This is a genomic window from Thalassospira sp. TSL5-1 (assembly GCF_001907695.1).
GTDB lineage: Bacteria > Pseudomonadota > Alphaproteobacteria > Rhodospirillales > Thalassospiraceae > Thalassospira.
The window spans coordinates 115,343-170,554 of sequence record NZ_KV880638.1 but is presented as its reverse complement, the minus strand read 5'-3'; the positions used below and the strand labels follow the sequence as shown (position 1 = coordinate 170,554).

Annotated in this window: 65 protein-coding genes (2 of these 65 only partly in view); 36 read left to right on the top strand and 29 right to left on the bottom strand. The window is 53.5% G+C overall.

The features are described 5' to 3' along the window. The 3 genes from hemE to hemJ all read left to right on the top strand — a co-directional run. A protein-coding gene (gene hemE, locus LF95_RS10320) for a uroporphyrinogen decarboxylase (protein WP_073955085.1) crosses the window boundary here: on the top strand, positions 1 to 195 show its end. 843 nt of this gene lie to the left of the window's left edge; the window shows 195 of its 1,038 coding nt (coding positions 844-1,038); its start codon lies beyond the left edge, outside the window; its stop codon occupies positions 193 to 195. 167 nt (positions 196 to 362) lie between these two features. Further along, complete coding sequence (gene hemH / locus LF95_RS10315; RefSeq protein WP_073955084.1) at positions 363 to 1,457, top strand: ferrochelatase; 1,095 nt, start codon at positions 363 to 365, stop codon at positions 1,455 to 1,457. A 35-nt stretch (positions 1,458 to 1,492) separates the two neighbouring features. Then, entirely contained in the window at positions 1,493 to 1,921 is a 429-nt protein-coding gene (hemJ, locus tag LF95_RS10310) for a protoporphyrinogen oxidase HemJ (protein WP_073955083.1), read from the top strand. 102 nt (positions 1,922 to 2,023) lie between these two features. Here hemJ and secB read toward each other — a convergent pair whose 3' ends face one another. Both secB and LF95_RS10300 read right to left on the bottom strand, forming a co-directional pair. Continuing rightward, positions 2,024 to 2,521 (bottom strand): protein-export chaperone SecB, encoded by a 498-nt coding sequence (secB, locus tag LF95_RS10305; protein ID WP_073955082.1) that lies wholly within the window; start codon positions 2,519 to 2,521, stop codon positions 2,024 to 2,026. 394 nt (positions 2,522 to 2,915) lie between these two features. Continuing rightward, entirely contained in the window at positions 2,916 to 3,500 is a 585-nt protein-coding gene (locus LF95_RS10300; RefSeq protein WP_073955081.1) for an FxsA family protein, read from the bottom strand. A gap of 283 nt (positions 3,501 to 3,783) precedes the next feature. Between LF95_RS10300 and LF95_RS10295 the strand changes: the two genes are divergently transcribed. From LF95_RS10295 to LF95_RS10285, 3 genes are all read left to right on the top strand, one after another. Next, entirely contained in the window at positions 3,784 to 4,494 is a 711-nt protein-coding gene (locus LF95_RS10295; RefSeq protein WP_073956170.1) for a Tim44/TimA family putative adaptor protein, read from the top strand. Between the two features lie 192 nt (positions 4,495 to 4,686). Then, positions 4,687 to 5,949, top strand: a complete 1,263-nt coding sequence (locus LF95_RS10290; RefSeq protein ID WP_252509730.1) for a murein transglycosylase A — start codon at positions 4,687 to 4,689, stop codon at positions 5,947 to 5,949. Positions 5,950 to 6,000: 51 nt separating this feature from the next. Further along, positions 6,001 to 6,384 carry a Dabb family protein gene (locus tag LF95_RS10285; RefSeq protein WP_073955079.1) on the top strand — a complete coding sequence of 128 codons (384 nt, stop codon included), beginning with the start codon at positions 6,001 to 6,003 and terminating at the stop codon, positions 6,382 to 6,384. Positions 6,385 to 6,482: 98 nt separating this feature from the next. Here LF95_RS10285 and rlmN read toward each other — a convergent pair whose 3' ends face one another. The 6 genes from rlmN to LF95_RS10255 form a co-directional block, all read right to left on the bottom strand. Continuing rightward, on the bottom strand, positions 6,483 to 7,736 hold the full coding sequence (rlmN, locus tag LF95_RS10280) for a dual-specificity RNA methyltransferase RlmN (RefSeq protein ID WP_073955078.1): 1,254 nt from the start codon (positions 7,734 to 7,736) through the stop codon (positions 6,483 to 6,485). Positions 7,737 to 8,089: 353 nt separating this feature from the next. Next, a complete protein-coding gene (locus LF95_RS10275; RefSeq protein ID WP_073955077.1) occupies positions 8,090 to 8,641 on the bottom strand; it encodes an invasion associated locus B family protein in 552 nt (183 codons plus the stop codon). 236 nt (positions 8,642 to 8,877) lie between these two features. Next, entirely contained in the window at positions 8,878 to 9,405 is a 528-nt protein-coding gene (locus LF95_RS10270) for a hypothetical protein (RefSeq protein WP_143182005.1), read from the bottom strand. A gap of 87 nt (positions 9,406 to 9,492) precedes the next feature. Next, a complete protein-coding gene (locus LF95_RS10265; protein ID WP_252509729.1) occupies positions 9,493 to 10,146 on the bottom strand; it encodes a bactofilin family protein in 654 nt (217 codons plus the stop codon). A 151-nt stretch (positions 10,147 to 10,297) separates the two neighbouring features. Continuing rightward, a complete protein-coding gene (locus LF95_RS10260; protein ID WP_073956169.1) occupies positions 10,298 to 10,981 on the bottom strand; it encodes an EI24 domain-containing protein in 684 nt (227 codons plus the stop codon). Positions 10,982 to 11,446: 465 nt separating this feature from the next. Continuing rightward, positions 11,447 to 12,157 (bottom strand): LolA family protein, encoded by a 711-nt coding sequence (locus LF95_RS10255; RefSeq protein WP_073955074.1) that lies wholly within the window; start codon positions 12,155 to 12,157, stop codon positions 11,447 to 11,449. A gap of 194 nt (positions 12,158 to 12,351) precedes the next feature. Between LF95_RS10255 and gshB the strand changes: the two genes are divergently transcribed. The 4 genes from gshB (at position 12,352) to LF95_RS10230 (ending at position 17,082) form a co-directional block, all read left to right on the top strand. After that, entirely contained in the window at positions 12,352 to 13,296 is a 945-nt protein-coding gene (gene gshB, locus LF95_RS10250) for a glutathione synthase (protein WP_073955073.1), read from the top strand. Positions 13,297 to 13,511: 215 nt separating this feature from the next. Beyond that, positions 13,512 to 14,972, top strand: coding sequence for an alkaline phosphatase D family protein (locus LF95_RS10240; RefSeq protein ID WP_073956168.1), 1,461 nt, complete (start codon positions 13,512 to 13,514; stop codon positions 14,970 to 14,972). A gap of 81 nt (positions 14,973 to 15,053) precedes the next feature. Further along, positions 15,054 to 15,350: a hypothetical protein gene (locus LF95_RS10235; RefSeq protein WP_073955071.1), complete on the top strand. Its 297-nt coding sequence runs from the start codon at positions 15,054 to 15,056 to the stop codon at positions 15,348 to 15,350. A gap of 214 nt (positions 15,351 to 15,564) precedes the next feature. Continuing rightward, on the top strand, positions 15,565 to 17,082 hold the full coding sequence (locus LF95_RS10230; RefSeq protein ID WP_073955070.1) for a YifB family Mg chelatase-like AAA ATPase: 1,518 nt from the start codon (positions 15,565 to 15,567) through the stop codon (positions 17,080 to 17,082). 133 nt (positions 17,083 to 17,215) lie between these two features. On the opposite strand, the gene LF95_RS10225 is transcribed toward LF95_RS10230, so the two are convergent. The 14 genes from LF95_RS10225 to hisB all read right to left on the bottom strand — a co-directional run bounded on the left by LF95_RS10225 (position 17,216) and on the right by hisB (position 26,095). After that, entirely contained in the window at positions 17,216 to 17,800 is a 585-nt protein-coding gene (locus LF95_RS10225) for a class I SAM-dependent methyltransferase (RefSeq protein WP_073956167.1), read from the bottom strand. 168 nt (positions 17,801 to 17,968) lie between these two features. Then, positions 17,969 to 18,259, bottom strand: a complete 291-nt coding sequence (locus LF95_RS10220; RefSeq protein WP_073955069.1) for a phosphoribosylpyrophosphate synthetase — start codon at positions 18,257 to 18,259, stop codon at positions 17,969 to 17,971. A gap of 224 nt (positions 18,260 to 18,483) precedes the next feature. Beyond that, positions 18,484 to 18,954, bottom strand: a complete 471-nt coding sequence (locus LF95_RS10215; RefSeq protein WP_073956166.1) for a GNAT family N-acetyltransferase — start codon at positions 18,952 to 18,954, stop codon at positions 18,484 to 18,486. Positions 18,955 to 19,106: 152 nt separating this feature from the next. Beyond that, positions 19,107 to 20,051, bottom strand: coding sequence for a 2-hydroxyacid dehydrogenase (locus LF95_RS10210; RefSeq protein ID WP_083607625.1), 945 nt, complete (start codon positions 20,049 to 20,051; stop codon positions 19,107 to 19,109). 123 nt (positions 20,052 to 20,174) lie between these two features. After that, positions 20,175 to 20,594 (bottom strand): VOC family protein, encoded by a 420-nt coding sequence (locus LF95_RS10205; protein WP_073955068.1) that lies wholly within the window; start codon positions 20,592 to 20,594, stop codon positions 20,175 to 20,177. Positions 20,595 to 20,725: 131 nt separating this feature from the next. Continuing rightward, positions 20,726 to 21,223 (bottom strand): DUF6314 family protein, encoded by a 498-nt coding sequence (locus LF95_RS10200; RefSeq protein WP_073955067.1) that lies wholly within the window; start codon positions 21,221 to 21,223, stop codon positions 20,726 to 20,728. Positions 21,224 to 21,459: 236 nt separating this feature from the next. Then, the gene (locus LF95_RS10195; protein WP_073955066.1) at positions 21,460 to 21,831 is read right to left on the bottom strand and encodes a histidine triad nucleotide-binding protein; all 372 of its coding nucleotides are present in this window, start codon (positions 21,829 to 21,831) and stop codon (positions 21,460 to 21,462) included. Between the two features lie 36 nt (positions 21,832 to 21,867). Next, the gene (locus LF95_RS10190; RefSeq protein WP_073955065.1) at positions 21,868 to 22,200 is read right to left on the bottom strand and encodes a phosphoribosyl-ATP diphosphatase; all 333 of its coding nucleotides are present in this window, start codon (positions 22,198 to 22,200) and stop codon (positions 21,868 to 21,870) included. An 84-nt stretch (positions 22,201 to 22,284) separates the two neighbouring features. Then, positions 22,285 to 23,046: an imidazole glycerol phosphate synthase subunit HisF gene (hisF, locus tag LF95_RS10185; protein WP_073955064.1), complete on the bottom strand. Its 762-nt coding sequence runs from the start codon at positions 23,044 to 23,046 to the stop codon at positions 22,285 to 22,287. Positions 23,047 to 23,061: 15 nt separating this feature from the next. After that, positions 23,062 to 23,790, bottom strand: coding sequence for a 1-(5-phosphoribosyl)-5-[(5-phosphoribosylamino)methylideneamino]imidazole-4-carboxamide isomerase (gene hisA, locus LF95_RS10180; RefSeq protein WP_073955063.1), 729 nt, complete (start codon positions 23,788 to 23,790; stop codon positions 23,062 to 23,064). Further along, positions 23,787 to 24,341: a GNAT family N-acetyltransferase gene (locus tag LF95_RS10175; protein WP_073956164.1), complete on the bottom strand. Its 555-nt coding sequence runs from the start codon at positions 24,339 to 24,341 to the stop codon at positions 23,787 to 23,789. Before LF95_RS10175 ends, hisA begins: the two co-directional genes overlap by 4 nt. Beyond that, a complete protein-coding gene (gene hisH / locus LF95_RS10170; protein ID WP_073955062.1) occupies positions 24,338 to 24,988 on the bottom strand; it encodes an imidazole glycerol phosphate synthase subunit HisH in 651 nt (216 codons plus the stop codon). The genes LF95_RS10175 and hisH overlap by 4 nt, the downstream gene beginning before the upstream one ends. Further along, on the bottom strand, positions 24,985 to 25,413 hold the full coding sequence (locus tag LF95_RS10165) for a DUF2628 domain-containing protein (RefSeq protein ID WP_073955061.1): 429 nt from the start codon (positions 25,411 to 25,413) through the stop codon (positions 24,985 to 24,987). The genes hisH and LF95_RS10165 overlap by 4 nt, the downstream gene beginning before the upstream one ends. 82 nt (positions 25,414 to 25,495) lie before the next feature. After that, entirely contained in the window at positions 25,496 to 26,095 is a 600-nt protein-coding gene (gene hisB / locus LF95_RS10160; RefSeq protein WP_073955060.1) for an imidazoleglycerol-phosphate dehydratase HisB, read from the bottom strand. A 221-nt stretch (positions 26,096 to 26,316) separates the two neighbouring features. Between hisB and hslV the strand changes: the two genes are divergently transcribed. The 4 genes from hslV (at position 26,317) to LF95_RS10140 (ending at position 29,414) form a co-directional block, all read left to right on the top strand. Further along, positions 26,317 to 26,886, top strand: coding sequence for an ATP-dependent protease subunit HslV (gene hslV, locus LF95_RS10155; RefSeq protein WP_073955059.1), 570 nt, complete (start codon positions 26,317 to 26,319; stop codon positions 26,884 to 26,886). Positions 26,887 to 26,958: 72 nt separating this feature from the next. Next, entirely contained in the window at positions 26,959 to 28,269 is a 1,311-nt protein-coding gene (gene hslU / locus LF95_RS10150; RefSeq protein ID WP_073955058.1) for an ATP-dependent protease ATPase subunit HslU, read from the top strand. Between the two features lie 204 nt (positions 28,270 to 28,473). Next, entirely contained in the window at positions 28,474 to 28,830 is a 357-nt protein-coding gene (locus LF95_RS10145) for a TA system antitoxin ParD family protein (protein ID WP_073955057.1), read from the top strand. Then, positions 28,827 to 29,414, top strand: a complete 588-nt coding sequence (locus LF95_RS10140) for a zeta toxin family protein (protein WP_073955056.1) — start codon at positions 28,827 to 28,829, stop codon at positions 29,412 to 29,414. The genes LF95_RS10145 and LF95_RS10140 overlap by 4 nt, the downstream gene beginning before the upstream one ends. Positions 29,415 to 29,425: 11 nt before the next feature. On the opposite strand, the gene LF95_RS10135 is transcribed toward LF95_RS10140, so the two are convergent. Next, complete coding sequence (locus LF95_RS10135; RefSeq protein WP_073955055.1) at positions 29,426 to 30,835, bottom strand: ATP-binding protein; 1,410 nt, start codon at positions 30,833 to 30,835, stop codon at positions 29,426 to 29,428. A 195-nt stretch (positions 30,836 to 31,030) separates the two neighbouring features. After that, positions 31,031 to 31,612: a malonic semialdehyde reductase gene (locus LF95_RS10130; RefSeq protein WP_073955054.1), complete on the bottom strand. Its 582-nt coding sequence runs from the start codon at positions 31,610 to 31,612 to the stop codon at positions 31,031 to 31,033. A 359-nt stretch (positions 31,613 to 31,971) separates the two neighbouring features. On the opposite strand from LF95_RS10130, the gene LF95_RS10125 reads away from it, so the two are divergent. From LF95_RS10125 to cysK, 5 genes are all read left to right on the top strand, one after another. Next, positions 31,972 to 33,150 (top strand): polysaccharide deacetylase family protein, encoded by a 1,179-nt coding sequence (locus tag LF95_RS10125; protein ID WP_252509727.1) that lies wholly within the window; start codon positions 31,972 to 31,974, stop codon positions 33,148 to 33,150. A 125-nt stretch (positions 33,151 to 33,275) separates the two neighbouring features. Further along, positions 33,276 to 34,496, top strand: a complete 1,221-nt coding sequence (coaBC, locus tag LF95_RS10120; protein ID WP_073955053.1) for a bifunctional phosphopantothenoylcysteine decarboxylase/phosphopantothenate--cysteine ligase CoaBC — start codon at positions 33,276 to 33,278, stop codon at positions 34,494 to 34,496. A gap of 74 nt (positions 34,497 to 34,570) precedes the next feature. Next, positions 34,571 to 35,023, top strand: a complete 453-nt coding sequence (dut, locus tag LF95_RS10115; protein WP_073955052.1) for a dUTP diphosphatase — start codon at positions 34,571 to 34,573, stop codon at positions 35,021 to 35,023. 78 nt (positions 35,024 to 35,101) lie between these two features. Beyond that, positions 35,102 to 35,557, top strand: coding sequence for an RrF2 family transcriptional regulator (locus LF95_RS10110; RefSeq protein WP_073955051.1), 456 nt, complete (start codon positions 35,102 to 35,104; stop codon positions 35,555 to 35,557). Between the two features lie 202 nt (positions 35,558 to 35,759). Next, entirely contained in the window at positions 35,760 to 36,707 is a 948-nt protein-coding gene (gene cysK / locus LF95_RS10105; RefSeq protein WP_073955050.1) for a cysteine synthase A, read from the top strand. A 71-nt stretch (positions 36,708 to 36,778) separates the two neighbouring features. Here the strand turns inward: cysK and LF95_RS10100 are convergent, their stop codons facing one another. Beyond that, entirely contained in the window at positions 36,779 to 37,975 is a 1,197-nt protein-coding gene (locus tag LF95_RS10100; RefSeq protein WP_073955049.1) for a Fic family protein, read from the bottom strand. 215 nt (positions 37,976 to 38,190) lie between these two features. On the opposite strand from LF95_RS10100, the gene LF95_RS10095 reads away from it, so the two are divergent. Both LF95_RS10095 and LF95_RS10090 read left to right on the top strand, forming a co-directional pair. Then, positions 38,191 to 38,991: a HesA/MoeB/ThiF family protein gene (locus tag LF95_RS10095; protein ID WP_073955048.1), complete on the top strand. Its 801-nt coding sequence runs from the start codon at positions 38,191 to 38,193 to the stop codon at positions 38,989 to 38,991. Beyond that, positions 38,981 to 39,421, top strand: coding sequence for a DsrE family protein (locus LF95_RS10090; protein ID WP_073955047.1), 441 nt, complete (start codon positions 38,981 to 38,983; stop codon positions 39,419 to 39,421). The genes LF95_RS10095 and LF95_RS10090 overlap by 11 nt, the downstream gene beginning before the upstream one ends. Positions 39,422 to 39,444: 23 nt before the next feature. Here the strand turns inward: LF95_RS10090 and LF95_RS10085 are convergent, their stop codons facing one another. Beyond that, positions 39,445 to 40,119: a LysE family translocator gene (locus tag LF95_RS10085; RefSeq protein ID WP_073955046.1), complete on the bottom strand. Its 675-nt coding sequence runs from the start codon at positions 40,117 to 40,119 to the stop codon at positions 39,445 to 39,447. Positions 40,120 to 40,188: 69 nt separating this feature from the next. Here LF95_RS10085 and LF95_RS10080 point away from each other — a divergent pair, with 69 nt between their 5' ends. Further along, positions 40,189 to 41,136 carry a LysR substrate-binding domain-containing protein gene (locus LF95_RS10080; protein ID WP_252509726.1) on the top strand — a complete coding sequence of 316 codons (948 nt, stop codon included), beginning with the start codon at positions 40,189 to 40,191 and terminating at the stop codon, positions 41,134 to 41,136. A gap of 122 nt (positions 41,137 to 41,258) precedes the next feature. Beyond that, the gene (locus tag LF95_RS10075) at positions 41,259 to 41,780 is read left to right on the top strand and encodes an MgtC/SapB family protein (RefSeq protein ID WP_073955045.1); all 522 of its coding nucleotides are present in this window, start codon (positions 41,259 to 41,261) and stop codon (positions 41,778 to 41,780) included. 95 nt (positions 41,781 to 41,875) lie between these two features. Here LF95_RS10075 and LF95_RS10070 read toward each other — a convergent pair whose 3' ends face one another. Further along, positions 41,876 to 42,274, bottom strand: a complete 399-nt coding sequence (locus tag LF95_RS10070; RefSeq protein WP_073956161.1) for a RidA family protein — start codon at positions 42,272 to 42,274, stop codon at positions 41,876 to 41,878. 154 nt (positions 42,275 to 42,428) lie between these two features. Between LF95_RS10070 and LF95_RS10065 the strand changes: the two genes are divergently transcribed. After that, positions 42,429 to 43,031 carry a TetR/AcrR family transcriptional regulator gene (locus tag LF95_RS10065; protein WP_073955044.1) on the top strand — a complete coding sequence of 201 codons (603 nt, stop codon included), beginning with the start codon at positions 42,429 to 42,431 and terminating at the stop codon, positions 43,029 to 43,031. A gap of 30 nt (positions 43,032 to 43,061) precedes the next feature. Here LF95_RS10065 and ddpX read toward each other — a convergent pair whose 3' ends face one another. Next, a complete protein-coding gene (ddpX, locus tag LF95_RS10060; RefSeq protein ID WP_073955043.1) occupies positions 43,062 to 43,631 on the bottom strand; it encodes a D-alanyl-D-alanine dipeptidase in 570 nt (189 codons plus the stop codon). A gap of 19 nt (positions 43,632 to 43,650) precedes the next feature. Here ddpX and tsaB point away from each other — a divergent pair, with 19 nt between their 5' ends. Both tsaB and LF95_RS10050 read left to right on the top strand, forming a co-directional pair. After that, on the top strand, positions 43,651 to 44,478 hold the full coding sequence (gene tsaB / locus LF95_RS10055; RefSeq protein WP_073955042.1) for a tRNA (adenosine(37)-N6)-threonylcarbamoyltransferase complex dimerization subunit type 1 TsaB: 828 nt from the start codon (positions 43,651 to 43,653) through the stop codon (positions 44,476 to 44,478). Between the two features lie 82 nt (positions 44,479 to 44,560). Next, the gene (locus tag LF95_RS10050) at positions 44,561 to 45,058 is read left to right on the top strand and encodes a GNAT family N-acetyltransferase (protein WP_073955041.1); all 498 of its coding nucleotides are present in this window, start codon (positions 44,561 to 44,563) and stop codon (positions 45,056 to 45,058) included. Between the two features lie 174 nt (positions 45,059 to 45,232). Here the strand turns inward: LF95_RS10050 and LF95_RS10045 are convergent, their stop codons facing one another. Beyond that, complete coding sequence (locus LF95_RS10045; protein WP_073955040.1) at positions 45,233 to 45,490, bottom strand: sulfurtransferase TusA family protein; 258 nt, start codon at positions 45,488 to 45,490, stop codon at positions 45,233 to 45,235. A 188-nt stretch (positions 45,491 to 45,678) separates the two neighbouring features. Here LF95_RS10045 and LF95_RS10040 point away from each other — a divergent pair, with 188 nt between their 5' ends. From LF95_RS10040 to metK, 10 genes are all read left to right on the top strand, one after another. Then, positions 45,679 to 46,101: a Fur family transcriptional regulator gene (locus LF95_RS10040; RefSeq protein WP_073955039.1), complete on the top strand. Its 423-nt coding sequence runs from the start codon at positions 45,679 to 45,681 to the stop codon at positions 46,099 to 46,101. A gap of 163 nt (positions 46,102 to 46,264) precedes the next feature. Further along, positions 46,265 to 47,053, top strand: coding sequence for a GNAT family N-acetyltransferase (locus tag LF95_RS10035; RefSeq protein ID WP_073955038.1), 789 nt, complete (start codon positions 46,265 to 46,267; stop codon positions 47,051 to 47,053). Further along, positions 47,050 to 47,931 (top strand): lysophospholipid acyltransferase family protein, encoded by an 882-nt coding sequence (locus tag LF95_RS10030; RefSeq protein WP_073955037.1) that lies wholly within the window; start codon positions 47,050 to 47,052, stop codon positions 47,929 to 47,931. Before LF95_RS10035 ends, LF95_RS10030 begins: the two co-directional genes overlap by 4 nt. A 166-nt stretch (positions 47,932 to 48,097) precedes the next feature. Then, a complete protein-coding gene (gene miaB / locus LF95_RS10025; protein ID WP_073955036.1) occupies positions 48,098 to 49,477 on the top strand; it encodes a tRNA (N6-isopentenyl adenosine(37)-C2)-methylthiotransferase MiaB in 1,380 nt (459 codons plus the stop codon). Then, complete coding sequence (locus LF95_RS10020; protein WP_073955035.1) at positions 49,474 to 50,595, top strand: PhoH family protein; 1,122 nt, start codon at positions 49,474 to 49,476, stop codon at positions 50,593 to 50,595. The genes miaB and LF95_RS10020 overlap by 4 nt, the downstream gene beginning before the upstream one ends. Continuing rightward, complete coding sequence (gene ybeY, locus LF95_RS10015) at positions 50,579 to 51,148, top strand: rRNA maturation RNase YbeY (protein WP_073955034.1); 570 nt, start codon at positions 50,579 to 50,581, stop codon at positions 51,146 to 51,148. The genes LF95_RS10020 and ybeY overlap by 17 nt, the downstream gene beginning before the upstream one ends. Next, entirely contained in the window at positions 51,145 to 52,128 is a 984-nt protein-coding gene (locus LF95_RS10010; RefSeq protein ID WP_252509725.1) for a hemolysin family protein, read from the top strand. The genes ybeY and LF95_RS10010 overlap by 4 nt, the downstream gene beginning before the upstream one ends. Next, the gene (gene lnt, locus LF95_RS10005) at positions 52,125 to 53,708 is read left to right on the top strand and encodes an apolipoprotein N-acyltransferase (protein WP_073955033.1); all 1,584 of its coding nucleotides are present in this window, start codon (positions 52,125 to 52,127) and stop codon (positions 53,706 to 53,708) included. Before LF95_RS10010 ends, lnt begins: the two co-directional genes overlap by 4 nt. A 72-nt stretch (positions 53,709 to 53,780) precedes the next feature. Continuing rightward, positions 53,781 to 54,281, top strand: a complete 501-nt coding sequence (locus tag LF95_RS10000; protein WP_371440820.1) for a helix-turn-helix domain-containing protein — start codon at positions 53,781 to 53,783, stop codon at positions 54,279 to 54,281. Positions 54,282 to 54,611: 330 nt separating this feature from the next. Next, on the top strand, positions 54,612 to 55,212 hold the 5' portion of the coding sequence (gene metK, locus LF95_RS09990; protein WP_073955031.1) for a methionine adenosyltransferase. The gene runs 575 nt beyond the window's last position; only the first 601 of its 1,176 coding nucleotides appear in the window; its start codon is at positions 54,612 to 54,614; its stop codon lies off the right edge, out of view.

Genomic DNA, 55,212 nt, shown 5'->3' with positions numbered 1-55,212 from the left:
CTGGGTCCGGTTCAGGGCAATCTTGATCCGATGTATCTGATTACGGGCGGTGATGAAATGTTGGCCGAAACCCGCCGTATTCTTGATACACTGGGCAAAGGGCCTTTCATTTTCAATTTGGGTCATGGGATTACCCCCGAAACCTCCCCTGAAAATGTTGGGAAACTGGTAGAATTCATTCGCCGGGGTGCGTGAATTTTTTAATCAATGAAATCCATTGGAAAAATCAATTCGTAATGAAACGCAACTTCATTGCTTTATTGAGGGTTCCTGTCATCCTGTGCGCAGGACCAGAGCGGATTTTTTGATTTACGGCCAAATAGTGCATTTCGCCCTGGCGGAATGCCGGAAGGATTTTGTCTATGCCCGATCAAGTTCAAAAAAAACGTGCCATCATCCTGTTTAATCTTGGTGGTCCGGATGGCCCTGATGCCGTAAAACCGTTTTTGTTCAATCTGTTTAATGACCCGGCCATTATCAGCCTGCCCAATCCGTTCCGGTTTTTGCTGGCAAAATTGATTTCATCGCGGCGTGAACCAGTCGCCCAGGAGATTTATGCCCATCTTGGCGGTAAATCGCCGCTGCTGGAGCTGACGCAGGATCAGGCCAATGCCCTGGAAACCAGCCTGAACGACCTTGATGACGGTTTTGATAATCGTTGTTTCATTGCCATGCGTTATTGGAAACCCTTTGCCGATGAAACCGTCCGGGCGGTTAAGGCCTGGGGTGCCGATGAAATGATTCTGCTGCCGCTTTATCCGCAATTTTCCACAACAACCAGCGGATCATCGGTTAAGGATTGGAAACGGGCCTGCCGTGATGCCGGTTTGAATGTGCCGATGAAAACGGCCTGTTGTTATCCGACCAATCCTGGTTTTGTCAGTGCCACGGCCGATATGGTACGTGAAGGCTATGAAAAGGCCCTGGCAGAAAATAAGGGCGCTCCGCGCCTGTTGTTTTCGGCTCATGGTGTGCCCAAGGCCGTGATTACGAAACGTAAAGATCCGTATCAATCGCAAATTGAAAAATCGGCGCAGGCGGTGGTGGATGAAATGGCCATTCCGGGTCTTGACTGGCTTGTCAGCTATCAAAGCCGGGTGGGTCCGATGGAATGGATTGGCCCTTCGACCGAGGATGAAATCAAACGGGCCGGCAAAGATGGCGTGCCCTTGGTGATTGTTCCGATTGCATTTGTAACCGAACATTCCGAAACTCTGGTGGAACTGGATATCGAATATCGCGAAATCGCTGATCATTTGAACATACCGGTTTACCAACGGGTCAGAACGGTGTGTTCGCATCCCAAATTTATTACCGGTCTTGTTAATGTGATTCAGGACACACAAACAGCCCTCGACCAAAATGGAACGGACAGTGATAGTGCCCAGACCCGTGGCTGGTGGTGCCCGGATGATCATGTTTGCGCAACGGCGAAACAGCCGGGTTCCGCACATTGATCTGACTGCTTTGAAAAATCAAAACCGAGAGATCGATGGATTTATATAGCATTATCAAATCACTACATGTCGTCAGCATCATTGCCTGGATGGCGGGTATGCTTTATCTGCCGCGTCTTTATGTTTATCATTGTGATGTGGCACCCGGTTCCGAAGCCGATGAAAAATTCAAGGTCATGGAACGTCGTCTGCTGCGCGCAATTATGAATCCGGCGATGATCGCCAGTTGGCTTTTTGGTGGGTATTTGATCAGCGTTACCGGTGCCATGACCGAAGGCTGGTTTCACGTGAAACTTCTATGCGTGATTTTGATGACCATCACCCATATGATGCTGGCAAAATACCGTCGGGCTTTTGAGGCCGGTGCTAATACCAAACCGGCAAAATTTTTTCGTATCCTGAACGAAGTGCCGACGATCCTGATGATCATTATTGTCTTTATGGTCATTGGAAAGCCATTCTGATTTTTATTTTAGAATATTGGAACAACCAAGATACAAAAAACCCCGCCGTGAAAAGCGGGGTTTTTCATTTTAAGATATTTTATAAATATCTAATTCGATAAATCAGGCGTTACCGGCTGGGGTGCTTTCAGCGGCTTGCGCGTATTTTTTACGAAACAGGTCGGTAAAATCGATCGGGTGCATCATTAGCGGCGGGAAACCGCCATCGGCTGTCAGATCGGCGATGATTTTACGCGCATAGGGGAACAGCAAACGCGGAACTTCGATCAGAAGAACCGGCAGGCGGTGTTCCTCGGGCACATTCAGGGTGACAACAGCGCCATATTGCAGTTCGGCAATGAAGGCAACTTTTTCGGCCACTTCTGCCTGAACATCAATTTTCAGAACAACTTCATGCAGGCGCTGGTCTTCGGTTGTCCGGGCCTGCACATCAACATCAATGTTGATTTTGGGCTGCTGTTGCAGGGCAACGCTTTCCGGCGCATTCGGATTTTCAAATGACAAATCCTTGATATACTGGGCATGAATGGTAATCGGATTGCCAGCCTGCTGTTGTGCTGCTGCGTCCGTGCCTTCTGCACCGGTGGTATTTTCAGCCATTAAAAGATAACTCCCTCAAATCCTGGAATTGGTCAGAAAAAAGCCGCCTCCTTCTGGTCAGGCGAGATGCTGGCATGTGACCTTTTCTCACCTTTTCTTTCTGAACCTGTCGCGAAACCGGCTTTTTTCTGACACCAAAGGTTCGATGCCCGCAAGGGCCTTACGAAATAACGCCTGATGGCCTAGCATGTCTGGAACAGACGGGCAAGATCAAGGCGCGGGCAAAGCTGTTTTTGCCTGTTGTGATGATCATGCCGGGTTAAAGGGATGGTTTTTAAACCTGATGATTACATAAAAAAGGCCGGGTTTGTGACCCGACCTTGTATGCTGGATATGCTGGATTTTGCATGTCCGATATTGGCTATCGGACCGGTATCCAGTAATCCAGATGGTATTAATCACGGGGCGGCAGGTTGCGATTTTGATCATCCGGCTCAGATGACTTTTCATTAGAATTGCCATTGCGCTGATCAAGATCTTCGTAATCGCCATCAATGATCGGACCGCTTCCACTGCGATGTTGTCCACCAGATGAAGACGGGCCGCCAGACCCAAACGGATTACCACCTGGTTGACGCCTGCCCTGACGTGCATTTGCGCCAAATGACATGCGCATTTTACCCGATTTCATCAATTTCAGAATAACACCGGCGCCAATGGCACGGCGCAGGGGCGGAATAAGCAGCAGAAAACCAATTGTATCGGTGACAAAGCCTGGCGTTAACAGCAGTATCCCGGCAATCAGAATGCAGACACCATCAAAAAGTGGACCTATCGGCATTTCGCCACGGTCCAACTCCTGTTGGGCGCGGGCCAGGGTTTGCAGGCCCTGAACCCGCATCAGGGATGTGCCAAGAATGGCGGTTAAGATGACAATTGCAATGGTCGGCCATAAACCGATCAACTCGCCGGCCTGAATAAAAACAGCGATTTCAATAATCGGTACGACGACAAAAATGCCAAAAAGAATAAAGCCCATAATTGCTCCGTCTGGCGCTGGCTATTTGTAAACAAACAGAATTGTCTTTAACGCAACATTTTGTATCAAATGCTGTCAAGCTATTGCGATACCGACATAACTGGACAAAAATGCGGCATCGCGCCAGCAATCTGATCTTGTTTTAACACGTTTATCGATGTTCTGGTGAAGTTGATCACATTTTTCCTGGTTGGATAGTTGCCCTTGCATTCAGATAAGGCCATACCATTTCACCTACACAGGCTGTATGATGGCGGTTGCCGTCCGTCGACACCCCAAAAGCATGAGTCCGGAATTGCAATATTTTGATATTATTCTATTTGCCCTGATTGCTGTCTTTTTGATTTTGCGCCTGCGCAGTGTGCTGGGCCGCAAAACCGGCAATGAGAAGCAGGGTCCAACCGATATTTACGGGCGTCGCACCCGGGATGATGCAAACGGCGTGTCGCCGCGTGATAATTCTGGCGCACAAGGCAGCGACAATGTTTACCGTTTGCCTGATTCGCATAAGGGTAATGCGGCTGATAATTCGGTATCCAATCCGGCCTTAACACAAATCCAGCTTGCGGATGGTTCCTTTAGCCAGCAGGAATTCCTCAATGGCGCGCGCATGGCTTTTGAAATGATTGTCGAAAGCTTTGCCAAAGGGGATAAGGATACGCTCAATTCCCTGCTTTCGCCCGAGGTTTACAAGAATTTTTCCAGCGCGATTGATGCCCGCGCCACCAGTAACGAGCATGAAGAAACAACCCTGGTCGGCATTAAATCAGCCGTTATTGATGATGCGAATATCGAAGGGCGAACCGCTTATATCACGGTGAAATTCGTCTCCGAAGAAGTCTCGATTGTGCGCAATCAGGCCGGGGATATTATTTCCGGTGATCCAAACGAGGTTATCGAGGCGGAAGATCTTTGGACCTTTGCACGCAATCTGGAAAGTTCCGATCCGAACTGGCTGCTTGTTGCGACCGAAACTCCTGATAACGAAGGCTGATCGCGGGTTTCAAATTTTCAGGGTTTGATCTTGATTGAAAGGTGGGTCTGTTATGTGCAGATCCGCCTTTTTTGTGCGTAATCGGCCGGGTTTTGCTGAAATTTATTGCATCTGGTTTTGGTTTTTTAACCGTTTCTGGCGACACTGTGCCGGTATGGTTTTTTGGTTCCGGTCTGTTAGATGGCGGCTTTTTTGACCCACAAATCTTCTTCCCTGCTGAGTGGCATTTTTGTCGGCTTTATCGTCCTTCTGGCGGCGGGCGGTGCAGCTTGGTTTTTTTGGCCGCAAATTTCCCAATATATTACCCCGTCTGAAAAGCCGGATCACTTAACCCTGTCCCCTGCCCGTTTTACCGACCTGGATGGCTGGCAAAGCGATAACATGCAGCCTGCCCTGGTTGCGTTCCAACGCTCCTGTGAGCGCATGTTAAGGCGTGCTGATGACAAGAATATCGGCCCTGACCCGCGTATGGGCACGGTGGCAGACTGGCGTCCGACTTGCGAAACCGCCCTGGAAATTGATGCCGGTACCATTCGCAGCGAAGACCTTAGAACCTATTTTCAAACCTATTTTACGCCGTATCGTGCCGGGAATAATAACGACCCTGTCGGGCTTTTTACCGGCTATTACGAACCGGAACTTCAGGGTAGTCTGACCCGGCATGATGCCTATCAAACCCCGCTTTATCTCAAGCCCGACGACATGATCGATATTGATCTGGGGGATTTTCGCGAGGAGTTGAAAGGGCAAAAGGCAGTTGGCCGGTTAACGGGGAAGAAGGTGGTTCCCTATTTTAACCGAAGCGAGATCGAGGCGGGTGCCCTGGCAGACCGCGATCTGGAACTTGTCTGGGTTGATGATGCGGTGGACGCGTTTTTCCTGCAAATTCAGGGTTCCGGTCGGGTGGTGTTGGATGATGGCAGTATTTTAAAGGTGGGGTATGCAGCTACCAACGGCCAGGCCTATTTTGCCATTGGGCGCGAGCTGATCAAACGTGGGGCACTGACACCCAAAACCGTATCGCTTCAAACCATTCGTCAATGGCTGCATGACAATCCTGATCAGGCCGATGACGTGATGAATATGAACGCATCCTATGTTTTTTTCCGGCAATTACCCGGCGATCCCGATGCCGGGCCGATCGGGGCACAGGGGGTGCCGCTTGAAACTGAACGGTCGCTGGCGGTTGACCGGCGTTTTCATGCCATGGGTGTGCCGATCTGGCTTGAAACCCGTGATGCAATGAATGCGGATCGTAATTTTCACCAACTGATGATTGCCCAGGATACCGGTGGGGCCATTCGCGGGCCGGTGCGGGGTGATATCTTTTTTGGTCCGGGTGAAAAGGCGGCTTTGCATGCGGGGCATATGAACCGGCAGGGTCAAACGTATCTTTTGTTACCGCGTGGTATTTCGATTGATGACCCGGCGGTAAACCGGCAGGATAACAGTTGACGTAAAATTCTATCAGGTGCTTTTCCCGTTACCAGGTACGGACCTTTAGACATGATCCGTCATATTGTTTTGGTGCAGGTGCCCTATCATGCCGATCTGGCCGAAAGGGATAATGTTTTTGCATTACTTAAAGAAATTGCCCTGAAAACGCCCGGGATGGTGGCGTTTTCAGGGGGGCGAAATTTGGAAAAAGACGGCTTGCATCAAGGGTTCACCCATGCCTTTACCATCGATTTTATCGATATTGCCGCTAAAAATGACTACCTTTCCAGTCTTGATCAGAACAATACCGGCAATCGCTTGGTCAAATTGGCCGAAGGCGGGCTTGGCGGTATTTTGGTGATGAATATGGAAGTTGACCCGGCGGGCCCTGCTGAATCAGCTGAACCCACCGGAGCAGAACGGCCCCGAAAATTGCAGGCAAGCTGGGGTTAAAGCGTTTTGTCTTTAAATTGTCGTTGCTCAAAAAAAACCGGACAGGAAATCGATCCTGTCCGGTTTTTGTATCTCGATATTTGATCTATCCGTACCGCTTACTGTGCAGCAACCGTGTCGCTGTTGGTGGTGGCTGCAGTTTCGCCTTTGCAAACGCGTGATTTACGCTGGCGCTGGCTTTCCGATTTTAACTGACCACAGGCTGCCAGAATATCCCGGCCACGGGGCCAGCGGATTGGTGCTTCATAGCCATATTCATTGAGCGTATTGGCAAATTTCTTGATGCCCGATGTTGGCGTGCATTCATAATCCGATCCCGGCCATTTATTGAACGGAATCAGGTTGAATTTGCAGTGAACACCCTTCACCAGTTTTGCCAGTGCCCGCGCATGTTCGGGCTGGTCATTGACACCTTTCAGCATCACATATTCCATCGTGATGGGGCGCGAATTGGACATGCCGGGATAATGGCGGCAGGCATCCATCAGTTCTTTCAGCGGGTATTTCTTGTTGATCGGCATGATTTCATTGCGCAGATCATCTTCCGGCGCATGCAGCGAAATTGCCAGACCAACACCCAGATCCTCGCCCGCCCGGACAATTTCGGGGACCACGCCAGAGGTTGACAGGGTAATCCGGCGGCGCGAAATCGAAATGCCTTCGCCATCCATGGCAATGCGCAGGGCATCGCGGACATTTTCATAGTTAAACAGCGGCTCGCCCATGCCCATCATGACGATGTTGGACAGGCGGCGCACACCATTGGCCGGGGTCGGCCATTCGCCATAGCTGTCGCGCGCCACCATGAACTGGCTGATGATTTCGCCCGGTGTCAGGTTGCGCACCAGAAGCTGGGTGCCGGTATGGCAGAACTTGCAGGTCAGCGTGCAGCCCACCTGGGAGGACACACATACCGCACCGCGTTCTTCATGGCGATCCGGGATGTAAACGGCTTCGGCTTCATTACCATCACCAAAACGCATCAGCCATTTATGGGTGCCATCCTCGCTCAATTGGTCAGCCGTCAGGACGGGGCGACCGATGACATAATCCTGGCTTAAGCGTTCGCGCAGTTTGACCGAAATATTGGTCATGCCATCAATGCTGGTGACACCGCGGTTATACATCCAGTTCCAAAGCTGTTTGACGCGAAACTTGCTTTCACCCATCCCGGAAAGAACTTCTGTCAGTTCCTCGCGGGTCATGCCAATCAGGTCCTTGCGGCCATCGGCGGTTAATCCGCCTTTGGCACGGGCAACAAAATCGGCCAGACCGGGCTTTGACGCATCAGAATTCTGATGCGACGGGGCCATATCGCTATTGGCGGTGTGTAAGACATCGCTGTCGGTCATTCCGGTCTCTCTCTTGTCTTGCAAGGGGTGCTGTGGTGCTTTGGCCTGGTTTTGCGGGTCGCCAAGGAGGCCACACATAACATATTTGCGTGCTGCCTCATATGGGCATGGCCGTTGCCAATGCAAATGCCATCGCAAATTCGGCGGAAAATTTAATGTTATGAACGGATCAAAGACACGCAATTCACATGATCAATGCCAATTCCAAAAAACAGTCGCCCCGCATATAGCGGAGCGACGATCATTTATAAACGATAAATTTCACATTGCAGCCATCAGGCTCAAACAGGGCCAGCCCGTTTCGGGCCTTTGCCATCATTAATGACCTGGCAGGTCGCAAGCCATATCCGGTTTTAATCCACGGACTTTGCGTTACAAGCCTTTGAAATGGCGTTATAGGCATCGGTGAAACCGGAAAGAGAATAAGTATCGGTTGTTTTGGTATCACGCGATGAATAGCCCACCACGGTCATTTTCATGCCGGCTTTCATGGCCTTGACCAGTTTGCGGTCTTCTTCGCTGTTAACAGCCCAGGCTGAATCATCATAGGTAAACAGTTTAAAACGATTCGAATCGACGCGCACATCGACTTCGCTGTTTTTCTTATAGGTATAGCCGGTGATGAAACTGACTTCGTTAAACAGTTTCAGGGCGGGGCGATGCGTGACCATCACATAAATCTTGCCACGCTTGGTATAGTCGCCTTTGGCCGATGTTGGCTGGCTGCCCATGTAACAGACTTTTTTGCCCTTTTCCGTATAGGTATAGGCTTCCCACTTGTTGTAAACGTCGATCAATTCCGGGGAATTCTGCGCAAAGGCCGAACTGCTGCTGGTCACGGAGACCATCATGGCGATGGCGCCAATAACGGTGCTTTTGACGAGACGATGTACTGCTTTTTCCATTGTATCCGCGTAACTAATCTGTGGTTATCAGGATCTTGGTGTTGGCATAAGGCCAACAGGCGTACATTGCGATTAAAATGGAAATCCGCGCCACTGGGGCGGTTTTGCCGGGGCCATTTTTATCACATTATAAACCGGTTAAATCATTACCGACCAATGTGGCGGTGAAAGGTAAAGATTCGACCAAGGAATCACAGCTTTTTCACGATTGGCGGATGTATTTTCCGGCCCAAATTTCACCCTTGGTGCGGTCCCCGGGATTTTACGATCTCATCGAGGCATTCCTGCAGGTCAATTTTGCCGTCGCCATTGCGCAACCGGGCCAGCATATGCACCAGAACCGGCTTTTTGCTGTTGCCTTGCGGATAAAAGAAAACATCCAGTGCGCACCGGTCAGAGCGATATTGCCACACGCGTGCCGCCCCTTCACCACGCTGCATTTCCGGTTTGCCCAGTTTGGCCTCGACCTTTTTGCCATCAAGATTGGCAAGCGAAGCGGCCTTGATCTGGACGAAGGGAATGGCGGCGGTTTTTTTCGGCCTGGCCGGTTTAATCGGTGGCTTGCGCGATGCCAGCGCAGCAGCCTGGTTATTGGCTTTTTCTACCGTGACATCTTTGGCAGGCCCCTGATGATCCGGTGTCATTGCATCACTATAGGATGCTCCGTTCAGGGTTTTATTGCCATAAGTGTTGTTGGTTGCTCCGGGCGCAACGGCATTGCCGGCACAGGCCGCCAGCAAAACGGACAGACCAAGAACAGACAAAACGGCACAAAACCTTTTCCGGGAACTGACAGGCAGCTTCCCGGAAATGTCAGGCAGGATTTTTACAAGAACTGGCGCAACCACGGATCAGGAATCGTCACTTTTACGTGGAATGGTGATGGCGGCAGACGGTGCCTGGCGATGTGCCGGGTCATCGTTGCCTTCAACATAATCAAGGCTGCCCTTGATGCGTGCGCCACTGGCAACCTGCAGGCTGCCATAATTGATCGAACCCTGGATTTCCGCGGTTCCCGTAATCGAAACACGGTGGGCATTCAATTCGCCCTGGAAGGTTCCGCTGATTTCGGCTTCATCAACCGTGACCGTGCCGACAAAGGTGCCGCCATCGCAAATTTCAATGCGCTGGCAATCATTGATCTGGGCTTCGACATGGCCTTCAACCACCAGAATATCGCACGAGCCGATTTCACCGGACAGGCGGATGTCGCGCCCGACCGTCAGCTTTTTGCCGTCATTGTTGGAAACCGGATTGCTGGGACGGTTAGCACTGCCGCGGGTCGGAATTTCCAACGGACGTTTCGGGATTTCCGGGCGGAAATTGGTAGAATGCGGTTTGCTGGACATTGCGGGTTCATCCTTGGTACGCGTCTGGGTAAACAGGCGCGGCTCGCTGCGTTTTTCAGATGTATTTTCCGGTTTTTCTGCCGGTGATGATGCCGATGTTACCTCAGGCCGGGCAATCGAAGTATCATTCTTTGCGCCGGTCGCTTCCGGTTTCAAAGATGTATCCGACGAAGCGGGTCTGCTGTCGACTGTTTTGTTGGCTTTTTTCTTACCGAACATGGGATTGACCAATCCTTGTCTTGCAGTTTCTGGCGAGAGGCAGCGCCATGATGGAGGGTGTTATATATTAAAGGCTGTTGTGCAGCTGTCAGGCGGCCGCAGCACCGGGCTGGAAGGCGCCAAGACGGATGCAGTAATGTACCATGAAGGCCGTTGCGAGGATGGGTGCCACCAGATTGACAATCGGAATGGTCATCAGGAAGGTCAGGCCAACTCCGGCAATCCATAATTTCATCTGACGGCGTTTGCGAAAGGCAGTCATGGTGGGAATATCATAGCGGCGAGCGGCGACCAGTTCAAAATACTCGCGCGAGAGCAAATAACCGTTCATGCCGTAAAAGGCGATAACATAAAACGGGCCGGTAATGAGCAGCGGCAAAATCAGAATATTGAGCAACAATGCCGTCAGCGCAAATTTGAGACCGCTGACCAGCGCCTCGACAATAGGCTGTGGCCGGGGCTGCGGCAGATTCGGATAATGTTTTTCCTCAACCGCCTCGGCAACCTGGTCCAACAGCAGGCTGCTGATCAAAACCGTGACAGACGGAAATAACAGCAAAACCAGAACCGCCAGGCCAACACCCAAAAGCCAGTCAACAGCTGTTTCCAGCCAGCCGCCATTGGTGAAAAAATCAATCGAATTGAGGGCAAAGCCGATTGCTGCCCATAAGGCCACAATGGTGATAATCGCACCGCCAACCCCGATCAGGAGTACCCGGCGAAATCGGGGATCGGAAAACTGGGCCAGGGATTTCATGAAATCATTGATCATTTTTTCGTGTCGGGTCCTGTTTTCGTGCAATCGGTCGAAGATACCAAATTTGCCTGTTTGGCAGGCATGAAGGCGGGAAATTTTCATCACGCTCTAACGTGATAGGGAATGAAAATTAACAGCCGGTGAAATTGGTACCCTCTTTTGCCAATAACCTCGAAAAGATGCAAATGATCGTTATTTTCGGGCCGATTTTGCCGCGAAAAAGATCCTTTGATGCCGTCGAATGTTAAATCGGAAACTCGTACAAAAAAGGCGTCCGGTCAGGGGGGTAACCGAACGCCAGAGCTCCATACAGTCAGGAGCGTGAGGAAAGGCAGGGGAAACCATTTCCTCACCAGAGGCCTTCCCTAAATCGGGAAGCCTTGTGACATTCCTGTATATGGGAACCCGACAGGCAAAATGCCAGTGGCAGAGGTAGAAATGGTGGCCATTAATTTAACGCGTATTAGCAGGTAAAATGCGTTAATTTCCCCGACCAACCCAGATCCGTTTGAATTTAAACAGTTCGGGGTCCAGTTTCATGCCTTCCTGGGTATTATAAAGCGTTACCGTGGTTTCAATGCCGGTGGCATCCTCGACAACCCATTGGCGCAATTGCAAAGGGTTATCCTGGAAAACCAGGGTCACATTGCCTGCCCCCGGGTCGGATTTGCGGATCAGCTTGATGCGAATGGTTTCGGCCGTGCGGCGGAAATCGATGATCTGGACATCGCGGCTCAAAGAAACCTTGTCGGCCAGAATCAGCCCTGCCGGGGTTTCATCAATGTTGAAATAGGTCGGGGCGTTGATTTCCTTGTCGTAATAGATGAAATCATGCCCGGTCGCGACCAGCAGGATTTGCGAGGGCGGCGCATATTCAAAGCGCATCTTGCCCGGTCGCTGCATGTAAACTTCGCCCTTGGCCGCCCCGCCATCCGACGAGATCTGGACAAAGTCGGCCTTTAGCGTCGTGATCCCGTTCATGTAATCTTCGATCCGGGAAACGTCTTTTTGCTGTTCGCTTGTCAGTTTTATGGCCTCGTCAGCCTGGGCACTTGCCGGTGCAAACATGCCAGTGCCGACAAAAGGCAAACCGGTAATGGCGGTTCCGGCCAACAGGGCTGTTAAAGCAAGCGGACGAACCGCAGATGCAATTTTTTTGGCAGTCGTGGCGAAGCGCAAATTTAAACCCATTTAAGTAGCCTGTTTGTCAGAACCGCTTGATGCAATGACAATTGCGAAAGGCCAGCGGCAGGTGATAGTTATTTCAGTAATCATATCGCATCATTTGGCGTTCAAGGCCAGCCTGGTCAAGTAATGCCTGCAAATGATCACAATTGGCGGAATGTTGCCAGAATTGGCCGCCGCGACAAGGAGATACCCGGAAGATGAGCCGTATTGTCGCCATCCAGATGGACCCGGTCGAACATATCAATATCAAGGGTGATTCAACCTTTGTAATGGGTCTTGAAGCACTTGAGCGTGGTTATCAGCTTTATCACTATCATCCCGACGACATGTTTTACGACCAGGGTCGCGTAAAGGCAAAAGTGCGCCCGCTGGTTCTGCGCAATGAAGCAGGCAATCATTATGATTTGGGTGAGGCCAGGATCATTGATCTGGCCCGTGAAACCGACGTGATCCTGATGCGCCAGGACCCGCCGTTTGACATGAACTATATCACGGCAACCCACTTGCTTGAGGCGATTCACCCGGAAACCTTCGTGGTCAATCACCCCGGTCATGTTCGGAATGCGCCGGAAAAGCTGTTTGTCACCGAATTTCCCGACCTGATGCCGCCTACCATGATCACCCGTTCGCTTGAGCGGATTCGTGATTTTCGCAAGCAGCACAAAGATCTGATCATAAAGCCGTTATTTGGCAATGGCGGCGCAGGCGTGTTTCATATCAAGCCCGATGATGAAAATATCGCCTCGCTTGTTGAACTGTTTGCCGCCCAATCACGCGAACCGCTGATGGTGCAGGCCTATGTGCCTGCCGTGCGCAAGGGTGATAAACGCATCATTCTGGTCGATGGCAAACCGGTAGGGGCGATTAACCGTGTACCGGCAGATGGCGAAGCACGCTCCAACATGCACGTTGGTGGCGTTGCCGAAAAATCGATGCTGACCGATCGCGAAAATGAAATTTGTGAACGGATCGGGCCGGAGCTTAAAAAGCGCGATCTGATTTTTGTCGGCATTGATGTGATTGGCGATTATCTGACCGAAATCAATGTGACATCACCTACCGGTCTTCAGGAAATCAACCGGTTTGATGGTTCCAAACTGGAAGGCCTGATTTGGGATGCCATTGAAACGCGCCTGTCCTAACGGGCTCTGATCGACATTTTGTCTGTTGTATTGACCCCTTTGGCCGTTACGGGATGGTCAAAGGGGTTTTTTGTTTGCAGGGCAAGGGGATTATCGATCTTTGCCACGATAATGTCATAGCGGCCCGGCAGGTTTTCTGTTTTTACGGAACCTGTCATGGTTCCCGAGCGTATCATTTGTTCCGGGTCGTGGCAAAATCGGTAAAAGGCGGCAATATGAACGAAGCACGTGACGAAACTTCTGGTTCCTGGCTGGCAGGGCCTTTTTTGTTTGGTCGCGGGTGCCATGCCGGAACAGCGCGAATTTCCGCCCTTCTTGTGACGGGCAACGATGTTTCAGCCCCGCTTTTGGCGCCAATGGGCAACGGGGTGGTTCGGCCGTTAAAGCTGGCGGAAAAATTTGGCCGGATTTACTGGCGCTATGATTTTGGCCTGCCCCAACAGGCCGGGGCCTGGTACACGCTTGAGGGCTGTCACTTCCCGGTTTGTACCGATCTGGATGATGATGTTCGCCTGGCGTTTGTGTCCTGCAATGGTCAGGAAGACGGCGATCTTGACCGCCCGATTGAGGATCGCAATGCCCTGTGGGCGGATTTGTGTGACCGTCATGATGCGCAGCCGATCTCCCTGCTGCTGCATGGCGGAGACCAGATTTATGCCGACAAGGTCTGGCACTGCCACCCCGATATTGCGGCCTTTCAACACGCCTCGAACCGGGAAAAGCGGGCTGCTGTTTTTACCGAGGCAATGGCCGATGCTGCTTTGAAATTTTATCTCGATCATTATCTGACCATCTATTCCCTGCCCCAGATTGCCTATCTGATGGCGCGGGTGCCGTCTTTGATGATGTGGGATGATCACGATATTTTTGATGGCTGGGGCAGCCATCCGGGCGGGTTTCAGCAAATGGATGTGCCGCGCGGCCTGTTTCAGGCGGCCCGTTATGCCTTCATGCTGATGCAGTTATGTATCGCACCTGATGGCACGGACATGCCCGATGGCCTGTATGATCGTACGGCCCGTTCCTTTGGCTGGCGCTATGATTATCCCGGTTTTACCGTGATTGCGCCAGATTTGCGGTCCGAACGGTGTCGCGATGCCCTGATGGGCGAAACGGGCTGGCAGATCACGGAAAAAATGCTGGCCCATGTGCCCGATGGCAACCGCATTTTGCTGATGTCGAGTGTGCCGGTAATTGGTCCGCGCCTGTCGGTGGTCGAGGCGGCTTTGCGCATTATCCCGCAAGCCCAGAAATACGAGGATGACCTGCGTGACCAATGGCAAAGCCGGGCCCATCGGCGGGAATGGTGCCGGTTTCTCGAATTGCTCGAAGCAGTCGCGAATGAAGAAAATCACGACATCACCCTGCTTTCGGGAGAAATTCATTTGGCAACGCGGGGGATTTTTGAAATCCGATCGCGGGTCATTCATCAATTGGTGGCATCGGGCATTGCCCATCAGGCGCCACCGGCTCTTTTTGCCCGCTGCCTTGGTTTTTTGGCCTGGCTGGGCGAAAATCCGCTGCCGGGCCGCCCGACACGGTTACGTCCCCTGCCCGGTCAGAACAGTGTTTATGTGGCGGAACGCAATTATTTGCTGATCACCCGGCAAAAATCACGCTGGCGGGCCAACTGGCGGCTTGAAAAGACCGGTCTGGGCCCGGATTTGGAAATTTGACGGCGCGCGTTGTGATATTGCCAAAATCGGTTATACAGAGGGCCGGAACCTTGCCACCCCCAATGATTGGATTGCGATCAAATGACTGAGAAGATTTCCCGCGCTGTTCGTGAACGCGCCTGGGCGAAGGCAAAACGGATCAAGGGTGAAAACCCCGACGAAGTGCGGATGCACAAGGCCAGCGGCATTACCATGAAACGGGCCAGCTTTGGCAAAATGCGCAATTTCGGCTGGACCGTGGTTGAGGGAAAAGCCGTGCCGTGCCGCAAGGAGTTTTTGCAGCCGCAGCCAGAAGACCAGGCGGCGGATGCCGCATTGGAAGATGATGCTGCCATCGATGATGACGATGAAAACGTAGAAGGTGATAAAAATTCGTAATCAGGATTTTTGATTTAATCCTGATTTGCAATTTTATTTATCAAAGGTGCAGGAAATCATCGATATAGATATATCAGGTATATTCTGATGTGATGTGAGGTTTACCGTTGAAGCCGGTTTTCCTTGTAAACTATTTCAAAATTGCACGTCCCGGTTGCCTGTTGCCGTTTTTGCCGCCAAAGTAGGATTCTTGGGGGATTAAACAGGCAGCATCATGACCGCACATGTAACAACCGTGGCCTTTGCCGGCATTGATACCATTGCGGTGGATGTTCAGGTTCAAATGGCCAGCGGCCTGCCCGCCTTTACCATTGTCGGCCTGCCCGACAAGGCGGTGTCCGAAGCCCGCGAACGGGTGCGTTCCGCCCTTTCGGCAATGGGGCTTTCATTGCCGCCCAAACGCATCACCATCAATCTTGCTCCGGCCGATTTGCAAAAGGAAGGCTCGCATTTTGACCTGCCGATTGCCCTGGGCCTGTTGGCCGTGATGGATGTGATCAGCCTGGAAGACGTTTCTTCCTGGGTGGTTTTGGGGGAATTGGGGCTGGATGGCTCCATTTCGCCGGTGGGTGGTGTTTTACCTGCGGCAATGGAGGCAGCGGGGCGTGATTGCGGCATTATTTGCCCCAAACGCAATGGTAGCGAAGCCCTGTGGGCGGGCGAGCTTGATATTCTCGCCGCCCCCAGCCTGATTTCCCTGATCAATCATTTTAAAGGCAGCCAGATTTTACCCTGGCCGGTCGCCGTTACAGCTCCCGTGTTTTTGGAAGACCAGCCTGATCTGCGTGACATCAAGGGCCAGGAAAGTGCCAAACGGGCGCTGGAAATTGCGGCGGCGGGTGGACATAATTTATTGATGAACGGGCCACCCGGGTCCGGCAAATCGATGCTGGCAGCACGCCTGCCTGGCCTGTTGCCGGATCTGTCCGCGACCGAGGCTCTGGAAAGCACCGTGATCCATTCGGTGTCGGGGATGTTGCCCGAAGGTGGGCTGGTACGAAGGCGGCCCTACCGCACCCCGCACCATTCGGCCAGTATGCCCGCCCTGGTGGGCGGTGGGCATAGGGTGCGGCCTGGCGAAATTTCCCTGGCCCATCACGGGGTATTGTTTTTGGATGAGTTACCGGAATTTCAGCGCAATGTGCTTGATGCGCTGCGCCAGCCGCTGGAAACCGGGCAGGTATCGGTGGCACGCGCCAATGCCCATGTGACCTATCCGGCGCGGGTACAATTGGTGGCGGCGATGAATCCGTGTCGGTGCGGCTATCTGGGCGATGAGAACATGGCGTGCAGCCGCGCCCCGCGCTGTGGCGAGGATTATCAAAACCGTCTTTCCGGCCCGCTGATTGACCGTTTTGATATTCAGATCGAGGTTCCCGCTGTTACGGCCGAGGAACTGGATGCCCCGGCTACTGGCGAAACCACGGCCATTGTGCGCAGCCGCGTGCTTGCGGCCCGTGCCCGCCAGCAGCATCGTTACCGCGATGATCGCCGGGTCAGTTGCAACGCAATGGCCGATGGTGACCTTTTGACACGCCATGCCACCCCCGATGACGAAGGCCGTGGCCTGCTTCAGGATGCAACAAAACGTTTGCGGCTTTCTGCCCGGGGCTATCACCGCATTTTACGGGTGGCGCGCACGATTGCGGACCTTGCCGAAATCGATATTGTTCGGCGGACACACATTGCCGAAGCCCTGATGTACCGACAGATGGTCTATCGTCGCGGATAAAGATGAACCGATATGTCGACAGACGGGAATGAAATAACAAAGGGGTCAGGTCAGGAGGGGAAGAGGCTTGTCAGGATGGCGGGCGAAAGGATCGGTGATGTCGCATTGTGGGGAATGTGTTTTGGCACAGAAATCAGCCAAACCAGGTTTCGTCATCTTTAAGGCGGGAAAACCGGTAAACACCCGACGGCGGAACATTGCGCATGGTATGACCAACCCGTGCCGCTTTCAGGCCCAGGCGGCTTAGAATGCTGGCATGGACCGGGCAGCGCGGGCTGTAGGTGAATTGATAAAAACATCCGCCGTGCCGCAAATAACGAAATGACCCATCCAGAACCCCCATCACCTGACGCGGATTCATCGATAGCAGCGGCAAACCACTGATGACCGTACCCAGATTCTGTTCGGGGTAAAGGTTGGCTTTGCCCAGCCGGGTGGCATCCATGCACACAACACGCGCCTGCGGGAAACGATTGGCAAGGGTTTGGGCAAAATCCTGCCCTGCTTCGATCAGTGTCAGCTCGCGCTGATCAAGGCCGCGCGCCAGAAGGCCACGGGTAAAAACACCGGTCCCCGGGCCAAGTTCCAGAACCGGGCCATTTTCAGGGTTGACCTCGCGGGTCATAAGTTCGGTCAGGGCGGGCCCGGAGGGGCTGATGGCGGCAACACGTCTGGGATCAGCGACCCAGGCGCGTAAAAACGGCAAAAGATCGGACATTGGGTTTTCCATCCTTCCGGAAGCGGCGGGAACCGCTTGGCGTTTGTTGTCAGGCGCTCTTATATGGTCGCCAGAAGGTGGTGATTTTGCGGCAATTTTGCCAATTTTTGCTGACGTCATTGCCCGATTTTTCCCGATGTCATCGTGCAGTCGATCATGGTTTTCAGCCTAGTGCCGGTTTAGCAATTGATCGATGATTTTTGCCTTGCTTGCATCGGCATAAAAACTTGCCGGGACAATCAGGGTGCCTTTGGTACCGTCTTTGGCTTCGATCATGTAAATCGTGGCGTCGTCACCGGGGTCGGTTCCGGTATCCACACTTCTGCTGTGAACAATCCGCAAATCCTTGACCGGGTAAACCGGGCCGTCCCCATCGCGCTGTACGCCCTGTTCGGTACAGACAAAATTATGGGTGAAACCGTGTTTTACGGCATTATCCTGTAGCTCTGACAGGTTCATAACGCTCTCCTCGGCTGGTTATTGTGTGTTTTTAACGTTGTAGCGTGCCGTGTGTTCCCGATTGTTCGTGAATGCTCCTGACGCGCTTTGAAACACAGTGTGACGTTTAAATGTGACATTCACTTGTCGGGTGAGTCAAAAAAACGGACGTCAGGCGAAGCCATACTTCGCCTTTTCAACTGATTTTTCAGGTTATTTTTGCGGGGAATTTTGCCATTTTCGGATCAGATGTCGCGTTTCATGCCTTCGTGGCTGGCGACAAAACCCAGCCTTTCATAAAAGCGGTGGGCATCCTTGCGGCTTTTATCGGTGGTAAATTGTACCAGGCTGGCCCCAAGATCGCGCGAGATATCAATTGCCCGCAGGATCAGTGCTTCACCGATTTTTTTGCCGCGATGATGTGAGGATACCCGTACCCCCTCGATCTGTGCCCTTAAACGGCCCTGACGTGAGAGGCCGGGAATCAGGGTTAGTTGCAGGCATCCGACAATTTCCGCATCACAAATGGCAAGCAGATATTTATTGGGCAGGGTGTCGCTGCTGACCGATTCCATATGGTCAAAGGCGCGGTAATAGCATTCGGGCAGCGGGTCCGTTAGCTGTTCACGGGTTTTGCCTTTTTCGTCATCGGCCAGCAGGGCCACGATGGCAGGCAGGTCCGATCGGGTGGCGTAGCGAAACATCAGGTCGGTCATGGGCAATCTCCAAAACGGGAAAACGGGTTGAGCGTTTATCGCACGTTTGGTTTTGGCAGCCTGCACAAAATTCCCTGCCATAAAGTTCCTGGCAGGGAATTTGACCGTTAATTATGGTGTGAATTCTGCCGTGATTTCAGTCAAAAGCGGCTTTAATAGCCAATATCACGATCCACCAGACCGGCGGGTGTTTCACCTTTTTCAAGGCGGTCAATATTATCGGCAATCTGGTCCACTGCCGGGCCGATGCGGGTAGCGGCGGCAATATGCGGGGTTAATCTTATTTTCGGATGATTCCAGAAAGGATGGCCTTTTGGCAGCGGTTCGTTGCGGGCCACATCCAGAAATGCCCCGCGTAAATGGCCGGTATCGACCAAGCGCAACAGGTCCTCTTCGACAATGGCGGTGCCGCGTGATGCGTTAATAATCGCCGCATTGGCCGGCAATTTGGACAGGCGCGCACTGTCAAGCAGGCCTTCGGTCTTGCGGGTGCGGGGCAGAAGGCAAATCAGAATATCGCTTTGGCCCAAAAACTCGTCCAGGGTTTCATCCCCGGCAAAGGTGGCGACATTTTCAATCGCTTTCATGCGGCGGCTCCAGCCGGAAACATGAAAGCCAAGGTTTGACAGGCTGGTGGCGACAGCCGCCCCCAGGGCACCCAGGCCCATAATGCCCACACGAAAGTCGCTGATTTCGGCCACATCATGCGGGTGCCAGTCACCTTCTTTTTCATGACGCAGGTAATGGTCAAAATCGCGCATGAAATGCAGGGTGGCATAGATGTGATATTCGATCATTTGCTGGGCCATGCCCGCGTCTTCCAGGCGAATAATCGGCACATTTGCAGGCAGTGATGGCGCAGAAAGCACATGTTCGACCCCGGCACCGAGCGAGAAAATCGCGCGGACATTTTCCAGATTTTTGATCATGCCCTGGGGCTGTTTCCACAACAGGGCATAGTCGATCTCGGCGGGGTTATAATCCTCGTCCTGGGTATAGATGGTGGCGTCGGGCAGCCGGGTCGTCATCGCCTCTTTCCAGCGGGTTTCGTCGCCCTGCGAGGCGATAAGAATTTTGCGTGGCGCAGACGCAGACATGGCTGCTCTCCTTTTTTGGTTCAGGGTATGGACCCTATTTTGTTTGTTGGGCTGTGTTTCTATAACGCAAAGGGGTGCACAGCGTTCCCCGGCTGCGCATATTTGCCGTCGGGAAATACGGTATTAGTGGGCAAAAATCATTGCCGGGTCGCGGAAGGTTTTAAATTCCAGGCCATTCCCCGCCGGATCGGTGACAAAGAACGTACCCTGCTCGCCTGGTTCCCCCATAAAGCGGATTTTCGGTTCCAGCAGGAAAGTAACACCGGCATTTTTCAGGCGGTCCGCCAGGTCATGCCATTGTTGCCATTCCAGCACCGCGCCAAAATGCGGGATCGGCACGGCATCGCCATCAACAGTGCCACTACCGGCATTTTGCCCGGCCTCGGGGCGGACATGGGCCGAAAGCTGATGGCCGAAAAAGTCAAAATCGATCCAGTTTTCGGTCGAGCGCCCCTCCTCGCATCCAAGGATGCCAATATAGAACGCGCGTGTGTCAGCAATGGATTTGATCGGAAAGGCGAGATGAAAAGGCGGGATATTCATGACGTTACTGTCCGGAAAATGAAGGATATTTGCTTGTGACTGTAAATCAGAATGATCACAGCGACAAAGCCTGAAATCGGCCCTGCCCTGTTTCCTCTGTTAAGCAAACACAGGACTTTGCTGAACGTGGTTTAATTCTGTGTGGTCTGGCGCTGATAGAGGCTGTGTAATTCATAATCCTTGTTGGGACCGGTGACTTTAATTCTGGTTTCAAAATGATTGGTGTCCTGCCAGAACATGCGATGATGATAGATGTCATCGCCGCACGGGTGATGATCCTGGACAAAAAGGCCGTTTTCCGGGGTATTTCCATCGGGCTGGGTTGTTTGGCTGAAATTCAGCAGCACATAGCGATTGCCAAAACCGACCGGGTCGCGAAACAGCAATTCGATGGCATCGTCGTGCAGCACAAAATCATATTCCCGGTAGCCCTCGAATTTTTGCCCGTCAAAACGGTGCAAAACTCCTTCTTCGCGATAGCGCAGGCTGTTTGCGGCACTATCGGTGGCACTAAAAAACCGTGCTGTGCCTGCGAAGTGACCCATATCTCCCATGCCGCGCTCAAGGGTCCAATCCCCTTGCAGGCTGTTAAAAATGCGATGGGCTGGGAGCTCTGGCTTTGGCACCATAACGGGCTTTCATTGGCTGGATGGGCGGTTTTGGGGATGTGATGGAAGCAAACAGGCTGTGGATACGGGCCTTATTGCCACAGATAGGGACAGGTGATTGCCTGAGCGATTGGTGACAAAAGGCGGTAAGAGCGCGATTTTATTTCGATATCAAAATGGCATGTGTGATTTTCATCAGGGACATGCCATTTGATCGGGCTATAGAGGCATCTGCCCGGATCGGGCGAAAAAGTGGATCAAGCCTTGGGCAGCATCAGACCCAGTTTTTTACCGCCAATGATATGAACATGAAGATGCGGCACATCCTGGCGGCCGTGTTCGCGGGTATTGGCGATCAGGCGATAGCCATCCTCGACAACACCGGCAGCGGCGGAGATTTTGCCAATCGCCCTTGTATAGGCGATAATTTCCGCATCCGACGCATTTTGGGCAAAATCGTCATAGGAGGTATAAGCCCCCTTGGGAATCACCAGAATATGGGTCGGTGCCTGCGGTGCAATGTCGTGGAAGGCCAGCACATGGTCATCTTCAAAAATCTTGTTACACGGAATCTCTCCGCGCAGAATTTTGGCAAAGATGTTTTCGGGATCATACGGTTTTACGGCCATTGGAACTCTCCTGAAACAGACGGGATATGACCCGGATTATTCGCTACGCGATGCCTTTTCGGCAATACCGGAAATGCCCTCGCGTTTGGCAAGGATGTTCCAGACGTCATCGGGTTTCACCCCCTGATCAGCCCACAGCACCATCAGATGATACAAAAGATCGGCACTTTCGGAGGCCACGTTTTCCGGGCCTTCGGCCAGGGCGGCAATCACGGTTTCAACCCCTTCTTCGCCCACTTTCTGGGCGATTTTGCGCGTCCCCTTGCTAAACAGCTTGGCGGTATAGCTTTCTTCGGGGTCGGCACCTTTGCGGGCGGCCACGGTTTCATACAAACGGTCCAGAATGTCGCCATTCAGTGCTGTGGTCATTTTTTCCGTCCTGCTTTTTGTTTTGGCCCTTGGCAAAGCGTGGCTGAATCACAATATCCAGAGAAACGTTCTATTTCCGAAATGTTATGCGTCGCGCACCGGAATGCCCGCTGCTTTCATGTGATTTTTGACATCGCGAATGCGATAGGTGCCAAAATGGAAGATCGATGCTGCTAGCACGGCGGAGGCGTGACCCTCCGTAACCCCTTGAACCATATGGTCAAGTGTCCCTACCCCGCCCGATGCGATGACCGGAACCGACACGGCATCGGCAATGGTGCGGGTTAGCGGAATGTTAAAGCCCGACTTGGTGCCATCACGGTCCATCGAGGTCACAAGCAATTCACCGGCACCATATTCGGTCATTTGTTTCGCAAAAGAAACGGCATCTATTCCGGTTTCGTTACGACCGCCATGGGTAAAAATCTCGAATTTGTCGGGCCCGGTTGATTTGGCATCGATGGAAACGACAATACATTGCGAGCCAAATTTGCGCGCAGCCTCGCGCACGAAGTCCGGGTTTTTGACCGCGGCCGTATTGATCGAGACCTTGTCCGCCCCGGCCAGCAGCAATTTGCGAATATCTTCAAGGGTGCGCACACCCCCGCCCACCGTAACGGGCATAAAGCAGGCTTCGGCGGTGCGGGCCACCACATCAAAAATGGTGTCGCGGTTATCGCTCGATGCGGTGATATCCAGGAAGCAAAGCTCGTCCGCCCCTTCGGCATCATAGATGCGGGCCTGTTCCACCGGGTCGCCCGCATCGATCAGATCAACGAAATTCACCCCTTTGACCACGCGGCCATCCTTGACATCCAGGCAGGGTATTACACGGGTTTTCAGCATGTCATCTTCCTGTCGTTATGCCAGCGCGGCAATGGCTTGGGCAAGGTCAATGCGGCCATCATAAAGGGCACGGCCCGAAATGGCGCCGTCAATCCCGGCATCGGCCTGGGCCTTGATGGCAAGCAGGTCTTCCAGCGAGGAGACCCCGCCCGAGGCGATGACCGGGGTTGAAATGGCTTTGGCCAGGGCGACGGTTGAGTCGATATTCGGGCCACCCATTGCCCCATCCCGGTCAATATCGGTGAAAATAATCGCCGTTACCCCGCAATCCTCGAATTTCCGGGCCAGGTCAAGGGCGGTGATTTCCGATGTTTCGGCCCAGCCTTCCACGGCAACAAAGCCATCGCGGGCATCAATGCCAACAGCAATACGTCCCGGCCATTTTGCACAGGCTTCCTTAACAAAGTCCGGGTTGCGCAGCGCCACCGTGCCCAAAATAACGCGGTGAACGCCTTTGTTCAGCCAGTAATCAACGGTTTCCATATTGCGGATACCCCCGCCCAGTTGCACCTTGGCGCGTGCGCCAACGGCCGCGAGAATGGAATCAACCGCTGCCCCGTTCACGGGTTCACCGGCAAAGGCCCCGTTCAGGTCCACCACATGAACCCAATGGCAGCCTTTATCGACAAATTCGCCCGCCTGGCTGCCGGGATCGTCGTTAAAGACCGTGGCTTTGTCCATATCGCCGCGCAACAGGCGAACGCAGGCCCCGTCTTTCAGGTCAATTGCCGGATAAAGGTTCACTGTTCGGATTCCTGTATTTTCTTGGTGTAGTAATAGCCTTCGACCATTTTGCCGTCGATCATGGCATAATAGGGATTAATGCCCCAGCGCACATATCCCATGCTGTGATAAAGGGCGATGGCAGCTGTTTGGGTTTCGCGCAAATCCAGTTTCAGCACGCTATAGCCCTTTTGGCGGGCAAAATATTCAATTGCGCGCACAATCGCCTTGCCATTGCCCCGGCCCCGTGCCCAGGGGGCGACAAAATGCCCGGTAATTTGCGCGGAATGGCGTTGGGATTCAAGGTTGGCCGGCGTTTCCAAAAGTTGTGCCGCCCCCGAAATGACCCCGTCGACGCGCGAGACAAACAAATGCCGACCGGGCATCAGCAAAACGCCGCGCCAGTATTTTTCCATTTCCGGGCGACCGGGCGGGGTTAGCCAGCCAAAGCCACCGCCCTCGACAATGGCCTGGATACAGGCATCAACAATGTCCGACAGGTCGCCGGGCGAAAGCTCGGTCACATGTTCGGCAAAAACATTCGGATTCAGGGTAACGCTGGGTCCGCTCATGGTCTCCATCCCAGGAAATTCCCGATCAGGGTCAATCCTGTTTTCTGGCTTTTTTCCGGGTGAAACTGTGTGCCGATCATATTGTCATGACCCACAATTGCAGTAATTTCGGTACCGTAATCAACCCGGGCCAGACGCTGTGACGGGCTATCGATGTGCATGTGAAAACTATGGACAAAATAGGCGTGATCGCCGCTGGAAATACCTGCGAGAACCGGGTGCTGCTGCCCGGTATCATCCAGCAGCAATTCGTTCCAGCCCATATGCGGAATTTTAAGCGACGGATCGTTGGGTTCAATCGCGACCACTTCGCCGTCAATCCAGCCCAACCCGTCGGTATCTTCAAATTCGCGACCGACCTTTGCCATGAGTTGCATGCCAACACAAATGCCCAAAAAGGGTTTGCCCCCCTTAATGACCTGTTCTTCCAGCATGTCCACCATGCCTTCCACCGCATCCAGGCCGGCACGGCAATCGGCAAAGGCCCCAACACCGGGCAATACGATATGGCTGGCATCGCGGACATGATGCGGATCGTCGGTGACGACAACATCAAGGGCAAGGTTGTTTTCGCGGGCCGCACGCTCGAATGCCTTGGCGCAAGAACGCAGATTGCCTGAACCGTAATCAATAATCGCGACGGTCATGGGGTGGGGTTGCTCCCGTAATAGGACGAAACAGGGGTTGGGGTGATGGCGGTATTTTTCACCGCCCGATGGACATATTGGTGCAGGGCGTCTTGTTCGCTATGGCTGGCAATGATCTCCACCATTTTCCAGCCCTGCTTTGCCAGTTTGCGGCGACGCAGGTCATTGGCAACCAGGCCAAAGCCGATGGAAACCACGATATTAAGCAAAAAGTCCATTTCCGGGCCGCCATTGGCGAGATGAATCGCAAGGTTGACCAGGCCGGACACCACCAGCAGGCCAATAAAGGCCAGCCATTGCCGGTGAAAAAGCGCCCACAGGCCGGTCAGCAGAAATGCCCAGAAATTGAAACCTTCACGCACCAGTACCGCATTCTCGATCGGATCGGCCTGGCCGGGGTTGATATGAACGGTGTAAACCTTCATCGAAATTCAGACTTTCGTCCCGGAACCGGTTAATAGACCCCGGAATGGATTGGCCTGGGAGGCAGGCCGGAAAACAGGGCGTTTACAATGACCCGCCCAGAACACCCTTTGTTGACGGAATGGCATCAGATTTGCGCGGATCAATTTCGATCGCATCGCGCAGGGACCGTGCCAGCGCCTTAAAGCTGCTTTCGATAATATGGTGATTGTTTTCACCATACAGGTTTTCAACATGCAGCGTAATGCCCGCCGCCTGGGCAAAGCCCTGAAACCATTCGCGGAACAGTTCGGTGTCCATATCGCCGATTTTATCGCGGGTGAAGGTGACATTCCAGATCAGGTAAGGGCGGCTGGAAATATCCAGCGCAACGCGGGTCAAGGCCTCGTCCATTGGCAGGAGGCAGCTGCCATAACGGGTGATGCCTTTTTTGTCGCCCAGTGCCTTGGCAAAAGCCTGGCCAATCGCGATGCCGGAATCTTCGGTGGTATGATGGAAATCGATATGCAGGTCGCCTTTAGCGCGAACCGTCAGGTCCATCAGGCTGTGGCGTGAAAGCTGTTCAAGCATGTGATCCAGAAAACCCACACCGGTTTCGATGTCATAGACACCGGTGCCGTCAAGATTGATTTCGGCGGTGATCCGGGTTTCGTTGGTATTGCGCTCTACGCGGGCCTTGCGCATGCAAAGCTCCTTTCCTGCAAAATCAATGCGTCTGTCAGCAGGTTATTTAGCAACATCGCATCTGAATTGCCAGTTTAACCGCATACCCAATGGCCGCAAAAAGCATCCGGGGTTAAAAACAGCACAGTCTGGCAAGCCAGCCACGCCCAACCCCTTGACCCTGCCTTTCTACGTGCTAACTCTTGACCGGAACATGTAAAGGCCAATTTCAGGAAGTTTTCATGAGCGATCAATCGCAGCAAAGCTGGCACGGGACGACGATTCTGTCCGTTCGCAAGGGTAATCAGGTGGTGATTGCCGGTGACGGGCAGGTGTCCTTGGGCCAGACCGTGATCAAGGGCAATGCCCGCAAGGTGCGCCGTATCGGCCAAAAGCAGGACATTATTGTCGGCTTTGCTGGGGCCACTGCCGATGCCTTTACCCTGCTCGAACGGCTTGAAGCCAAATTGGAGCGCCACCCCGGCCAGACCATGCGTGCCTGCGTCGAACTGGCAAAAGACTGGCGGACGGATCGTTATCTGCGCCGTCTTGAAGCGATGATGGCCGTTGTTGACCGTGATATTTCACTGGTTTTGACAGGCATGGGCGATGTGCTGGAACCCGAAGATGGCATTATCGCCATTGGATCGGGCGGGAATTATGCGCTGTCAGCGGCCCGCGCCCTGATTGACCAGGATATGGATGCCGAGGAAATTGCCCGCCGGGCCATGAAGATTGCCGGCGAGATTTGTGTTTACACAAATGGCAGTATCACGCTTGAAAAAATCGATGAGGCAAAGGACGTCGCCTGAGCGAGACGTCTGTCATCTGCGTCGTGATTGCCCATTATGGGGATCACCGCGTTACAAACCGGACCAAAATACATGACACAGCAATTCAGCCCGCGCGAAATTGTTTCAGAACTTGATCGCCACATCATCGGACAAAAAGAGGCCAAGCGCGCCGTCGCGGTGGCCCTGCGCAATCGCTGGCGCCGCCAGCAACTGACCGAGCCGATGCGCGGCGAAGTTCTGCCCAAAAACATTCTTATGATCGGCCCGACCGGGGTGGGTAAAACCGAAATCGCCCGCCGCCTTGCCAAGCTGGCCGATGCGCCCTTTCTGAAGGTCGAGGCGACCAAATTTACCGAAGTCGGTTATGTCGGGCGCGATGTGGAGCAGATCATTCGTGACCTTCTGGAAGTTTCCATCGATCTGACCCGCTCGATGATGAAACGCAAAGTCACTGCCAAGGCGGAATTGCAGGCCGAGGAACGCATCCTTGATAGCCTGGTTGGTGAAAATGCGTCGGCCGAAACGCGCCAGAAATTCCGCAAGAAACTGCGCGAAGGTGAATTGCAGGATAAGGAAATCGAGATTCAGGTCCAGGAAAGTGCCGCAACCTCGATGCCGACCATCGACGTACCGGGCATGCCGGGCGCACAGATGGGGATGCTGAACCTGTCGGATATGTTCGGCAAAGCCTTTGGCGGCCAGACCAAGGCCAAACGCATGAGCGTTGCCGATGCCTTTGAACGCCTGATCGAGGAAGAATCCGACAAGCTTCTCGATATGGAAAAGGTGACAGCCGAAGCCATCGAGAATGTCGAACAGAACGGTATTGTTTTCCTCGACGAGATCGACAAGATCACTGCACGGTCCGAACGTGGGGGTGATGTGTCGCGTGAAGGGGTACAGCGCGATCTGCTGCCCCTGATCGAGGGCACCACGGTTTCCACCAAGCATGGCACGGTGAAAACCGACCATGTGCTGTTTATCTGTTCTGGGGCGTTTCATCTGGCAAAACCGTCGGACCTGCTGCCGGAATTGCAGGGTCGTTTGCCGATCCGTGTTGAGCTCAAGGCCCTGACGGAAGCTGATTTCCGCAGCATCCTGCTCGAACCCGAAGCATCGCTGATCAAGCAATATATCGCCCTGATGGGGACCGAGGATGTGACGCTGGAATTTAGCGATGATGCGATTGACGAAATCGCCCGCATTTCGGCAATGGTGAACGAAACCGTTGAAAATATTGGGGCGCGCCGCCTGCATACGGTTCTGGAAAAGCTTCTCGATGAAATCAGCTTTACCGCCACCGACCGTTCGGGTGAAAAGGTCGTGATCGATGCGCAATATGTGCGCGATCAGGTCGAGGAACTGTCGAAAAACACCGATCTGTCGAAATTCATTCTTTAATCGTAATGGTCGGGGTTTTCCGACCGGCATGATTAATTTTAAAAGGCCGGCGCGGTCATCGCGTCGGCCTTTTGCGTTTGCTTTTGGTAAAAAACGCTTTTGGGGGACGGCGTGCCGAAATCTTGATAAGGAGGTGGCATTTTGCTACCTTTTAATCAGGTGGAATTTTGCCACCTTTAGTCAGATGAGAGCAAGGAGGTGATCATGCCGCAATCTGTGAAACTGTCTGACGAGATTATGGCCCTGGTTCGACATGAGGCGGATATTCACAGTCGTTCTGTTGCCGGGCAGATCACTCATTGGCTGAAAATCGGACGGGCAATTGAACATTCCGGCAGTTTTGACCATGCCAAAATTACGGCAGCACTTGAGGGTGCCCGCGATACAACCGAATTGAGCAGCGAAGAAGAAGCATTGTGGCTTGATAGCTTTGTCACGCAAATGGCTGAACCGTCTGATTCGGAACAGGCGTTTTTTGCCAAACGCCGAAAACTGGGTCAGGGCGTTGGGTTGGATGCAGGCGGTAATTTGTGTTTTGCCAAAGATGATGATGCCGCATGAAACCCAGCCTTGTTTTGCTGGCCGGGCCAAACGGGGCTGGTAAGTCCACCCTTTATCAGACCCGTATTGCCCCGCATTTTGCGGGCCCTTTCATCAATGCGGATATAATCCAGCGAGATGAATTACAGGACCGTTCGTTGCCGGCTTCTTATGACGCTGCAAGGATTGCGGATGATCGCCGATCCAGAATGCTGGAACTGCGGAAAAGTTTCGCAACGGAAACCGTTTTTTCCCATCCTTCCAAGTTGCAGTTTATCGATGATGCCAAAGGGCGGGGCTATATCGTTATCGTTGCGCATGTGGGTGTGGAGAGTGCCGATCTTTCGGTGGCGCGAGTCAGGGAACGTACTCGCGAAGGCGGACATGATGTGCCCGAGGATAAAATCCGGGCGCGCTATGATCGGGGGCAGCCGTTGATTCGGGATGCCGTTTTACGTGCGGATCGGGGTATGGTTTTTGATAATTCCAGGCTTAACCAACCGCCGCAGCAGGTTTTGCTGTTTGCCGATGGCCGTCTTGTGCAGGCCGCACCGATCCTGCCAAATTGGGTTTTGACAACCTATGATGCAGACCTGTCACGATAAGAGGCGTTTTGTCACGCCCGATGAAGTTTATGCACGTTATCGCCGATTTGGGCGGGCAGATAGACGGTAAAGACCGATCCCTTGCCCACTTCGCTATCGATGGTCATGGTGCCGCGATGGCGCTGCACAAGATGTTTGACAATGGCCAGGCCAAGGCCGGTGCCGCCGACAGCACGCGAACGCGCGGTATCGACACGGTAAAAACGTTCGGTCAGACGGGGCAAATGCTCCCGGGCAATACCATCGGACTGGTCGCATACCGAAACAGCCATGATGCGGCTGTGACGATAGCGCGCCAGGGCTGCTGGCGGGTTTTTCGCCAGATCAAGTTTGACATCGACCGTGCTGTCCTGATGGCCGTATTTGATGGCGTTTTCGATCAGATTCTGGAAAACCTGGATCAGTTCCTTTTCTTCGCCAATCGTGTGTGTGTTTTCCAGGCTGGAGGTCACACGGATGGTCATGTTTTTGGCATCCGCCTTGACCTTGAGCGCCATTGCCACCTTGTCAATAATGGTGCTGACATCACAATCGTTCGATGGCGGGGTGTGTTCGTTAAGTTCGATGCGGGCAAGCGACAGCAAATCTTCAACAAGGCTTTGCATGCGTTGCGCCTGATCGCGCATCACCGGCAGGAACTGGCCCAGAGCATCGGGGTCATCCTTGGCCGGGCCTTCCAGCGTTTCGATGAAACCCAGCAAGACGGAAAGCGGGGTGCGTAATTCATGCCCGGCATCGGCGGCGAAATCGGCGCGCATCTGTTCGACCTTGCGCAGTTCGGTCAAATCACTAAAGGACAGCACGAAATTGCGGTTGCCGGTTTCGGCGGGCAAATGGGCGGTCAGAACGTCAAAATGGCGTTGTGCGTCACTGGAAAGCACAAATTCCGTATGCTGCATTTTGCGACGGCCAGACGAAACTGTATCAAAGGCATCAAGCAAAATGGGGTCCCGGATGAACCGGGTCAGGTCATAGCCGGTTTCCAGATTGTGAAACAGCGACTTTGCCGCCTGGTTAAAGCCGGTTACCGTGCGCTGGCGATTGACCATAATCACCGGATTGGGCAAATGATCGAGAATTTCGGCATCGGTGCTGGTTTGCGCCTCAAGTGTCAGGATGCGTTCGCGAAAGGCGGTTGAGATCTGGGTATAAAGCGAGGATAGCTCGGCGGCGGCCTCGAATGTCAGGCGTTGGGGCGGGGTGCCGCGAAAATGATCGCGCAGGGTGGCAGCGTAACGCGCCACAGCTCGCAAATCCTTGAAATAGATGCGCAGCAGGCCGACAATGCCCAGCCAGGATGCCCCGGCAGCAATGATGGCAAGTCCCCAGGCAATCTGGTCGGATGCGGCCAGCAAGACCAGAATGGCAGTTGGTGGAATGTTAAGTGCGAACGCTGTCGCGAGCAATTGCCGAAAGCCCAAGGGTTTCTCCAGATCAAAACGCCTGCATCAAAATGGCGATACAAATTTGGCCTACCATGATGATGTAAGAGTGAATATCAAATCAACTTTAGATGACAGTTTTCAATTCATTGAAAAATATCGGGTTTTTCATATGAAAAATGCCGCCGCGTTTGAAAACAGGGCGGCATCGGATGGAGTCGCCTTTTTAGCGCGTTAGATGATGCTGGCACCCTCGTTAAAGGCCATGCGCGGGCTGCGATCAAACAGTTTTGCAGGGTCGCCATAGCCGATATTGATCATGAAATTGGTTTTGACGGCGGTACCGGCAAAAAATTCGCGATCAACCCCATCGGCATCAAAGCCGGACATCGGCCCGCAATCAAGACCAAGCGCGCGTAATGCCATAATCAGATAGGCGCCTTGCAGGCTGGCATTGCGAAAGGCGGTAGCCTTGATCAGGTCATCATTGCCAACAAACCACGAACGGGCATCGGCATGGGGGAACAACGCGGGTAGCTTTTCGTAAAATTCCATGTCCTGGCCGATAATGGCTGTGACCGGGGCTGTCATGGTTTTGGCGCGGTTGCCTTCGGCCATCAGCGGTTCAAGCCGGGCCTTGGCGTCGCTGCTTTCGACAAAGACAACACGCATCGGTTCACAATTGGCGCTGGTGGGGCCCATCACGGCAATATCCCAGGCCTGTTTTAACAGGGCGCGGTCCACTTTTTTATCCAGCCAGCCATTATGGCTGCGTGCATCATGAAACAGGATATCGAGAGCTTTTTGATCAATCATTGCGAAAACTTTCCGGATTGTTCAGAATTCAAGAGTAATCAACCTCTTAAGAAGAGCCTATGCAATTAAGGTGGCAATGAGAAGGCCGGACTTGTGATGCTGTGGTTCGCGCATCTATTTCGGGTTGGGAGAGGTATAGCCAAGTACGATAACGGCATCCTATGGAACGATACCTGTGGCGCATATAATCAACACAGGTTTTATGGTAGTTAATGGCAATCAAATGCCGAAGACCACAAAAATATCGGGGAACGAGCAAAGGCGTTATCGTGCTTTGCCACAATGTCGCGATAATGGCGCTGTTTCATATCGCGCAATCGATGCACATATCATTGAATGGCATGGAAAAACCAATGCAGATGAATAAGAATAATTGGTGCTGTCGCGCACGGGCAAAAGCAGAAAAACATCACGATACCAGAATGCGCAGCGCGCTGTTTTTGGCCGCAGGAGCACTGGTTTTTGGACTGGCGGTACCCGCATGGGCGCAATCTGACACCAATATGGAAAAGGCGGCGGATGTCAGCTCTGGTACGGGGGCCAGTGCCAGCAGCGATACGGCAGCAAAGCCATCCGCCAGCAAAGACGATTCCTCGGCGGTGGTGTTCATGTATCACCGGTTTGGCGAAAGCGAATATCCTTCGACCAATATCAAGCTCGATCAGCTTTCGGCCCATATCGCCGAGCTGGAAAAACCCAAATATCATGTGATGGATGTCGCCGATATTGTTGCGGCGATTGCCAATGGCAAGGCCCTGCCCGATCGCGCGATTGGCATTACGGTGGACGATGCCTATCGCACTTTTTATTCCCAGGCCTGGCCAATGTTTAAAAAGGCAGGGCTGCCGGTTACGGTGTTTGTCTCCACCAGCCAGCTTGATGATGGTTATGAAAGCTATATGACCTGGGATATGGTGCGCGATCTGGTCAAGCAGGGGGTAAAAATTGGCGGTCATAGTGACAGCCACGCCCATTTATCCTCTATCCCGATTGCAGATGTGAAGGCGGAACTGGCAAAATCGGCCCAGCGGTTCAAACAGGAACTGGGTTTTGTGCCCGAATTGTTTGCTTACCCCTATGGCGAAGCCAGCAGCGAAGTGCAGCAGGCGGTGCGCGATGCCGGTTATAAGGCCGCCTTTGGTCAGCAAAGCGGCGGGTTTGATAAAAGCGCCGATATGTTCTATCTGCCACGCTTTGCGCTCAATGAACATTATGGCTCGTTAGACCGGTTTGAACTGGCGGCAAATTCCCTGCCGCTGGATGTTTCCGACCTGACGCCGGCGGATTATACCCTGAGCCGTAACCCGCCCGCCTTCGGGTTTACCCTGTTGCAACCGGCCAGGGATGTGCAATGTTATCCGTCCGATGGGACCGCCACCCTAAGCCGCCTGGGCGAGGAACGGGTGGAAGTGCGCCTGGATGGCCCCGTTTCGCCGGGGCGCTGGCGGATCAATTGCACGGCTGCCGGGCCGGATGGGCGCTGGCGCTGGTTGGGTATGCTCTATACCGTTCCTGAAGGACTGAAAAACCCCGGTTAATTCCGGGGTTTTCCCTTATTTACGTATCATTTTCGTTTTTTATAGCGAAATAACGGCTATTGCGTGTTGAACCGCAACGCGCTAGGTTATCCACAGTTCGATAACGTAAATAATGGCCATCCACAGTGCTAACAGGAAAAAACATACTTTTAATCATCTCGGGCGGTATTGCCGCCTATAAGGTGTTGGAAGTCATCCGCCGTTTGCGCGATCAGGGGGCCTCGATCCGTGCCATCCTGACCAAGGGCGGGGCCGAGTTTGTCACCCCGTTGTCGGTGTCGGCGTTAACCGAAAACAAGGTTTACCAGGATCTTTTTTCCCTGACGGATGAAGCCGAGATGGGCCATATCCGGCTGTCACGCGAGGCGGATTTGGTGCTGGTGGCACCGGCCAGTGCCGATATTCTGGCAAAAATGGCGGCGGGCATGGCCAATGATTTGGCGACAACCGCCCTTTTGGCGACCAACAAGCCGGTTTTGGTGGCGCCGACCATGAATGTCGAAATGTGGAACAATCCCGCCACCCAGGCCAATATTGCCACGCTGGAAAGTCGGGGCATTTTGCGTATTGGCCCGGCAGGCGGCGATTTGGCCTGTGGGGAAACCGGCACCGGGCGGCTGGCCGAACCGGCCGAAATCATTGCCGCCGTGCAGGATTTTTTCGCCCGTCAGGAAGGGCCAAAACCGCTTGCCGGAAAAAAGGCCGTTGTCACCAGCGGCCCGACGCATGAGCCGATTGACCCGGTGCGTTATATTGCCAATCGGTCATCAGGCAAGCAGGGCCATGCCATTGCCGCCGAACTGGCGCGTGCCGGGGCCGATGTGACGCTGGTTTCCGGCCCGGTCAACCTGCCGGACCCTGTGGGTGTGAATGTGGTGCGCGTGGAAACCGCGCGCGATATGCTGGCATCGGTGCAGGCGCAAATGCCTGCTGACATTGCGATTTTTGCTGCTGCCGTTGCCGATTGGCGCATCAAGGATCAGGCCGGACAGAAAATAAAGAAAACCGGTGACGGGGCCTTGCCGGTTCTGCAATTTGCCGAAAACCCCGATATTTTGGCAACCATCAGCCAAACCGGCCCGTTGCGCCCGGCGTTGGTGGTGGGCTTTGCCGCCGAAACCGAAAATGTTGTGGACCATGCACGCGCCAAACGGGCGCGCAAGGGATGTGACTGGATATTGGCCAATAATGTTGCGCCCGATAGCGGCACCTTTGGCGGTGACAATAATGAAATCCATCTGATTGCCGGAAATGAGGCAACAGGTGACGAGGTCTGGCCCAAGCAAAGCAAAATCGCGGTGGCAAGAACACTGGTTTCCCGCATTGCCCGGCATTTTGACACGTAAATATACCCCGGAATACGACCCGGTGCTGCCTGGTGCCGTGCGCAGAACATGTAAAGACGAAACAGGATATGTGAATGACGACGTTGTCTGTTGATTTGAAGGTTTTGGATCATGGCCGGGATTTGCCCCTGCCCGCTTATGCCACGGCACAGGCGGCAGCGGTGGATTTGCTTGCCGCCATTGATGCCGATGTGGTGATTGCGCCGGGCAAGCGCGCCATGATCGAAACAGGCATTGCCATTGCCCTGCCCGCCGGATTTGAAGCCCAGGTGCGCCCGCGTTCGGGGCTGGCGGCGAAAAATGGTGTCACGGTGTTAAACAGCCCCGGCACGATTGATGCGGATTATCGCGGCGAGATCAAAGTTATTTTGATCAATTTTGGTGACGGGGATTTTCGCATCGAACGGGGCATGCGCATTGCGCAAATGGTGATTGCGCCCGTGACCCAGGTTGGATGGAATGTGGTGGCGGACCTTGATGCCACCGAACGCGGAGAAGGTGGTTTTGGGTCAACAGGTGTGGCCTGACCCAAAACCCGAATGAATGTTCAGCGCAGATCTCGTGGCTGCGAGGACAGGCATAATCGAGGGAGCAAACGAGAAACGATGCTTAAACTTTCAAAAAAGATGCTGTTTGCCATCGAAGCTGTGGTGGACATTGCCTATAACGCGGCAGGTGAACCGGTCCAGAGCCGGGATATTACCGCCCGGCAGGGGATTCCCAAACGCTATTTGGAACAGACCCTGCAACAGCTTGTACGGGCCGATATTTTGACCGGTGTGCGCGGGCCGCGCGGGGGCTATCGGTTGGCACGGGAACGGCGCCGTATTACCCTTGCCGATATTGTTGCGGTGATTCGCTCGATGGAAACATCGGAAGATCCGATCGAGGATCCGGCAGGATCGCCGCTGGGCAAGGAAGTGGTGCGACCCTTGTGGCGGGAGCTTCAGGATACGATGATGAAGCAGCTGGAACATATTACGGTCGAAGATTTGTGTAACCGTGCCCGTGATGCCGGTTTGCGCAGCGGGATCGAGGAATCGCCGGATTTTATCATCTGATTTTTCGATCAGGTCGCTTGTGGTACGGCTTTATACCACAGAACAATTTCGCAATTTGCATGGATTGCACATTGGCAAATGGCGACGCAGTGCCGAAGAAATGTAAATATTCCTTGTGGACTCTTTGACTTGGGGTAAACTTGGATTAAATACAGATACAATATGTGTTGATTTGTAATACACACAAAAATGCGAGGAAATCATGACTGAGTTTCGCGGCAAGATTTATGAAAGCATCATCGATACCATTGGGGCCACACCGCTGGTGCGCCTGTCGCGTATTGCCGATGCCGAAGGGGCCAAGGCAGAGATTCTTGGCAAGCTGGAATTTTTCAATCCGCTGGCATCGGTCAAGGATCGCATTGGTCTGGCGATGATCGAGGCTGCTGAAAAAGACGGCCGCATTAAACCAGGTGCGACCCTGGTTGAGCCGACCTCGGGCAATACCGGTATTGCGCTGGCATTTGTTGCGGCGGCCAAGGGATATAAGCTGATCCTGACCATGCCCGAAAGCATGTCGCTGGAACGGCGCAAGATGCTGATGCTTTTGGGTGCGGAAATTGACCTGACCCCGGCGGCCAAAGGCATGAAGGGGGCGGTTGCCCGTGCGGAAGAACTGACCCAGGAAATTGACGGCGCCATCATGCTCCAGCAATTTGATAACCCCGCCAACCCGGAAATCCATCGCAATACCACCGCACAGGAAATCCTTAAGGATACCGACGGTAAGGTTGATATCTTTGTTGCCGGTGTAGGCACGGGCGGTACGCTCAGCGGTGTTGCCAGCGTGCTGAAGGAAAAAAATCCTGACGTGCAGATTATTGCCGTTGAACCCGAAGACAGCCCGGTGATTTCGGGTGGTGCACCGGGACCGCATAAAATTCAGGGTATTGGTGCCGGGTTTATTCCGGGCAATCTTGATACCAAACTGATCGACAAGGTCATGACGATTGGCAATGAAACCGCGTTCTCGACGGCTCGCAAGCTGGCCGCCCTTGAAGGCGTTCCGACCGGGATTTCGTCGGGTGCGGCGGTGGCTGCCGCCATCGAACTGGGCCAGATGCCGGAAAATGAAGGCAAACGGATTGTCGTGATCATTCCGTCCTTTGCGGAACGGTATCTTTCGACCCCGCTGTTTGAAGGGCTTTGAGCCATTTTCTGGCTTATATAATTAACTGAGAAAAGGCCCGGAGACTTGAGATTTTCCGGGCCTTTTTCGTTCTATTGTGGTTGTTCGGGAAACAGGCCTGGCATCCACTTTCCGGCAAGGGTTGCCGGGAATGCAAGGCGAAATGGTGCTTTCGCGTTTTCGCTGGTCAGCACATTTTGCTGTTGTAAGGCCGAGGTAACGCGCCGTGCCTGACGCTCGACAACATCAAGTAAGCCAGGAATATCACTACGTGGTAACTCCCCGCGATACAGAATTGCATCCAGGATAACATCAGATTTTGTTGGGAGTGCATTTGCGGTTATTTCTGCACGGACCCATGATAAAATTCGTTCCCGCAGCCGGTTGGGTTCCACAAGTGTGCGCATGAATTTTACCTGGTCAATGGCTGTTTGCATGAAGAATTCGGTAAAATTGATCAATGCGTTCTGACTTAATTGGCCACGACCATCAAGATCACCCTGTCGTATCTTGTCGCAATTGGCCAGGTGCCGTTTATATTCAGCTTCCTGTCGGGCAAGACCGCGCGCCACCGACCATATTGCTCCCGTATCAAGGCTTTCAAGCAACATGGCATGGGTCATCAATCTTGTCACACGACCATTGCCGTCCAAAAATGGGTGAATCCATAAAAGGCGATGGTGGGCTGCTGCTGCGGCGAGAATTTTGTTTGTAAGGTTTAATTTGCCATAAGCGTTGGCAAAACGCTCCAGGAAGCGTGGGATTGCACCGGGACTGACGGGAACATGCCGTCCAACCTGCACATCCCTATCCCGAAAAGCGCCGGGCACCACAGATACTTCTTTTCCGGTTTGTGGGTCGGTCGTTGAAAGCAGGTCATCGGGTAGTAATTCGCAAAATCGTTCGTGTATTTCGATTAAGCCATCAACGCTGGAGGCGCGTCCTACAAGACCTCCATCATCGATCCATTTTTGTACCGTGATATGTGCTTTTGCTTCCAACTGCAAATCTCGTTTACGGGCATCTGTACTGTAGTCGTCTTGTAGTGCGCGTTCAATATCAACAGGGTGGGTGTTGTGACCTTCGATCAGATTGCTGTAATAGCAGTTCATTGATCGCACCAGATTGGCCAGCGATGATACAATGCTTTGTGGCAGGCTACTTTTGAAGGCTGCTGATTCTGCGGTGAGCTCCATCGCCAGATCAATCAGGTTTTCCCGACGTTTTGCACTTTCGGAAACAAGCATTGGTTCCATTAAATCAACAGCTTCACCACGATCTTCTGCCATCTGAATGTCCGCTTTTATGACCGGTAAAAAATTATATTTTTCTCCTTATATCACAATGAATTGGGATGGATAATAGTTATTGACATGTCCGTCATTATGTCCGGGTAAATGTCCGGTTGGTCGGGGTTTTATAAATACATTTGTTTTGCAATTTTATGATTGAGCGATAGGGCCTCGCATCCTATCTCTAGGGAAGTAACCAGTGAGGCCCGAAGATGGATTTTGACTTTAGTGACAGCGAAATACAGCGTTATGCCCGCCATATCGTTTTAAAAGACGTGGGCGGAACGGGTCAGATGAAGTTGAAACAGGGGCGCGTGCTGATTGTCGGGGCCGGTGGGCTGGGCTCGCCGCTGGCGATGTATCTGGCGGCGGCCGGGGTTGGCACCATTGGTATCGTTGATGACGATGTTGTGGAACTTTCCAACCTGCAACGCCAGATCGCACATGGCATGAGCGACCTTGGCACGGCCAAGGTTGAAAGTGCCAAACAGACCATGATCAATATGAACCCGGAAGTTACGGTTCAAACCCATCAGACGCGGTTGAATGCGGGAAATGTTGTCGATCTGATTTCGCAATATGATGTGATTGCCGATGGCTCGGATAATTTTGAAACCCGGTTTTTGCTTAATGATGCCTGCTATTTTGCCGGTAAAACCCTGGTCAGCGGGGCGGCGTTGCGGTTTGACGGACAGGTTTCCACCTTCAAGGCCTATTTGGGCGCCCCCCATCCGTGTTATCGCTGCATTTATCATGCGCCGCCCCCGGCGGATGCCATTCCATCCTGTTCGCAAGGTGGTGTTTTGGGGGCGGTTGTCGGCACGATTGGTGGCTTGCAGGCGACCGAAGTGCTTAAGGAACTGATGGGCATTGGCGAAAGCCTGAGCGGGCAATTGATGATTATTGATGCCCTGTCTGCAAGTTTCCGCAAAATTCGCGTCCCGCGCGATCCGGGGTGCCCGATTTGTTCTGAAAAAGCAACAATTAAGGATTTAAGCTGTCATGAGCACTGAGACCCGCCCTGAGGCTTCCGTTGCGAAATTGTCGCTGGTGGTGTTTTCCGGCAGCTATGAAAAAGTTCATTACGCCCTGGTAATGGCAAGTGCGGCCCTGGCAACTGGCCGGGATGTGACCCTGTTTTTCACGATGGAAGCCAGCCGCACCCTGCTGGCCCCGTCGGGCTGGCGGCATTTACGCACCGATGCCCAGGGGGCCACGGCCACCAGCCTTGATTTTGGTTATTCCGAACGCGGTGTTGCCGGTTTTGAAGAGCTGCTGTCGGCTTGTGGCGACCTGGGGGCCAAATTTATGGTCTGTGAAATGGGCCTGCGTGCCCTGGGCCTGGAAAATGAAAAACGCCGCAGTGATCTTGATATTGAAGTGGGTGGTGTGGTGACATTTTTAAACGATGCCCGCCAGGACGGCGAGATGCTGTTTATCTGACGTGCCGATGTCGGCCTTGCCGGTTAGTTGCTGGTCAGGATTTTAATGCCCAGACCCGCCAGGCACGCCCCCACCCCGCGTTCGATCCAGCCTTTTACCCCTTCGATGCGGGCCTGAATGGCTGGCAGGGTGAGGGCCAGGGCGACAATGGCAAACCAGACCATGTGGCAAAGCGCAATGAATACGCCATAACCGATTTGCAGTATTGCACTGCTGTCGCTGGAAATAACCTGGCTGAACAGCGACACAATAAACAGCATTGCCTTGGGATTGAGGGCATTGCAGGCAAAGCCGCTCCAGAAGGGCGCCGACCGGCTTTTTGCGGTTGGGGTTTTGGCATCCGTTATTGTTTCGGTTTCGATATTTTCTGCCCTGTCATTTTTACGCCGTTTCAGAATTTGGATCAGATCGGGCCAAAAGGCGCTGATGCCCAGCCAGATCAGATAACATGCGCCCAGAATACGAATGGTATTCAGCACCCACACATTGTTGGCAAAAATAACGCCAAGCCCGATCATGGTATAGGCCACATGCACCGAAATGCCGGTGCCAATGCCAATGGCACATAACACCCCTGCCTTGCGCCCGCGTGACAGGGCAATGCGCGTCACCATCGCAAAATCGGGGCCGGGGCTGATGACGGCGAGGATGGTGATCACGGCCACCGCAATCATTTCGACAGAAACAGTATCGGCCATTTTGATTTTCCTTGATCTGTGAGAAAATCAATTATTACGGTGGAATATGTGCCGGAAAATCGAAATAAAATGGGATTTATGGTGAATAATATTCACATAAAACGCGGGTTCTTGCCCCTGGCCTCCCTGCCCGCCTTTGAGGCCGCCGCCCGCCATCAAAGCTTTTCGCGCGCGGCAGAAGAATTGAACCTCACACATGGCGCGATCAGCCGGGCGGTAGCCCAGATCGAGGATCGGCTGGGTGTTGACCTGTTTGTGCGGCGAAACCGGCGGGTTTACCTGACCCGCGCCGGTCAGCGTTTGTTACGAACAGCCAATGAAATGCTGACGGCGCTGGACCGCACGGTCGAGGAAATTCATCGCCATGATGTAAATTCGCCCATCCTGTCGGTGTCGTGTGAGCCGAGCCTGGCGATGCGCTGGTTGATGCCGCGTTTGGGCCGGTTTCGCGAGGATAACCCTGATTTGAATATTGAAATGCACATGGCGGGCGGGCCGGTGGATTTGCTGGCATCGGGTTATGACATTGCCATTCGCCGCCAGGATTTTGGCGTGCCGGAGGACTATGTTGTCACCCCGTTATGGGCGGAACGGGCAGGTCCGGTTTGCGACCCGGCGTGCTGGCAAACCATTTTGGAACGTGATTTGAGCAAGGCCCGCTGGCTGCACAGCCGCACCCGCCCCGAAGCGTGGGAGATTTGGAAAAAAGCCAGCGGCTATGAAGGCCGCCCGGCCAGCGAACAGTATTTTGACCATTTCTTTTTTGCCCTGCAGGCGGCGGTTAACCGGCTCGGTACGGCCATTGGTTCCCTGCCGCTGGTGATTGATGATTTGGCAGCGGGGCGGTTATGTGCGCCCATGGGCATGGCGCCTACGGGCAATGATTATGTGATGCTAACCCTGGATTCCCCGAAAAAGGATGGCCGAATTGCCCGTTTTGCCAGGTGGCTTTCAGCACAGTCTTCTGAAACGACAGATATGGCAAATCAGTTGTTTCCTGCACCGCATGGCACCTGAAATGGCAAAATGAAACGGACTGTTATATGTGGCGCTATCTGTGCCAGATATTTCCATAATGGAACATTGGGTGAATATCTCACGTTAAGGTTTCAGGTTCTTAAGCGGGAAAGCCTGAACACATGTTTGACATGCCCTATTTCGCAACAGCCAAACAGTATTTTGATATTGGCCTGATCGACCTGATTTTGCGGCTGGTTGCAGCCACCTTAATTGGCATGCTGATTGGTCTTAATCGCGACATCAATGATAAACCAACCGGGATGCGAACCCTGGCGCTGGTATCGTTGGGGGCGGCGGTGGTGTCGGTTGTGGCGGTGCATTTTCAGGATCTGATTGACCATCCTGATGCGCTATCGCGTGTGGTGCAGGGCATTTTGCAGGGCGTTTTAACCGGCATTGGTTTTATCGGTGCCGGGGTGATTCTGCGCCAACCCAAGGAAATGACGGTTTCCGGCCTGACCACGGCGGCAACGGTCTGGATCACGGCGGCCCTTGGCATCGCCTGTGCCCTGGCTGCCTGGCATATCGTGCTGGTGGCGAGTATCCTGACCTTTTTTGTGCTGATCGTTTTAAAGCCGGTCGAGCTTTTTCTGGTGCGAATATTTGGCGGCGATCCGCAGTCTGCCCGCGATGATGAGTGAGAATATCGTGGCTTTTGCCGAGTTTTGTCAAAAACCGATTGGCCGGAACGGACGGGGGTAATGTCCGCTCCGGCACAATTTTTGGATGGCTTTTGTCACGCCGTTTTGGGGAGACGGGCAACGACCTTGATTTCAAAATCAAACCCGGCCAGCCAGGTCACACCAACGGCCGTCCAGTTGGGATAGGGTTTTTGGGTAAAGATGCTGTTTTTGACTTCTATGATGGCATCAAACTGGTGTTCCGGGTCGGTATGGAAGGTGGTGACATCGATCAGGTCATCAAATGTTGCCCCGGCGGCGGCAAGTGTTGCCTTTAACCGCTGAAAGGCCAGCTCGACCTGTTTTTTGAAATCCGGTTCCGGACTGCCATCCTCCAGACTGCCAACCTGGCCGGAAACAAACAACAGGTCGCCAGAGCGGATGGCGGCGGAATAACCATATTTTTCATACAAGTCGTTGCGGCCTGTGGGAACAATTGCTTCAGGCTGGGTCATGATTGTAAAATCCTTGATCATTTAAAGAACAGCCCGGGTGACACCACCGTATTTGTCATCCGGGCTGTTTTGACATACGGTGTGTATGTTAAATAATCGAAATACGCCGCGTATGTCAATTAATATACGAAGCGTATGTGAGTGGAGTGAGTGAATGGCCGCGAAAAAGCGTGCGGAAACGATGGCGGAAAATCGCGAAAAGCTGATTGCGGCTGCCCGCAAGGCCTTTGCCCAAAAGGGGTTTGCCGCGGCCTCGATGGATGAATTGACGGCGGAAGCCGGGCTGACGCGCGGCGCGCTTTACCATAATTTTGGGGACAAGCGGGGCCTGCTGGCAGCCGTGGTCAACCAGATTGACGGTGAAATGGCCGCGCGCGCCCGTGCGATTGGTGCCTGCCAGGGTGACCCGTGGGAAGGCCTGCTGGCAGGGGCCGAAGCCTATATTGAAATGGCGCTGGAGCCCGAAGTGCAGCGCATTGTGCTGCTTGATGGACCGGCCTTTTTGGGGGATCCGTCACAATGGCCCAGTCAGAACCAGTGTCTGGTGGCAACCCAGGAACTGGTTGAAACACTGGTCGCGTCGGGCTTTTTAAAGCCGGTTGACCCGGAGGCCGCCGCCCGTCTGCTGTCGGGGACGGCCCTGAATGCGGCCCTTTGGATTGCGGCGAGTGATCAACCGGCAGATATTCTGCCAAAGGCGGTGGCGGCCTTTCGCGTGCTGGCAACGGGGTTGCTTGCGTCGCCCGGGGTGAAATGACCCCCCCTATTTCCCATTGGCAGGAATGGGTTAGTAACCGGTAGAGGGCATCATGGGGTATTTAAGCGAACTGTCGGAAAAAAGTGGATAACGGGTGAGGGCATTGGGCAACTGATAATGCCACCATTCGACATGATAAAATTCAAACCCGGCGCTGACCATGATGCCAAGCAGCAATAAACGGTTGGATTCTGCGGCTTTTGAGATGCCTTCGGCCCCGTGATAGGATTTGGGATCCATTTCATCAAAACCGGTTCCCATATCCAGTTCCTTGCCGTTTTGGTCTAACAGCGTTAGATCAATGGCGACACCGCGGCCATGCGGTGATCCGATATCGGGATTGGCGACAAAATCGGCATTCGGAGTGTGGTTCCACAGGGCACGTTGGGCTTCTTGTGGACGAAACGCATCAAGCAGCCGAAGTTTGACACCCTGGCGTCGCGCCATCAGGCTTGCCTTTTTCAGGCAGGTGGCCGCATCCTGATGCAGATAACATGCTGGCCGCAAATAGATTGGTGCCCCGGTAAAGTTTCGATCGGAGGCATAGACGATGTCGATCTCGACATCATATTCTTGCGGCGTAATTTCAACCAGCGCCATTGGCGGAGGCTCCCTGTTCTTGACGTTTACCGACTACATCAAAAAGATGCTGACCGGCGAGATGATTAAGTCATCGCATAGCGCAGATCACGACATGGCGCAAACCGGCAGCGATGAAATGGCGCAAAAGCCCGCCGGGCCGACTTTGCTGGCGATCGATACGGCATCGACATCGCTGGCAACGGCTGTGCTGGTCAATGGCGAGGTACGCGGCGAGCTGTTTGAAAAGATGGAACGCGGACAGGCCGAGTCGCTGCTGCCCTTCATTATGAAAAGCCTGCGCGAGGCCGGGGTTGAATTTGCCGATATTGACGGCATCGCCGTCACGGTTGGCCCCGGTGCCTTTACCGGCATGCGTATTGGTTTGGCAACCGCACGCGGGCTGGGCCTGGCGCGTAAAATACCGGTAGTGGGGGTTAGCTCGCTTGAGGCGGTGGCCTACGGGGTTGAGGAACGGGATCATCAGGGACGAAATATTCTGGTCGCCCTGGATAGCAAACGGACCGAGATTTTTGCCCAGGCCTTTGATGCGCGCAAAAACCCGATCAGCTCAGCCGAATGTGTGGGGCCGCGCCAGGCATTGATGTTGCCGCCCCCCGGCCCGACCCTGTTGGTGGGGGATGGGGCGGCACGGTTGCTGACCCCGGCAACTGGCAGTGCTGGTGAATTTTTCGCCGGTACTGCACCAGGTTTGCCGCGCGCGGGCAATGTGGCGCGCATCGCCGCCGAACGCTGGGAGGATGGCAAAAACCTGCCACCCGTGCCGTTATATTTACGTGCCCCCGATGCCAAACGGATGGACGAACTGGCCCGCGAAAAGGCGGCCAAACAGCAGGATGATGCCTGACAGGGCCAAACAAAGACCTGCATGCAGGTCTCGCGAGGCAGGCCCGTTTATGCCTGTTGGTCTGCATTTCAGGAAATGGATTATGACGACGCAAACTGCTGCCCTTGAAATTGTGGCCCTGACACCCGCATTTGCCGCCGTGGCCGCCGCCCTGCATCAGACAGGGTTTGAAGATTGCTGGGATGAAACCGCAATTTGCGATTTGCTTGCTGTGCCGGGGGCCTTTGGTTTGCTGGCTTTTGTACCCAAGGGACGCCAATTTAACCGCGAAACGGTTGTTGATGATAGGCCGCTGGGTTTTGTGCTGGTGCAGACCGTTCTGGACGAGGCGGAAATCAACACCATTGTTGTTGATGCAAAAGCCCGTCGGCACGGGGTGGGAAACGTTTTGATGCAGGGCGTATTTGCGCGGTTGCAAAATCAGGCCAGTACCCGTTTGTTGCTTGAGGTAGCCTGTGATAACGCTGCCGCAATCGCCCTTTATGGCAAACTGGGTTTTGTCGAAATCGGGCGCAGACGCGGATATTACCGCCGCAAGGAGGGGCCGGCTATGGATGCGCTGGTGATGGAACGGGTGTGAGGCCGTCTGTCCGGGATAAATTCAGGATGATTTGAATTTTACAAAATTTTTGAATAACTATATGAAGTTATTAGGAAAATAAACCCCATAAAGGGTGTGGTCTTGATCTTGAAATTGTTATAATATTTGCCCGTTCGTCATGACGGGCTTTCCTGTTTTCAGGAACCCGGAGACTTAATTTTTTCGGATTGTCAGCCGGTAGGTGCCGGTGGCATCTGCCAGTTTTGTCAGGTCCAGAACGTCGTCGCCCATTTCTTTAACGGAACGCGGAACATTTGTAAGCGGTTCGCCTTCTTTGAGAAGGACTTCCAGAATTTGACCCGGTGTCATTTTTTCGAGTTTCAGGCGCGTTTTGACAAAGGTCATGGGACAGACATCGTTTGTGATGTCTATTGTGATATCTGGCGTTGAACTCTGGCTGCTGCTGGACATTCCAACCTCGTTAATCAGGGTATCTGGTGACGGGGTAGCGTTAAATGAAGAAAACGGCAAGGTGTGCCAGGTTATTTTCGTGAAATCGGTCTTGCGACCGGGCGAAGATTTCCCGATATTTAGGGCACCAGAGCGTAAGTTGCCTGCGGGCCTTGGGGACAGGCGGAACCGGAAACGAGAACAAGAGTATGTTGGCAGAATCAACCATCGAGCAAAAGTGCATTGACGCAGGCCTGAAAATGACCGGGCAACGCCGCGTCATTGCAAAGGTATTGTCGGAGTCCGAAGATCATCCGGATGTTGAACTGGTATATCGTCGGGCCACCGAAATTGATCCGAAAATTTCGATTGCCACGGTTTACCGGACGGTACGTCTGTTTGAAGAGGCGGATATCCTTGAAAAGCACGATTTCGGCGACGGACGTGCCCGTTACGAGGAACTGACCGAAGAACATCATGATCATCTGATTGACATGCGGTCGGGCACGGTCATCGAATTTTCAAACGAAAAGATTGAAAAGTTGCAGGAAGAGATTGCCCGCGAGCTTGGTTACGAGCTTGTCGGCCATCGGCTGGAACTTTATGGCGTTCCTATTAAAGACGGAAAATGACAGTTTACTGACTGTTGGCGTACAATAGGTGTATATAAAAGCCATCCGTGCTACAGTGCGGGTGGCTTTTCACATTTTTGTTACGTGTTCTTAACAAAGCCTTCACTCGCTCTTGAGAATTTTCTTGCGCAAGATTGGCGCGATCAAACGAAAGGGAGTTGCGATGAGCGACGTTCGACAGCAGCGATTGGAAGTCCGTCTGGCGCAGAATGAGGCGGAAATCCTGGCGAGCCAGCGTTTACGTTATAAAGTTTTTTACGAAGAACGCGGGGCACAGCCCACTGCTGAAATGATCGACTCCAAACGGGATTTTGATCATTACGACCCGATTTGTGACCATCTTCTGGTGATCGATCACGGTAAAGGCGAAGGTGCAGACGGGGTTGTGGGAACCTATCGTTTGTTGCGCCAGTCCGTTGCCAATCAAAATGGCGGCTTTTACAGTGCGGATGAATATCAGATCGAATCGATGCTTGCGGCCATCAAGTCTGGTGAGATCATGGAACTGGGCCGCTCCTGTGTCGAGGAAGGCTATCGCAATATGCCGACCCTGCAATTGTTGTGGCAGGGCATTGCGAAATACGTTTTTGATCATGACATCAAGCTGATGTTTGGCTGTGCTTCTTTTCACGGGACCGACCCGGATGATTTCAGCGATGTTTTGACCTATCTGCATCATCATCATCTCGCCCCCGAAGACATGCGCCCGCGTGCGGTTGCCGAACGCTATGAAAGCATGGCGCGCGCCAGCATCGATGCGGTTGATGCCCGCCAGGCGTTGCGGGATCTGCCGCCGCTGATCAAGGGTTATTTGCGGCTGGGTGGTTATGTTGGCGATGGGGCCGTGGTGGACCATCAGTTCAACACCACTGATATTTGTATTGTGCTGCCGACGGAAAAAGTGACCGAACGCTATTATAAGCATTATGAACGGACCGCGAGGGTATCGTGAGCTGCTATCCCTGTGCCGCTATCAGACTTTTGATTTATGCCTTGCTGACGCTGGTTCTGATTCCGGTGCAAATGGTGGCTATTGCCCTGCGCTTGAAGCTGGCCGATGACCTGCCGCGTTTTTATCATGGGCTTTGCCTGAAGATTATGCACATCGAGGTGCGTTTTTCGGGTGTGCCATTGATGGAAGATAGCGGCATCATCGTTGCCAATCATGCGTCTTATCTCGATATTCCGGTCCTCGGTTCCATGACCAAAGGTGGCTTTATTGCCAAAAAGGAAGTGGCAAGCTGGCCGGTTTTTGGTTTGCTGGCAAAGCTCCAGCGGTGCAGTTTTGTTGAACGCCGTGCCACACGGGCCAAACAGCAAACGACGGAACTTAGCCAGCGGCTTGCCAATGGTCACAAGCTGATCCTGTTTCCCGAAGGGACCAGCAATGACGGCAATCGTGTTTTGCCGTTTAAGTCGACTTTGTTCGGTGTTGCCGAAACGGTTTTGCCCGATGGATCGCAAGTCAAGGTCCAGCCGGTGTCGATTGCGGCAACTCGCCTGGACGGCGCGCCGATGGGCCGTGATTTGCGTGCCTTTTATTCCTGGTATGGGGATATGGACTTGGTGCCGCATTTGTGGCAGTTTCTCGCCCTCGGCAAGGTTACGGTGGAAGTGGTTGTTCATCCGCCGATGACGCTGGCGCAGGCAGGATCGCGCAAGGAAATGGCCCGTAAATGCGAGTCGCTGGTTGTTCAGGGGCATCAGGCGGCATTATCGGGTGCCACGCGGGGGGCTCAGGTCCCGTTTTCTGAAGAGCGGCGATCTGGTGACTTGATTGGCAGTTGCCCTTTGGCAATTGTTTTTGAAGATTTTCGCCTGTTTGGCTAGGTACTCCAGCGCGTCGCGATGTCGGCTTTTTTACCGTTCCGCCGAAAAACGGGTTGCATGAACGCAAAATTGTGCCACCTGATCTCAGATATCAGTCATGTTCGACATGCGGCGTGAGGTTCACGCCGCTTTCGGCGTATGAAACGAGCGGAAACGGATCATTAAAGTGAGCGCGACGAAAAAGCTTTTTGTAAAGACCTATGGCTGCCAAATGAATGTCTATGACAGCCAGCGTATGCAGGATGTGCTTGCACCGCTGGGCTATCAGCCGGTCGATGAAGCTGAGGGTGCGGATATGGTGATTCTGAACACCTGCCATATTCGCGAAAAAGCCGCCGAAAAGGTTTTTTCCGATCTGGGCCGGATTCGCAAACATAAAAAAGCCAAGGAAGAAAACGGAACCGACAAAATGATCGTTGCCGTCGCCGGGTGTGTCGCCCAGGCCGAAGGGGCGGAATTGATGCGTCGGGAACCGATTGTCGATATGGTTTTTGGTCCGCAAACCTATCATCGCCTGCCCGAAATGGTGGCCCGTGCCAACCGCGCGATTGGCAATGACCGCATTATCGATACCGATTTCCCGGTCGAGGAAAAGTTTGACCACTTGCCCGCCCAGGTCTCGCAGCAGGGTTATTCCGCCTTTATCGCCATTCAGGAAGGTTGCGATAAATTCTGCACTTTCTGTGTGGTCCCTTATACCCGTGGGGCGGAATATTCGCGCCCGGGTATGGACATTGTTAAGGAAACCCGCCAGATCGTGGCCCAGGGTACCCGTGAAGTGACCCTTCTGGGACAGAATGTGAACGCCTATCACGGGGCGGGGCCTGATGGTGACGAATGGACGCTGGGGCGTTTGCTGCGTGAGCTTTCGGAAATCGATGGGCTGGAACGCATTCGTTACATCACATCTCATCCGCGTGATGTGGATGATGATCTGATCTTTGCCCATCGTGATTTGCCCAAGGTGATGCCGTTTTTGCATCTGCCGGTACAGTCCGGTTCGGACCGGGTTTTGCAGGCGATGAACCGCAAACATGACCGTCAGACCTATTTTGATATTGTCAAACGCCTGCGCGAAGCCCAGCCGGACCTTGCCCTGTCATCGGACTTTATTGTCGGTTTTCCCGGTGAATCGGAAAAGGATTTTGAAGATACGCTCGATTTGGTGCGCCAGGTTGGTTTCATTCAGACCTTCAGTTTCAAATATAGTCCCCGCCCCGGTACGCCGGCTTCGGCAATGGAACTTCAGGTTCCCGAGGAAGTGAAGGCGGAGCGCCTGGCCCGTTTGCAGGATCTTTTGGCCGAACAGCAGCTTGCCTTTAATCAAAGCTGTGTCGGGCGTGAAATGGATGTTTTGCTTGATCGCACGGGCAAGTTTGAAGGCCAGCTTGTGGGGCGCAGCCCGTATATGCAGCCGGTCCATGTCAATGGCCTGACCGAGGCCGATTTGGGCCGCATCGTGCGTTTGAAAATTACTGCCGCCAAGCCGTTTTCCCTGGCCGGGGAACTGGTTGAAGAAGGCGGGTCGGAAAGGAATGTTGCGTGAGTGCGTCGACGGAAAAAACAAAAGGCCCGATCAAGAAACAAAAACAGACTCCGCTTGATACCGATCAGATAGAATTTGCCGATAATGCCCTGTCCCAGTTGCTGTATGGGCCGCAGGCACAGAACCTGCTGCGTTTGGCCGAAGGCACGGGAACAGAAATTTCCAGCCGGGGATCGATTGTTGTGGTGCGGGGCGCGCCGCAAAAGGTCAGCCAGGCGAAAAGTGTGCTGTCCCAGCTTTATGCCCGTTTGCGTGCCCAGGAAATTGACCGGGTGGATGTGGAAACGGTGGATGCTGCCATTCGTTTGTCTGAACCCGATGAAGGCAATCCGTGGGATGACCCGGCGTCGCCCGGAGCAGGCATGTTTGGCGGGTCGGAACTGGTGATCCAGACCAAAAAACGCCGGATTTCGCCGCGCTCCAAACGCCAGAAAAACTATGTTAAGGCGATGCTGGAGCATGAATTGGTGTTTGGTGTCGGTCCGGCTGGTACGGGTAAAACCTATCTGGCGGTGGCAATGGCGGTTCAGATGCTCTCGCAGGGGCATGTGGACCGGATCGTTTTGTCACGTCCGGCGGTGGAAGCAGGCGAACATCTTGGCTTTTTGCCCGGTGATTTGAAAGACAAGGTCGATCCCTATCTGCGGCCGCTTTACGATGCCCTGCATGACACGCTGCCGGGTGATGTCGTGATCAAGCGCATGGAACGTGGCGAAATCGAGGTGGCACCGCTGGCCTTTATGCGCGGTCGTACGCTGTCGCATGCTTTTGTCATTCTTGATGAGGCGCAAAACACGACACCCATGCAAATGAAAATGTTCCTGACCCGCCTGGGCGAAGGATCGCGCATGGTGATCACCGGCGATTTAACGCAGATCGACCTGCCATCGGGTGTAAAATCGGGCCTGCGCGATGCGATGGAAACGCTTGAGGAGGTCGAAGGCGTTGGCCGCATTCAGTTTGACCAGCGCGATGTGGTGCGTCATGCCCTGGTGACAAAGATTGTGAAGGCCTATGACGCAGCCGATGCCCTGCGTGACCGGATTGGCAAAAGCTATCGTCAGGGGCACGGCCCGCGCGATATAAAAGAGACACCCGGTGATGACAGCGCAGCTTGATCTTGATGTTGCCATTGAGGCGGGAAACTGGAGCGACGCCGAGCAGGAAGCCATTACCGGCGCGGTCGAAGCAGCCTTGCGCGCGGCGACGGAAGATGGTGCCTTGTGGGATGAGGATTGCGAAAAATCCCTGCTGGAACAGGCCGGTGTGATCGAGGTGAGTGTTACGCTGTCCGATGATGCCAGCGTGCGCGAGCTGAACCGGGATTATCGTGGCAAGGATGCGCCGACCAATGTGCTGTCCTTTGCCGCCCTTGAAAGCGATGAGGGTGCCAGCGATTTTGTTATGGCATCCGATATGCCCCTGATGCTGGGGGATATCGTGATTGCGCGCGAAACCTGCGAACGTGAGGCGCAGGAACAAAACAAGCCGCTTTTGCATCATCTCATTCATTTATCGGTGCATGGTACACTTCATCTTGTCGGTTATGATCATATGGTTGATGATGAAGCCGAACATATGGAGCAACTCGAGCGCCATATTCTTGCCGGGATGGGAATTGATGATCCCTACGCCCCAATCGAAGATCAGGATGTCGAAACAGGACAATGAACGACATAAGTGAACGCGACGAAGATAAGGACAGTATGACGCCCCGCATAGGTGGGGAGTTACAGGAAGAAGCCGATGGGGCTTCGTTTTGGGGCAATGTTGCCTCGGTGATGGGATTGCGCAAGCCGCGCCCGCGTAATGGCGAGGCCTCGCTCAGCGATACGCTTGAAGAACTGGCTGAACGCACCGAAGAAGATGACGAGCCGGTTTCGCTGCACGAACGGTCGTTGTTTGAAAATATCATTGCCTTGCGGGATATGACGGCTGAGGACGTTATGATTCCGCGTACCGATATTGTTGCGGTTCCGAAAAAAATCACGCTGACCGATCTGGTCAATGAAATGGTGACAAAGGCGCATTCGCGCCTGCCGGTTTACGGCGATACCCTTGATGACATTGTTGGCATGGTCCATATCAAGGACGTGCTGGCGTGCCATGCTGCAGGCCGGGATTACCGGCTGTCGGCATTGCTGCGCCGGGTATTGTTTGTCTCGCCGGCCATTCGTGTGCTGGATCTGTTGTCGGAAATGCGGTTGTCACGCACGCATATGGCGCTGGTGGTCGATGAATTTGGCGGCATTGACGGCCTGATCACCATCGAGGATCTGGTCGAGGAAATTGTCGGCGAAATTGACGATGAACATGATGTGGACCAAACCCCGAAACTGATCCGTCTTTCGGATGGCTGTTTTATTGCCGATGCCCGCTACGAGATTGAAGATCTTGAGGAAAAGCTGGGCTTTGGCCTGCTGGACGAAGAAGAAGACGAGGATATCGACACGCTGGGCGGGCTGGTCTTTTCGCTGGCGGGCCGGGTTCCGGCGCGTGGCGAGCTGATCGAACATCCGTTGGGGCTGCAATTCGAGGTTCTTGATGCCGACCCGCGCCGTGTGCGACGTTTGCGCATTCATTTGCACCGGACCGATCCTTCCGCTCCTTCTGTTCCGGAAGGGGAAAATTCTCAGGAATTGCTTAAATGATGACTCGCCTGGCCAATCGCGTGGCCGCTTTAACAGGTTGGCCGCGCCGGTTGGTGTGGCTGTTATCGGGGGCGGCGGCAGTACTGGCTTTGCCGCCCTTCTTTATTATTCCTGCTTTGCCTTTGGGTTTTGCCATTTTGCTCTGGTCGCTTGAGGGGGTTAAAACCCGCAAAAGTGCGCTGGCGGCGGGCTGGTGGTTCGGGACCGGTCATTTTGCGGCCGGTTTTTACTGGATCAGCCATGCCTTTTTGGTTCAGCCGGAAATATATGGCTGGATGATCCCCTTTGCCCTGTTGGGGCTTGGTGGCGGATTGGCAATTTTCCCCATGCTGGCGGTGTGGGGCAGTTGGCAGTTGGGCAAGGGGCCGATTGCACGGGCCTTTTTGCTGGCATCGTTTTGGGCCATTGCCGAATTTGCCCGTGGGCACGTTCTCACCGGTTTTCCCTGGAATCTTTTGGGGCATATCTGGGCAATTAACCCGGCGCCAATGCAGTTTGCATCCGTTGTGGGCATTTATGGTTTAAGTGCGGTAACGGCCCTGTTTGCAACCCTGCCATCTGTGTGGGTTTTTGGGCGCAACGGTCGGTTTTGCGCGGCTGTTGGCGTGCTGATTGCCGTGCTTTTGTGGGGCGGTGGGATGATACGTCTTTCCGGCTTGCCCGATGTAGCGACTGAACTTGCCGATGCCCCGCAAACGGCACCGGTTTTGCAGGTGGTTCAGCCCAATATTCCGCAATCGGAAAAATGGGAAAAATCGCTTGAGGATGTCCATTTTCGCGAATTGCTGGCAATGTCGCGGCGTCCGGATAATCTTCCGGCCAGTCGGCAGCGCATTGTGATCTGGCCGGAAACCGCGGCGACCTTTTTCCTTGAAACCGATCCGAGACGTCGGGCGTTGATTGCCGGTATTTTAGGGGCTAAGGATGTTCTGATTACGGGAGCACCACGGACTTTCCCGCGTAAAAGCCGGGAATTCCAGGTTTGGAATTCTGTCGAGGTAATAGATGGCCTGGGTGACATTGTTGCCAGTTTTGACAAGTTTCATCTGGTACCATTTGGCGAATATGTGCCGTTTCGATCCATTCTGCCATTCCCCAAATTGACGGCCGGACGAACGGATTTTTCTGCCGGTCCGGGACCGGCAACCTTGCATGTAAATAATTTACCGCCCTTTTCCCCTTTAATATGTTATGAGATTATTTTTCCAGGTGCCGTTACTGATGATCAGGATCGTCCTGCGTGGCTGTTGAACGTGACCAATGATGGTTGGTTTGGCCACAGTGCAGGTCCCTATCAGCATCTGGCTGCAGCCCGTTTTCGCGCTGTCGAGGAAGGCTTGCCACTGGTCCGGGCGGCCTATACCGGCGTATCGGCTGTCTTCGACTCTTACGGTCGTCTCCAAAAAGAACTGCCCCTGACCTCAAAGGGAGTCCTGGTATCCCCACTTTTGGTGGGGAAAAACCATACCACCGTATATTATTTGTGGCGCAATATACCATTTTACGGTATTGTTATCCTGATTTTCGTTCTCGTATTGGGATATCAACAGGTTAGAAAATCCCCTGGAACGAAAAAATAATTTACCGGACCGCCCAAAAAGTGTCCCCCACAAGAATAGGGCGGCAGGTCGGAGTGTGAGAAGGACAAGACGATGTCGCCGAAGGATGACAGTGTGATGATTGTGAAGAATACGCGTGGGCGTGGGCGTGGTCGGACGGCCAATGGTAAACCAAACCCGGTAGATATTCATGTCGGTTCCCGGGTGCGGTTGCGGCGTACTCTTTTGGGAATGAGCCAGGAAAAGCTGGGCGAGGCTATTGGCCTGACGTTCCAGCAGGTGCAAAAATACGAACGTGGTGCCAACCGCGTGGGTGCATCGCGCCTTTATGACCTGTCCCGTGTGCTTGAAGTACCGGTTTCATTCTTTTTTGACGATATGCCCGACGAAATTTCGGCAAAAACGGTGCATGAACGCCGTGAAATGTCGGAAAGCCCGGACCCGTTTGATAACGATCCGATGAACCGTCGGGAAACGCTGGAACTGGTCCGTGCCTATTATCGTATTGTTGATCCGGTTCAGCGCAAACGCGTTTTTGAATTGGTCAAGGCAATGGGCGTGCTGCATTCGACAGACGAAGGCGACAGCAAGTAAACATCCCTGACGGGCATGAATGTCTGGCGATGTTAAAGCACTGCGAACTGAACGCATCCGGTTTTCCTGCCGGATGCGTTTTTGTATCAGAGATGGCCCTTTGCCTGTTTTACAGGGGCGTTATGATAAAAATTGCCGTTATTTTTATCTGACAGGCTTAAAATGCTTGGGTCATGTTTCCATTTGGGATATGACAACCCGATGACGTGGACGGATTTGGACCGCTTGCCACCACGGAAAAAAAGGCTAAGTGGGCGCTGAACGATACGATCGTATCGCGGCCCTCCGGTCCAGTTTTTGGAAACTCCCTTTTCACCGGAGAAGGTTTATATGTCTCATAAAGAATATCTGTTCACGAGCGAATCCGTGTCTGAAGGCCATCCGGACAAGGTTTGCGATCGTATTTCCGACTCGATCGTTGATGCTTTTCTGGCCGCTGATCCGGATGCCCGTGTGGCTGTTGAAACCCTGGCCACGACCAACCGTGTTGTTCTGGCGGGTGAAGTGCGTGGCCCGGCAAGCGTTGCCAATGATGAAACCATGATCGAGGCCGCACGCGAAGCCATTCGTGCCATCGGCTATGATCAGGAAGGTTTTAGCTGGAAGACGGCTGACATTTCCTGCCATGTGCATGAACAGTCTGTCGATATTGCCCAGGGCGTCGACTCCAAGGACAACAAGGATCTTGGTGCGGGCGACCAGGGCATCATGTTTGGCTATGCCTGTGATGAAACCGACGAATTAATGCCGGCCCCGATTCAGTTTTCGCATCGGATTCTGCGTCAGATGGCTGAAGACCGCCATTCCGGAAAATCCGGCATTTTTGGCCCGGATGCCAAAAGCCAGGTGACGTTGCGCTATATTGACGGCAAACCGGTCGGTGCAACTTCGGTTGTGGTGTCTACCCAGCATAATGACGGTGTCAGCCAGG

Bases quoted from the DNA above. Each gene is read 5' to 3' on its own strand.
- secB (WP_073955082.1), bottom strand. From the start codon at position 2,521: ATGGCTGAAAATACCACCGGTGCAGAAGGCACGGACGCAGCAGCACAA.
- rlmN (WP_073955078.1), bottom strand. From the start codon at position 7,736: ATGACCGACAGCGATGTCTTACACACCGCCAATAGCGATATGGCCCCG.
- LF95_RS10255 (WP_073955074.1), bottom strand. From the start codon at position 12,157: ATGGGTTTAAATTTGCGCTTCGCCACGACTGCCAAAAAAATTGCATCT.
- LF95_RS10040 (WP_073955039.1), top strand. From the start codon at position 45,679: ATGTTGGCAGAATCAACCATCGAGCAAAAGTGCATTGACGCAGGCCTG.
- hslV (WP_073955059.1), top strand. From the start codon at position 26,317: ATGAGCGATCAATCGCAGCAAAGCTGGCACGGGACGACGATTCTGTCC.
- LF95_RS10065 (WP_073955044.1), top strand. From the start codon at position 42,429: ATGGCCGCGAAAAAGCGTGCGGAAACGATGGCGGAAAATCGCGAAAAG.
- hisB (WP_073955060.1), bottom strand. From the start codon at position 26,095: ATGCGCAAGGCCCGCGTAGAGCGCAATACCAACGAAACCCGGATCACC.
- LF95_RS10085 (WP_073955046.1), bottom strand. From the start codon at position 40,119: ATGGCCGATACTGTTTCTGTCGAAATGATTGCGGTGGCCGTGATCACC.
- LF95_RS10070 (WP_073956161.1), bottom strand. From the start codon at position 42,274: ATGACCCAGCCTGAAGCAATTGTTCCCACAGGCCGCAACGACTTGTAT.
- LF95_RS10130 (WP_073955054.1), bottom strand. From the start codon at position 31,612: ATGATTGATCAAAAAGCTCTCGATATCCTGTTTCATGATGCACGCAGC.
- LF95_RS10110 (WP_073955051.1), top strand. From the start codon at position 35,102: ATGCTTAAACTTTCAAAAAAGATGCTGTTTGCCATCGAAGCTGTGGTG.
- LF95_RS10215 (WP_073956166.1), bottom strand. From the start codon at position 18,954: ATGACCGACCTGATGTTTCGCTACGCCACCCGATCGGACCTGCCTGCC.
- hemH (WP_073955084.1), top strand. From the start codon at position 363: ATGCCCGATCAAGTTCAAAAAAAACGTGCCATCATCCTGTTTAATCTT.
- ddpX (WP_073955043.1), bottom strand. From the start codon at position 43,631: ATGGCGCTGGTTGAAATTACGCCGCAAGAATATGATGTCGAGATCGAC.
- LF95_RS10235 (WP_073955071.1), top strand. From the start codon at position 15,054: ATGACTGAGAAGATTTCCCGCGCTGTTCGTGAACGCGCCTGGGCGAAG.
- LF95_RS10275 (WP_073955077.1), bottom strand. From the start codon at position 8,641: ATGGAAAAAGCAGTACATCGTCTCGTCAAAAGCACCGTTATTGGCGCC.
- LF95_RS10295 (WP_073956170.1), top strand. From the start codon at position 3,784: ATGAGTCCGGAATTGCAATATTTTGATATTATTCTATTTGCCCTGATT.
- LF95_RS10095 (WP_073955048.1), top strand. From the start codon at position 38,191: ATGGATTTTGACTTTAGTGACAGCGAAATACAGCGTTATGCCCGCCAT.
- hemJ (WP_073955083.1), top strand. From the start codon at position 1,493: ATGGATTTATATAGCATTATCAAATCACTACATGTCGTCAGCATCATT.
- hisH (WP_073955062.1), bottom strand. From the start codon at position 24,988: ATGACCGTCGCGATTATTGATTACGGTTCAGGCAATCTGCGTTCTTGC.
- lnt (WP_073955033.1), top strand. From the start codon at position 52,125: ATGATGACTCGCCTGGCCAATCGCGTGGCCGCTTTAACAGGTTGGCCG.
- LF95_RS10175 (WP_073956164.1), bottom strand. From the start codon at position 24,341: ATGAGCGGACCCAGCGTTACCCTGAATCCGAATGTTTTTGCCGAACAT.
- hslU (WP_073955058.1), top strand. From the start codon at position 26,959: ATGACACAGCAATTCAGCCCGCGCGAAATTGTTTCAGAACTTGATCGC.
- LF95_RS10050 (WP_073955041.1), top strand. From the start codon at position 44,561: ATGACGACGCAAACTGCTGCCCTTGAAATTGTGGCCCTGACACCCGCA.
- LF95_RS10225 (WP_073956167.1), bottom strand. From the start codon at position 17,800: ATGTCCGATCTTTTGCCGTTTTTACGCGCCTGGGTCGCTGATCCCAGA.
- LF95_RS10210 (WP_083607625.1), bottom strand. From the start codon at position 20,051: ATGTCTGCGTCTGCGCCACGCAAAATTCTTATCGCCTCGCAGGGCGAC.
- LF95_RS10000 (WP_371440820.1), top strand. From the start codon at position 53,781: ATGTCGCCGAAGGATGACAGTGTGATGATTGTGAAGAATACGCGTGGG.
- gshB (WP_073955073.1), top strand. From the start codon at position 12,352: ATGAGCCGTATTGTCGCCATCCAGATGGACCCGGTCGAACATATCAAT.
- LF95_RS10195 (WP_073955066.1), bottom strand. From the start codon at position 21,831: ATGGCCGTAAAACCGTATGATCCCGAAAACATCTTTGCCAAAATTCTG.
- LF95_RS10035 (WP_073955038.1), top strand. From the start codon at position 46,265: ATGAGCGACGTTCGACAGCAGCGATTGGAAGTCCGTCTGGCGCAGAAT.
- LF95_RS10080 (WP_252509726.1), top strand. From the start codon at position 40,189: ATGGGATTTATGGTGAATAATATTCACATAAAACGCGGGTTCTTGCCC.
- dut (WP_073955052.1), top strand. From the start codon at position 34,571: ATGACGACGTTGTCTGTTGATTTGAAGGTTTTGGATCATGGCCGGGAT.
- LF95_RS10165 (WP_073955061.1), bottom strand. From the start codon at position 25,413: ATGAAGGTTTACACCGTTCATATCAACCCCGGCCAGGCCGATCCGATC.
- LF95_RS10090 (WP_073955047.1), top strand. From the start codon at position 38,981: ATGAGCACTGAGACCCGCCCTGAGGCTTCCGTTGCGAAATTGTCGCTG.
- LF95_RS10260 (WP_073956169.1), bottom strand. From the start codon at position 10,981: ATGATCAATGATTTCATGAAATCCCTGGCCCAGTTTTCCGATCCCCGA.
- LF95_RS10200 (WP_073955067.1), bottom strand. From the start codon at position 21,223: ATGGTGCCAAAGCCAGAGCTCCCAGCCCATCGCATTTTTAACAGCCTG.
- LF95_RS10045 (WP_073955040.1), bottom strand. From the start codon at position 45,490: ATGTCCAGCAGCAGCCAGAGTTCAACGCCAGATATCACAATAGACATC.
- ybeY (WP_073955034.1), top strand. From the start codon at position 50,579: ATGACAGCGCAGCTTGATCTTGATGTTGCCATTGAGGCGGGAAACTGG.
- LF95_RS10075 (WP_073955045.1), top strand. From the start codon at position 41,259: ATGTTTGACATGCCCTATTTCGCAACAGCCAAACAGTATTTTGATATT.
- LF95_RS10285 (WP_073955079.1), top strand. From the start codon at position 6,001: ATGATCCGTCATATTGTTTTGGTGCAGGTGCCCTATCATGCCGATCTG.
- cysK (WP_073955050.1), top strand. From the start codon at position 35,760: ATGACTGAGTTTCGCGGCAAGATTTATGAAAGCATCATCGATACCATT.
- LF95_RS10240 (WP_073956168.1), top strand. From the start codon at position 13,512: ATGAACGAAGCACGTGACGAAACTTCTGGTTCCTGGCTGGCAGGGCCT.
- LF95_RS10125 (WP_252509727.1), top strand. From the start codon at position 31,972: ATGAATAAGAATAATTGGTGCTGTCGCGCACGGGCAAAAGCAGAAAAA.
- LF95_RS10190 (WP_073955065.1), bottom strand. From the start codon at position 22,200: ATGACCACAGCACTGAATGGCGACATTCTGGACCGTTTGTATGAAACC.
- LF95_RS10100 (WP_073955049.1), bottom strand. From the start codon at position 37,975: ATGGCAGAAGATCGTGGTGAAGCTGTTGATTTAATGGAACCAATGCTT.
- LF95_RS10145 (WP_073955057.1), top strand. From the start codon at position 28,474: ATGCCGCAATCTGTGAAACTGTCTGACGAGATTATGGCCCTGGTTCGA.
- LF95_RS10230 (WP_073955070.1), top strand. From the start codon at position 15,565: ATGACCGCACATGTAACAACCGTGGCCTTTGCCGGCATTGATACCATT.
- LF95_RS10205 (WP_073955068.1), bottom strand. From the start codon at position 20,594: ATGAATATCCCGCCTTTTCATCTCGCCTTTCCGATCAAATCCATTGCT.
- hisF (WP_073955064.1), bottom strand. From the start codon at position 23,046: ATGCTGAAAACCCGTGTAATACCCTGCCTGGATGTCAAGGATGGCCGC.
- LF95_RS10010 (WP_252509725.1), top strand. From the start codon at position 51,145: ATGAACGACATAAGTGAACGCGACGAAGATAAGGACAGTATGACGCCC.
- LF95_RS10140 (WP_073955056.1), top strand. From the start codon at position 28,827: ATGAAACCCAGCCTTGTTTTGCTGGCCGGGCCAAACGGGGCTGGTAAG.
- LF95_RS10300 (WP_073955081.1), bottom strand. From the start codon at position 3,500: ATGGGCTTTATTCTTTTTGGCATTTTTGTCGTCGTACCGATTATTGAA.
- LF95_RS10220 (WP_073955069.1), bottom strand. From the start codon at position 18,259: ATGAACCTGTCAGAGCTACAGGATAATGCCGTAAAACACGGTTTCACC.